Source organism: Thalassotalea eurytherma, from assembly GCF_030161415.1.
Lineage (GTDB): Bacteria > Pseudomonadota > Gammaproteobacteria > Enterobacterales > Alteromonadaceae > Thalassotalea_G > Thalassotalea_G eurytherma.
Map to the genome: position 1 here is coordinate 1 of NZ_BSSU01000012.1, position 57671 is coordinate 57671.

60 protein-coding genes and 5 tRNA genes (1 of these 65 running past the window's edge) are annotated in these 57671 nt (G+C 40.6%); 60 read left to right on the forward strand and 5 right to left on the reverse strand.

Going from position 1 to position 57671, the window contains the following annotated elements:
- The first annotated feature begins 762 nt into the window (after window positions 1–762).
- From QQK02_RS12290 to tuf (QQK02_RS12410), 25 genes are all read left to right on the forward strand, one after another.
- Window positions 763–1962 (forward strand): outer membrane beta-barrel protein, encoded by a 1200-nt coding sequence (locus tag QQK02_RS12290; protein ID WP_284208351.1) that lies wholly within the window; start codon window positions 763–765, stop codon window positions 1960–1962.
- The gene (locus tag QQK02_RS12295; RefSeq protein WP_284208352.1) at window positions 1949–2476 is read left to right on the forward strand and encodes a polysaccharide biosynthesis/export family protein; all 528 of its coding nucleotides are present in this window, start codon (window positions 1949–1951) and stop codon (window positions 2474–2476) included. The genes QQK02_RS12290 and QQK02_RS12295 overlap by 14 nt, the downstream gene beginning before the upstream one ends.
- On the forward strand, window positions 2473–4632 hold the full coding sequence (locus QQK02_RS12300; RefSeq protein ID WP_284208353.1) for a GumC family protein: 2160 nt from the start codon (window positions 2473–2475) through the stop codon (window positions 4630–4632). The genes QQK02_RS12295 and QQK02_RS12300 overlap by 4 nt, the downstream gene beginning before the upstream one ends.
- Before the next feature lie 27 nt (window positions 4633–4659).
- Window positions 4660–5703 (forward strand): UDP-N-acetylmuramate dehydrogenase, encoded by a 1044-nt coding sequence (gene murB, locus QQK02_RS12305; RefSeq protein WP_284208354.1) that lies wholly within the window; start codon window positions 4660–4662, stop codon window positions 5701–5703.
- A complete protein-coding gene (birA, locus tag QQK02_RS12310) occupies window positions 5697–6662 on the forward strand; it encodes a bifunctional biotin--[acetyl-CoA-carboxylase] ligase/biotin operon repressor BirA (protein ID WP_284208355.1) in 966 nt (321 codons plus the stop codon). Before murB ends, birA begins: the two co-directional genes overlap by 7 nt.
- Window positions 6659–7441: a type III pantothenate kinase gene (locus QQK02_RS12315; protein WP_284208356.1), complete on the forward strand. Its 783-nt coding sequence runs from the start codon at window positions 6659–6661 to the stop codon at window positions 7439–7441. Before birA ends, QQK02_RS12315 begins: the two co-directional genes overlap by 4 nt.
- A 109-nt stretch (window positions 7442–7550) precedes the next feature.
- A tRNA-Thr gene (locus tag QQK02_RS12320) sits at window positions 7551–7626 on the forward strand.
- Between the two features lie 26 nt (window positions 7627–7652).
- Window positions 7653–7737 (forward strand) — tRNA-Tyr (locus QQK02_RS12325).
- Between the two features lie 32 nt (window positions 7738–7769).
- Window positions 7770–7844, forward strand: a tRNA-Gly gene (locus QQK02_RS12330).
- 16 nt (window positions 7845–7860) lie between these two features.
- Window positions 7861–7936 (forward strand) — tRNA-Thr (locus QQK02_RS12335).
- A 70-nt stretch (window positions 7937–8006) separates the two neighbouring features.
- Entirely contained in the window at window positions 8007–9191 is a 1185-nt protein-coding gene (gene tuf / locus QQK02_RS12340; RefSeq protein ID WP_284208357.1) for an elongation factor Tu, read from the forward strand.
- 412 nt (window positions 9192–9603) lie between these two features.
- Window positions 9604–9846, forward strand: a complete 243-nt coding sequence (locus tag QQK02_RS12345; protein WP_284208358.1) for a TIGR02922 family protein — start codon at window positions 9604–9606, stop codon at window positions 9844–9846.
- A gap of 137 nt (window positions 9847–9983) precedes the next feature.
- A tRNA-Trp gene (locus tag QQK02_RS12350) sits at window positions 9984–10060 on the forward strand.
- Window positions 10061–10136: 76 nt separating this feature from the next.
- Window positions 10137–10517 carry a preprotein translocase subunit SecE gene (gene secE / locus QQK02_RS12355; RefSeq protein WP_284208359.1) on the forward strand — a complete coding sequence of 127 codons (381 nt, stop codon included), beginning with the start codon at window positions 10137–10139 and terminating at the stop codon, window positions 10515–10517.
- A 2-nt stretch (window positions 10518–10519) separates the two neighbouring features.
- A complete protein-coding gene (gene nusG, locus QQK02_RS12360; protein WP_284208361.1) occupies window positions 10520–11092 on the forward strand; it encodes a transcription termination/antitermination protein NusG in 573 nt (190 codons plus the stop codon).
- Between the two features lie 217 nt (window positions 11093–11309).
- On the forward strand, window positions 11310–11738 hold the full coding sequence (rplK, locus tag QQK02_RS12365; RefSeq protein ID WP_284208362.1) for a 50S ribosomal protein L11: 429 nt from the start codon (window positions 11310–11312) through the stop codon (window positions 11736–11738).
- 4 nt (window positions 11739–11742) lie between these two features.
- Complete coding sequence (gene rplA / locus QQK02_RS12370; RefSeq protein ID WP_284208363.1) at window positions 11743–12438, forward strand: 50S ribosomal protein L1; 696 nt, start codon at window positions 11743–11745, stop codon at window positions 12436–12438.
- Between the two features lie 262 nt (window positions 12439–12700).
- The gene (rplJ, locus tag QQK02_RS12375; protein WP_284208364.1) at window positions 12701–13195 is read left to right on the forward strand and encodes a 50S ribosomal protein L10; all 495 of its coding nucleotides are present in this window, start codon (window positions 12701–12703) and stop codon (window positions 13193–13195) included.
- 108 nt (window positions 13196–13303) lie between these two features.
- On the forward strand, window positions 13304–13672 hold the full coding sequence (gene rplL, locus QQK02_RS12380; RefSeq protein ID WP_284208365.1) for a 50S ribosomal protein L7/L12: 369 nt from the start codon (window positions 13304–13306) through the stop codon (window positions 13670–13672).
- Between the two features lie 241 nt (window positions 13673–13913).
- Window positions 13914–17942 (forward strand): DNA-directed RNA polymerase subunit beta, encoded by a 4029-nt coding sequence (gene rpoB / locus QQK02_RS12385; RefSeq protein WP_284208366.1) that lies wholly within the window; start codon window positions 13914–13916, stop codon window positions 17940–17942.
- 108 nt (window positions 17943–18050) lie between these two features.
- Window positions 18051–22268 (forward strand): DNA-directed RNA polymerase subunit beta', encoded by a 4218-nt coding sequence (gene rpoC, locus QQK02_RS12390; RefSeq protein ID WP_284208367.1) that lies wholly within the window; start codon window positions 18051–18053, stop codon window positions 22266–22268.
- Between the two features lie 294 nt (window positions 22269–22562).
- Window positions 22563–22937 carry a 30S ribosomal protein S12 gene (rpsL, locus tag QQK02_RS12395; protein ID WP_193022467.1) on the forward strand — a complete coding sequence of 125 codons (375 nt, stop codon included), beginning with the start codon at window positions 22563–22565 and terminating at the stop codon, window positions 22935–22937.
- 76 nt (window positions 22938–23013) lie between these two features.
- Window positions 23014–23487 (forward strand): 30S ribosomal protein S7, encoded by a 474-nt coding sequence (rpsG, locus tag QQK02_RS12400; RefSeq protein ID WP_284208368.1) that lies wholly within the window; start codon window positions 23014–23016, stop codon window positions 23485–23487.
- Window positions 23488–23630: 143 nt separating this feature from the next.
- A complete protein-coding gene (fusA, locus tag QQK02_RS12405; protein WP_284208369.1) occupies window positions 23631–25748 on the forward strand; it encodes an elongation factor G in 2118 nt (705 codons plus the stop codon).
- Between the two features lie 299 nt (window positions 25749–26047).
- A complete protein-coding gene (gene tuf, locus QQK02_RS12410) occupies window positions 26048–27232 on the forward strand; it encodes an elongation factor Tu (protein ID WP_284208357.1) in 1185 nt (394 codons plus the stop codon).
- 509 nt (window positions 27233–27741) lie between these two features.
- On the opposite strand, the gene QQK02_RS12415 is transcribed toward tuf (QQK02_RS12410), so the two are convergent.
- Entirely contained in the window at window positions 27742–28215 is a 474-nt protein-coding gene (locus QQK02_RS12415; protein WP_284208370.1) for a CreA family protein, read from the reverse strand.
- 151 nt (window positions 28216–28366) lie between these two features.
- Here QQK02_RS12415 and QQK02_RS12420 point away from each other — a divergent pair, with 151 nt between their 5' ends.
- The gene (locus tag QQK02_RS12420; protein ID WP_284208371.1) at window positions 28367–28801 is read left to right on the forward strand and encodes a hypothetical protein; all 435 of its coding nucleotides are present in this window, start codon (window positions 28367–28369) and stop codon (window positions 28799–28801) included.
- A gap of 224 nt (window positions 28802–29025) precedes the next feature.
- The gene (locus tag QQK02_RS12425) at window positions 29026–31200 is read left to right on the forward strand and encodes a TonB-dependent receptor family protein (RefSeq protein ID WP_284208372.1); all 2175 of its coding nucleotides are present in this window, start codon (window positions 29026–29028) and stop codon (window positions 31198–31200) included.
- Window positions 31201–31264: 64 nt separating this feature from the next.
- Here the strand turns inward: QQK02_RS12425 and rluF are convergent, their stop codons facing one another.
- Window positions 31265–31999, reverse strand: a complete 735-nt coding sequence (rluF, locus tag QQK02_RS12430; protein ID WP_284208373.1) for a 23S rRNA pseudouridine(2604) synthase RluF — start codon at window positions 31997–31999, stop codon at window positions 31265–31267.
- Window positions 32000–32142: 143 nt separating this feature from the next.
- On the opposite strand from rluF, the gene QQK02_RS12435 reads away from it, so the two are divergent.
- Entirely contained in the window at window positions 32143–32991 is an 849-nt protein-coding gene (locus tag QQK02_RS12435) for an SPFH domain-containing protein (RefSeq protein ID WP_284208374.1), read from the forward strand.
- Between the two features lie 46 nt (window positions 32992–33037).
- Here the strand turns inward: QQK02_RS12435 and QQK02_RS12440 are convergent, their stop codons facing one another.
- Window positions 33038–34312, reverse strand: coding sequence for a GGDEF domain-containing protein (locus QQK02_RS12440; RefSeq protein ID WP_284208375.1), 1275 nt, complete (start codon window positions 34310–34312; stop codon window positions 33038–33040).
- 155 nt (window positions 34313–34467) lie between these two features.
- Complete coding sequence (gene fusA / locus QQK02_RS12445) at window positions 34468–36555, reverse strand: elongation factor G (protein WP_284208376.1); 2088 nt, start codon at window positions 36553–36555, stop codon at window positions 34468–34470.
- 305 nt (window positions 36556–36860) lie between these two features.
- Between fusA (QQK02_RS12445) and QQK02_RS12450 the strand changes: the two genes are divergently transcribed.
- Both QQK02_RS12450 and QQK02_RS12455 read left to right on the forward strand, forming a co-directional pair.
- Window positions 36861–37661: a UDP-2,3-diacylglucosamine diphosphatase gene (locus QQK02_RS12450; protein WP_284208377.1), complete on the forward strand. Its 801-nt coding sequence runs from the start codon at window positions 36861–36863 to the stop codon at window positions 37659–37661.
- A gap of 26 nt (window positions 37662–37687) precedes the next feature.
- Window positions 37688–39382: a lysophospholipid acyltransferase family protein gene (locus QQK02_RS12455; RefSeq protein ID WP_284208378.1), complete on the forward strand. Its 1695-nt coding sequence runs from the start codon at window positions 37688–37690 to the stop codon at window positions 39380–39382.
- A gap of 68 nt (window positions 39383–39450) precedes the next feature.
- On the opposite strand, the gene dapE is transcribed toward QQK02_RS12455, so the two are convergent.
- A complete protein-coding gene (gene dapE, locus QQK02_RS12460; protein WP_284208379.1) occupies window positions 39451–40653 on the reverse strand; it encodes a succinyl-diaminopimelate desuccinylase in 1203 nt (400 codons plus the stop codon).
- A 198-nt stretch (window positions 40654–40851) separates the two neighbouring features.
- Between dapE and QQK02_RS12465 the strand changes: the two genes are divergently transcribed.
- The 30 genes from QQK02_RS12465 to QQK02_RS12610 form a co-directional block, all read left to right on the forward strand.
- Entirely contained in the window at window positions 40852–42795 is a 1944-nt protein-coding gene (locus tag QQK02_RS12465) for a RecQ family ATP-dependent DNA helicase (protein ID WP_284208380.1), read from the forward strand.
- A 238-nt stretch (window positions 42796–43033) separates the two neighbouring features.
- Window positions 43034–43345 carry a 30S ribosomal protein S10 gene (gene rpsJ, locus QQK02_RS12470; protein ID WP_093332363.1) on the forward strand — a complete coding sequence of 104 codons (312 nt, stop codon included), beginning with the start codon at window positions 43034–43036 and terminating at the stop codon, window positions 43343–43345.
- Between the two features lie 14 nt (window positions 43346–43359).
- The gene (gene rplC / locus QQK02_RS12475; protein WP_284208382.1) at window positions 43360–43998 is read left to right on the forward strand and encodes a 50S ribosomal protein L3; all 639 of its coding nucleotides are present in this window, start codon (window positions 43360–43362) and stop codon (window positions 43996–43998) included.
- 18 nt (window positions 43999–44016) lie between these two features.
- Window positions 44017–44622: a 50S ribosomal protein L4 gene (gene rplD / locus QQK02_RS12480; RefSeq protein WP_284208383.1), complete on the forward strand. Its 606-nt coding sequence runs from the start codon at window positions 44017–44019 to the stop codon at window positions 44620–44622.
- Window positions 44619–44918: a 50S ribosomal protein L23 gene (rplW, locus tag QQK02_RS12485; protein WP_284208384.1), complete on the forward strand. Its 300-nt coding sequence runs from the start codon at window positions 44619–44621 to the stop codon at window positions 44916–44918. The genes rplD and rplW overlap by 4 nt, the downstream gene beginning before the upstream one ends.
- A gap of 15 nt (window positions 44919–44933) precedes the next feature.
- The gene (gene rplB, locus QQK02_RS12490) at window positions 44934–45758 is read left to right on the forward strand and encodes a 50S ribosomal protein L2 (RefSeq protein ID WP_284208385.1); all 825 of its coding nucleotides are present in this window, start codon (window positions 44934–44936) and stop codon (window positions 45756–45758) included.
- 31 nt (window positions 45759–45789) lie between these two features.
- Window positions 45790–46065: a 30S ribosomal protein S19 gene (rpsS, locus tag QQK02_RS12495; protein WP_284208386.1), complete on the forward strand. Its 276-nt coding sequence runs from the start codon at window positions 45790–45792 to the stop codon at window positions 46063–46065.
- Window positions 46066–46076: 11 nt separating this feature from the next.
- Entirely contained in the window at window positions 46077–46409 is a 333-nt protein-coding gene (gene rplV, locus QQK02_RS12500) for a 50S ribosomal protein L22 (protein WP_284208387.1), read from the forward strand.
- A gap of 12 nt (window positions 46410–46421) precedes the next feature.
- Window positions 46422–47117 (forward strand): 30S ribosomal protein S3, encoded by a 696-nt coding sequence (rpsC, locus tag QQK02_RS12505; protein WP_284208388.1) that lies wholly within the window; start codon window positions 46422–46424, stop codon window positions 47115–47117.
- Between the two features lie 10 nt (window positions 47118–47127).
- The gene (gene rplP / locus QQK02_RS12510) at window positions 47128–47541 is read left to right on the forward strand and encodes a 50S ribosomal protein L16 (protein WP_284208389.1); all 414 of its coding nucleotides are present in this window, start codon (window positions 47128–47130) and stop codon (window positions 47539–47541) included.
- The gene (rpmC, locus tag QQK02_RS12515; protein ID WP_284208390.1) at window positions 47541–47732 is read left to right on the forward strand and encodes a 50S ribosomal protein L29; all 192 of its coding nucleotides are present in this window, start codon (window positions 47541–47543) and stop codon (window positions 47730–47732) included. Before rplP ends, rpmC begins: the two co-directional genes overlap by 1 nt.
- Window positions 47732–47980: a 30S ribosomal protein S17 gene (gene rpsQ / locus QQK02_RS12520; protein ID WP_284208391.1), complete on the forward strand. Its 249-nt coding sequence runs from the start codon at window positions 47732–47734 to the stop codon at window positions 47978–47980. The genes rpmC and rpsQ overlap by 1 nt, the downstream gene beginning before the upstream one ends.
- 594 nt (window positions 47981–48574) lie before the next feature.
- Window positions 48575–48943 (forward strand): 50S ribosomal protein L14, encoded by a 369-nt coding sequence (gene rplN, locus QQK02_RS12525; RefSeq protein WP_284208392.1) that lies wholly within the window; start codon window positions 48575–48577, stop codon window positions 48941–48943.
- Between the two features lie 12 nt (window positions 48944–48955).
- Window positions 48956–49270 (forward strand): 50S ribosomal protein L24, encoded by a 315-nt coding sequence (gene rplX / locus QQK02_RS12530; protein WP_284208393.1) that lies wholly within the window; start codon window positions 48956–48958, stop codon window positions 49268–49270.
- 15 nt (window positions 49271–49285) lie between these two features.
- Window positions 49286–49825, forward strand: a complete 540-nt coding sequence (gene rplE / locus QQK02_RS12535; RefSeq protein WP_284208394.1) for a 50S ribosomal protein L5 — start codon at window positions 49286–49288, stop codon at window positions 49823–49825.
- An 11-nt stretch (window positions 49826–49836) separates the two neighbouring features.
- Complete coding sequence (rpsN, locus tag QQK02_RS12540) at window positions 49837–50142, forward strand: 30S ribosomal protein S14 (RefSeq protein WP_284208395.1); 306 nt, start codon at window positions 49837–49839, stop codon at window positions 50140–50142.
- 15 nt (window positions 50143–50157) lie between these two features.
- Window positions 50158–50550: a 30S ribosomal protein S8 gene (gene rpsH / locus QQK02_RS12545; RefSeq protein ID WP_284208522.1), complete on the forward strand. Its 393-nt coding sequence runs from the start codon at window positions 50158–50160 to the stop codon at window positions 50548–50550.
- An 11-nt stretch (window positions 50551–50561) separates the two neighbouring features.
- The gene (gene rplF / locus QQK02_RS12550) at window positions 50562–51095 is read left to right on the forward strand and encodes a 50S ribosomal protein L6 (RefSeq protein WP_284208396.1); all 534 of its coding nucleotides are present in this window, start codon (window positions 50562–50564) and stop codon (window positions 51093–51095) included.
- A gap of 9 nt (window positions 51096–51104) precedes the next feature.
- Window positions 51105–51458, forward strand: a complete 354-nt coding sequence (rplR, locus tag QQK02_RS12555) for a 50S ribosomal protein L18 (RefSeq protein WP_284208397.1) — start codon at window positions 51105–51107, stop codon at window positions 51456–51458.
- 9 nt (window positions 51459–51467) lie between these two features.
- Window positions 51468–51971, forward strand: a complete 504-nt coding sequence (gene rpsE, locus QQK02_RS12560; RefSeq protein ID WP_284208398.1) for a 30S ribosomal protein S5 — start codon at window positions 51468–51470, stop codon at window positions 51969–51971.
- 6 nt (window positions 51972–51977) lie between these two features.
- On the forward strand, window positions 51978–52157 hold the full coding sequence (gene rpmD, locus QQK02_RS12565) for a 50S ribosomal protein L30 (RefSeq protein WP_284208399.1): 180 nt from the start codon (window positions 51978–51980) through the stop codon (window positions 52155–52157).
- A gap of 2 nt (window positions 52158–52159) precedes the next feature.
- Window positions 52160–52594: a 50S ribosomal protein L15 gene (gene rplO / locus QQK02_RS12570; protein ID WP_284208401.1), complete on the forward strand. Its 435-nt coding sequence runs from the start codon at window positions 52160–52162 to the stop codon at window positions 52592–52594.
- An 8-nt stretch (window positions 52595–52602) separates the two neighbouring features.
- Window positions 52603–53928 carry a preprotein translocase subunit SecY gene (secY, locus tag QQK02_RS12575; protein WP_284208402.1) on the forward strand — a complete coding sequence of 442 codons (1326 nt, stop codon included), beginning with the start codon at window positions 52603–52605 and terminating at the stop codon, window positions 53926–53928.
- Window positions 53929–53946: 18 nt separating this feature from the next.
- Window positions 53947–54063, forward strand: coding sequence for a 50S ribosomal protein L36 (gene rpmJ, locus QQK02_RS12580; protein WP_074496180.1), 117 nt, complete (start codon window positions 53947–53949; stop codon window positions 54061–54063).
- 152 nt (window positions 54064–54215) lie between these two features.
- Window positions 54216–54572, forward strand: a complete 357-nt coding sequence (gene rpsM, locus QQK02_RS12585) for a 30S ribosomal protein S13 (RefSeq protein WP_284208404.1) — start codon at window positions 54216–54218, stop codon at window positions 54570–54572.
- A gap of 11 nt (window positions 54573–54583) precedes the next feature.
- Window positions 54584–54973, forward strand: coding sequence for a 30S ribosomal protein S11 (gene rpsK / locus QQK02_RS12590; RefSeq protein WP_193022430.1), 390 nt, complete (start codon window positions 54584–54586; stop codon window positions 54971–54973).
- A 21-nt stretch (window positions 54974–54994) separates the two neighbouring features.
- A complete protein-coding gene (gene rpsD / locus QQK02_RS12595) occupies window positions 54995–55615 on the forward strand; it encodes a 30S ribosomal protein S4 (RefSeq protein ID WP_284208405.1) in 621 nt (206 codons plus the stop codon).
- A gap of 28 nt (window positions 55616–55643) precedes the next feature.
- On the forward strand, window positions 55644–56633 hold the full coding sequence (locus QQK02_RS12600; RefSeq protein ID WP_284208406.1) for a DNA-directed RNA polymerase subunit alpha: 990 nt from the start codon (window positions 55644–55646) through the stop codon (window positions 56631–56633).
- A gap of 37 nt (window positions 56634–56670) precedes the next feature.
- Entirely contained in the window at window positions 56671–57069 is a 399-nt protein-coding gene (gene rplQ / locus QQK02_RS12605) for a 50S ribosomal protein L17 (RefSeq protein ID WP_284208407.1), read from the forward strand.
- Between the two features lie 140 nt (window positions 57070–57209).
- Window positions 57210–57671, forward strand: the 5' portion of a protein-coding gene (locus QQK02_RS12610) for a phosphoribulokinase (protein ID WP_284208408.1). Its footprint extends 438 nt past the window's final position; the window shows 462 of its 900 coding nt (coding positions 1–462); the start codon lies at window positions 57210–57212; the stop codon falls past the right edge of the window.

A 57671-nucleotide genomic window follows, 5' to 3' on the forward strand; every position in this document is an offset into this window, starting at 1 on the left:
GGTCGCTCCCTGCCATCCTTGGCATCGCGACATTAGTAAGTCCTGTTACGTCAGTAGAGGAAAAACGTAAATAGCAAAAGCCAATAGTTTGGCTTTGCCCGTTTTTTCACAGTGAGCTCTGCGAACTGTAAGCCAATTGCTAGACACCTATTATGGTCGATAAAGACGTTCATCCATGAACATCATCGCCATTAGAAAGCCCGCTCATTGAGCGGGCTTTTTTGCGTCTGGGATTTTAAAAAAGAGATACTGACCTACGTCAGTATGACTCGGTTATAGTTTGTCATTGCGGCGCAGGCCTCAGTCCCAGCCAGTCATTGTGGCGCAGGCCGCAATCTTGTATTCACGGGGTTGATAGACAGAGATACTGACCTTCGTCAGTATGACCAATAGATACCGACCTTCGTCGGTATGACTCAGCCTCAGCCAGTCATTGTGGCGCAGGCCTCAATCTTGTATTCATGGGGTTGATAGACAGAGATACTGACCTTCGTCGCTATGACTCAGTCTCTGCCAGTCATTGTGGCGTAGGCCGCAATCTCTTTTGAGTAACACAAAGTGGCTTTTTGTTAGGCCTTTTCAAACCAACATAGCCCAGTAATTTGGCTATTATTCAACGTCGCTATGTTCAACGATTCAAGGGGTGATAATCTATTTTAATGCTAATAAAGTTCCGATTTAAATTCTGTAGACTATAAATAAGTTTAAGTCTCTAGTTAAAGCAGTTAACATAAATTTAAAATAATAATAATTAATGATGTTATGCGCTTAAAAAAATTATCTCTTTTATTTCCATTTCTTTGTTTTAACGTTTTTGCGGCTGCTCCTAGTCATGAAATCGATTTCTATAATTTGAACTTTGAGTATATAGAAGGCAACGCGCTAGATGTTGATTTCGCGGCGGAGTATGGAACACTTTCAAATTTTACGCTTGACGAAAACGACGACGACAGCCAGACCATTTCTCTACAACCTAATTTATGGGTTCAAGCGTTATGGGATAAAAGCTTGCTTCAAGCAAAAGTGAATATTAACCATTTATCACTATTAGATATTGACGATAATGATCACACCAATATTAATGCGCTTGGTAAATACCAATATAAGATCACGTCTAATCAAAGTCTCTTTTTATCTGCCATGTATAGAAATGCCTATGAATACCCTGGTGAAGGTCTATCGCAAGGGGATATTGATAACATTACAGTAGGTGACGAAAAAAGTAATTACTTTGCTAATGCTGGTTTTCGTTATGGTAGTGATTCTTCAGTAGCTAGGGCTGAAATATTAGTGGGGCAACGTGGTTTTGAATACGAAACACGCCGAGATATTTCATCAATGCTTGATGTGAAGGCTCAATACATTCAAGGCCATTTTGACTATCTAGCATCAGGTAAGACATACTTGTCTGTGAAGAGTGAATATGAGCAACTTAGCTATGATCAGTCAGTAGGTGCTGATCGAGATAGCTTGGCATTGTTACTCGGTGCTAAATGGCGCCACTCTATTTTCTTTAAAATGGAAGCTTATGCGGGTGTTCAACAGCTATCTTTTGATAGCGATTTATTAGATGACGATAAAGTTACCCGTTGGGAATTAGATGCGTTGTGGAGCCCAACAGAATTTACAGAAATTAATGTTAATGCGCGACGAAGAGTTGTAGATGCAACACAAACCGAAGATAGGTTTCGTATAGTAGAAAATGTTTTGGCGACGTTAACTCATGATTTTACTGATCAATTTTCAGCAAATTTTTATGTAGGCTATACAGAAGAAGAGGCTATTTTTCCAACTTATTCACGCCTAGATGACTATCTATTAGCCGGAGCAAAAATAAGTTATAATGTAAATCATTTTTTCTCTATTTACATAAAAGATAACTTTTTGAGGCTGTCTTCAACAGAGGAAAATTTAGACTTTGATAAGAACCATATCGTATTAGGTATTAATGTTGCGATTTAACTTTTTAATCAGTGTATTTCTTCTATACTTTGTACTTATAGCACCAGTATTCGGGCAAAATTACGTATTAAGTGCCGGTGATACTGTTTTAATAGAAGTGTACGGTGAGCCGGATTTACGCACTAGAGCAAAAGTCGATAAATCTGGCATTATCTCTTTCCCGTTTCTTGATGACATTAAAATATCAGGAAAAACAACGGAAGAGATTGAATTGATCATTGATGATGGATTACGTGGCGATTATATAATTGATCCTCAGGTTTCTGTCTCGATTATTTCTTATCGGCCGTTTTTTATACATGGACAGGTAAATGTACCTGGGGGCTATCCATATCAGCCTGATTTAACATTAGATAAGGCACTTGCATTAGCGGGTGGTTTGACTAATCGCGCATCAAAATCTGATTGGAAGATCACCCGTAAGGTAAATGGTATAGCTATAGTTATCGACGCAGATATTGCAACGGAGATACTACCTGATGACATTGTTAAAATAGGGCAAAGCTTCTTTTGAATCATTTAGACCCACAACAGCCAGTGCAAATACAAGACGATGATGTTTCGTTAGCGGAAGTGCTACGACCGCTTTGGAATCGCCGTTGGGTTATCACTTTTTGTACGCTATTAATTACGTTAATGGTGGCTGTCTATGTGTCTTTATTAAAACCTACCTATCGCGCGTCTGCCATTTTATTGATTGGTACTAATAAACCTGCGAATACTTTGTCGATCAATAATGCATTTAATGAATCAAGCGCTTCTGCAGAGCAAATTCAAACTCAATTTGAGTTGTTAAAATCCAGAAAGTTTGCTGAACGTGTCATTGCCCGTTTGAACCTTACTGAAAATGAAGAGTTTTCAGGACAAAAATATAAGAAAGTCTTACCGTGGCAGAATGAGAAAGCACTAAAACAAAAACGCTCTATTGGTTCTGTTGTCAAGGCGTTTCAATCACGTTTAGCCATCTCACCGATGGCTAAAACTGAATTAGTAAAAATAAGCTTTTCAGCATACGATCCTGTATTGGCCATGAGAGTTGCCAACCAAGTAGGTGTTACCTACCTGCAATATCAAGATGAAATTCATACCGCATCTAAGGAATCAACATCTCAGTGGCTAGTTGATCAATTAGAAGAACTGGGTAAAAAATTAGAATCATCAGAGTTTGCGCTCCAGCAGTTTAGAGAAAATGAACAAATTGTTGATATTCATGGTGTCGTAGGTCTAGTGAGTTCAGAGCTAACGCAGTTAACGTCAGAAGCTATTCGGGCAGCAAGAAAAGAAGATGATTTAAAAGTTACTTACGACTACATTCAAAAGAATACTGGTAATCTCCAGCAACTTACTGAGTTACCGGAAGTAAGTAATGATGATTTGTATATTGGTTTGAAAGGCCAAGAAGAAATTGTTAATCGAAAGCATTCTGAGCTGTCTAAGCGTTATGGTCCTAAACATCCAAAAATGATCGCGATTAACGCTGAAATAAGCAGTTTAGAAGCGCGAATTATTGAACATACTGACAATGTTGTTTTAGCATTGACAAAAGATTATTTTTCTGCAAAGCAAAAGGCAACAGCCACGCAGGCTAGATTAGAAGCCGCAAAACAGGATTTCTTACGACTTAGCCGATTAGAGAATAAATTCTCGCAACTGCAACGTGAAGTTGATACCAATAAAGAGCTTTATAGTAATTATCTTATTCGACTAAAAGAAGCCGATGCGATGGGTAACTATAAAACCAATTTCTATGTCCGCTTTATTGATAAAGCTGTTGTGCCTAAGAGCCCGTTCAAGCCAAATAAAGTACTTGCGATTATTGTTGCTGTTGTACTGTCTGTGATCTTTATTTCAATTATTATCATTATGAGAGAATTATTGATTGATACCCTTAATTCCCGCCGTAAGTTAGATAATTTCCATGAAGCACCGGTCTTAGCTATTTTACCTAAATTTAAGCTGGATAAGAGTGCCCAAGAAAAGAATAAGTACTACCAAGATAATCGCTTTGTCGAAGCTGTACGTTCATTGCGCACCGCATTGTTATTTAGAAAAGAGAAAGCACCACCGAAAATTATTGCGATTACCTCATCAGTGCCTAACGAAGGTAAATCTACCGTCGCACTTGAATTAGCGCGTTCGTTTAGTGAAATGGAAAAAGTATTATTGATCGAAGGCGATATGCGTCATCCAACGATAGCAAAAAGTTTATGCTTAGATAGTAATCGACCTGGCTTATCTAATTTATTAGCTAAGACCCACGAAATAAATGAGTGTATTGTTCGTGATGATCATGTGAAGCTTGATATTCTAACTTCAGGTATAACGCCGAGTAACCCACTAGCATTTTTATCAATGAAACGATTTGGCATGTTGATCAAAGTATTCGGCAATTTTTATGATCGTATTATTATAGAAACGCCACCAGTCAATGCGGTGAGTGATGCCGTTATTATTTCACGTAATGTAGACAGTGTTATTTATATTGTTCATGGTGGAAAAACTAAGCGAGATGAAATATCTGCTGGATTACGCACGTTAAAACAAGTTAGTGCGCCAATTGATGGTGTAGTAATTAATAATAGTGAAAATATTGATACAACCAAATACCATAACAAGTATTATAACCACCCAGCAAATATCATTAAACTACCGGTTAGACGTCAAGCCTAACCAAGGCTATTGTTACATCGACAAACCATGAAATCACATTCTAATTATTCTCTCAAAACTGCTAATAGTTTTGCTGTAGAAAGTAAAACGCCACATATCTATTTTCCATCATCAGACGATGATCTCGTTGCTTTGTCTCAATTATTGAAAGACCAAACATACTATTTATTAGGTGATGGCAGTAATACTCTTTTTTGTGAAGAACTTGCTCCGGTTATAGTGGCTCCTCGCTTTTACGGGGTAGAAATACAAGAAACTGAATTAGGCTTTATTGTTGAAGCAGGTGGCAGTGAAAATTGGCACAATTTGGTGATTTCACTCATTGAACAAAACATCAAAGGTCTTGAGAACTTAGCTCTCATACCTGGCACTGTTGGCGCCGCACCGGTTCAAAATATTGGTGCTTATGGCAAAGATATTTCCATGTATTGCACAGGTGTCACTTGGTTTTCAATGTTGAATCAATGCGCAACACAGTTTAGTAATGAGCAATGCCAGTTTAGTTACCGTGACAGTCTTTTTAAACATGATGGTTATAATAAGGGCATTATTACCAAGGTATCATTTTTCTTTCCGAAAAAATGGCAAGCTCAAATAGAATATGGTGAATTACAAACGTTACCAACGAATGTCACCGCAAAACAGGTCATGGAAAAAGTCATTGAAGTGAGAAACCTCAAGCTACCTAATCCTGAAACACTACCCAATGCAGGTAGCTTCTTTAAAAACCCTGTTGTGAGTAATCAAACAGTAAGCAATCTACAACGCACTTTCCCTGATATGCCTGTATATCCAGTTGACGAGAGCAATAGCAAATTGGCTGCTGGCTGGTTAATTGACCAAGCGGGTTTAAAGGGATTTACACAATGTAGTGCTGCAGTTCATGATCGACAAGCACTAGTTATTGTGAATAAAGGTAATGCAACCGGTAGTGATATTATTCACTTGGCAAAATTTGTTCAGTCTGAAGTGCATAAAAAATTTGCTGTGTATATTGAGCCAGAAGTGCGCTTAGTTAGCTCACGTGGCGAACAACCTTTTAGTGCTATTGATGTGGCACCGTTATGTTAAGAGAGCAAATACTAAAAGTGCTGAGCCAAGGCCAGTTTATTTCTGGCGAGGAACTAGGGCAACAATTTGGTGTTACTCGTGCTGCTATAGCGAAACATGTTAAAGCTATTCAAGAAATGGGTGTAGATATCTATTCCGTCAGAGGTAAAGGATATAAATTATCTCAACCTCTAACACTTCTCGATAAGCAGGTTATTGAGCAGCATTTAAAAGCTAATGGCATGATTCACTCTGTTGACTGTCACGCCATTATCGACTCCACCAACAGCTTTTTAATGCGCAAGATCCCAAATAATGTGAAGCATGGTGACGTGTGTCTTTCCGAATATCAAAGTGATGGCCGTGGCCGTCGTGGTCGACAATGGGTGTCACCGTTTGGCAGTCATCTATACCTTTCAATGTATTGTGCACTTGAGCAAGGCCTCAATAGTGCGATGGGTTTGAGCGTAGCTGTTGCTTTGGCAATACATGATGCAGTAAGAGAAATAACAGGAATAGATGTTGAGCTTAAGTGGCCAAACGACATTTACTGGCAGGGCAAGAAGCTCGCCGGCATTTTAATTGAACTTGAAGGTCAACCGTTGGAGCCTAGTCATGCTGTTATTGGTATTGGTTTAAATATTAATATGCCAGAGCAAAGTGCCGAATTAATAGATCAACCTTGGAGTGCGATTAATCAGTTTTATCGTGGTGTTGATCGCAATTTAATGGCTGCTAAGCTGATTCAATGTCTTGATAACAGGATTGAAGAGCATAGCCAGAGAGGACTAACTGATATGCTTTCGCTATGGCAAAAATATGATTGTTTTATTAATCAACCAGTAAAAATAATATCTGCCCATAAAGAAACAACAGGTATTTGTCGTGGGATTGACAGCAATGGTGCACTGCAACTTGAAGTGAATGGTGTTGTACAAAGTATTTATGGTGGCGAAGTAAGCTTGAGAGGTAATGGATGACCTTATTGATTGATATAGGAAATACACGTCTCAAGTATGTTAGGCACACTGAAAATGGCTTTACCAAGAGTCAATCCATTAATAATGACGAGATTAACGTTGAGCAATTAGCGCTCCTTTTCTCAAATGAAATCGAAGTTATTGTGTCAAGCGTTGCCGACAATAAATTACTTGAGCTTATCGAACAGGTTGCCTACAAGCACCAAATAACGATTGTGCGAGCACAAACTCAGAAAGAAACCAATGGTGTTATTTGTGGTTATGACAATTATCAGCAAATGGGTGTTGATCGCTGGCTTGCGATTATAGGTGCACAGTGTTTGGTGCCTAATAAATACTTGATCGTGGTTGATGCCGGTACGGCAACGACAATCGATGTGATTGATAAAAATAAAAAGCATTTAGGTGGTTGGATTCTGCCTGGAGTTAAAACAATCCACGACGCTATTATTGAAAAAACAGCACAGGTTAGCTCAACATTTAAACCCGTTGAGGCAATAGCGTTTGGCCTAAATACTGCTGACAATGTCAATCAAGCAAGTTGGGCTGCAAGCATTGGCTTAATTGAACAAGCAATTCGCACGTTAGGAAGTAATCAAAGTTTAGCTTCAGATAAAATCAAATTGTCGATTGAAATAATATTTACTGGCGGTAACGGAGCCGAGCTCGCTAAGTTATATCGCCAACAATCAGGCTTACAAGTGATTGGTAAATATCAGGTCGTTGACAATTTAGTCTTCCACGGCCTTAACACATATCAAAAGTGTGCTACGAAATAATCCAAAACAGGTTAAAAAAGCAACAAAACATTAAAAAGCTAAACTTTTTTCTATTTACCTATTGCAAGGCCCTTAGCATTACACTAGAATTCGCTCCACTTAATGTAGTGCCGACTTAGCTCAGTTGGTAGAGCAACTGACTTGTAATCAGTAGGTCGCCAGTTCGACTCCGGCAGTCGGCACCATTAATACTACTTTTATATAAAGTATCGGAGGGGTTCCCGAGTGGCCAAAGGGATCAGACTGTAAATCTGACGGCTCCGCCTTCGGTGGTTCGAATCCACCTCCCTCCACCATTTTTTATTTGCAGAGATAGTCTGATAGCTTAGCGGGTGTCGTATACTGGCTATTACCTTAGCCTTCCAAGCTAATGAAGCGGGTTCGATTCCCGCCACCCGCTCCAATTTTGTGAATAATGTGCTGATATAGCTCAGTTGGTAGAGCGCACCCTTGGTAAGGGTGAGGTCGGCAGTTCGAATCTGCCTATTAGCACCATTTCGACAAACCTATCCTTCTATCTTTAACTAAACTTTTTAAACTAAACTTTAACTTAAGGTATTTAAAAGTGGCTAAAGAAAAATTTGAACGTTCGAAACCGCACGTAAACGTTGGTACTATCGGACACGTTGACCACGGTAAAACAACTTTAACAGCTGCTATCTCTGCAGTATTAACAAAGACTTTCGGTGGTGAAACTCGTGATTTCGCACAAATCGATAACGCTCCAGAAGAGCGTGAGCGTGGTATTACAATTAATACTTCTCACATCGAGTACGATACAGAAACACGTCACTACGCACACGTAGATTGTCCAGGTCACGCCGATTATGTTAAAAACATGATTACAGGTGCTGCACAAATGGACGGCGCAATCTTAGTAGTTGCTGCTACAGATGGTCCAATGCCACAAACACGTGAGCACATCTTATTATCACGTCAGGTTGGTGTACCTTACATCATCGTATTCATGAACAAATGTGACATGGTAGATGACGAAGAGTTATTAGAATTAGTAGAGATGGAAGTTCGTGAACTTCTTTCAGAATACGACTTCCCAGGTGATGATTTACCAATCATTGCTGGTTCAGCATTAGGCGCACTTAACGGTGAAGCACAATGGGAAGAGAAGATTTTAGAACTTGCTAACGAATTAGATACATACATTCCAGAGCCAGAGCGTGCAATCGACGGTGACTTCATTTTACCAATCGAAGACGTATTCTCAATCCAAGGTCGTGGTACTGTAGTAACTGGTCGTGTAGAGCGCGGTATCATCACAGTAGGTGACGATGTAGAAATCGTAGGTATCAAAGAGACTACAACGACTACATGTACTGGTGTAGAGATGTTCCGTAAGCTTCTTGACGAAGGTCGTGCAGGTGAGAACTGTGGTGTTTTATTACGTGGTACTAAGCGTGATGAAGTACAACGTGGCCAAGTATTATGTAAGCCAGGTTCAATCAACCCACATACTAAGTTCGAATCAGAAGTATACGTACTAACTAAAGATGAAGGTGGTCGTCATACACCATTCTTCAAAGGTTACCGTCCACAGTTCTACTTCCGTACAACTGACATCACAGGTGCTGTAGAGTTACCTGAAGGTGTAGAAATGGTAATGCCAGGCGACAACCTTAAGTTTGTTGTTGAGCTTATCAACCCAATCGCGATGGACGAAGGTTTACGCTTCGCAATCCGTGAAGGTGGCCGTACAGTAGGTGCTGGTGTTGTATCTAAAGTAATCGACTAACAAATAATTGCTCCTGCATTATTTGAATTTCCACCATCCATGGTGGTCATATCGAGCTTTAGTTCACATGAGAACTTAAAAAAGAGCGCTTCGGCGCTCTTTTTGTTTTTAGGGCTAAATGACTTCATCTCTGGTGTTTTATAAAAAGTGGGGCTGTCGTCACAGTATGTTTGTGTTTTAGATTTAACTCATGCGTTTAGTGAAAAACTCACTAACTTTCATTTTTCTTCCTTGTTGTTGCCTTATCGTTATAATGTCGACCAGTTCGTTAACATATTTGTTGAGCTGTAAAGTGCATGTATATGGATGTGAAACGTTTTACTTCGCTGGTTGTTCTGTCGTTAAGTGCCTTGCAGATTGCTGCAAGGAAAAATTAAATAGCAAGGACGGCATTACATTAGTGAAGTATAAAATGCAAAAAATCATTACCGTCATTTATTATTCAGACACCTCGCTTGAACTCGAAGCGCAGTGCCAAACCTTTGATATCAGCAAGAATGGTAGAGTGGTTATTCCTGATTCGTTTAAGCAAGGGAAATCGATCATCGCTGTTTGCGAAGGTAATATTAATACTCTAAATAAAATGGGTGATCGCGTTACGCCGTTTACTCATGCAAGTGTGAATGATTTTACTGCAATAAGCCTTTTACTATAATCAAAAACATAATTTTATTCTTCGGCTTAAATTCAACTTGAGTTAATGTTTTTAGCCAGTATAATACCGTCCTCACTTCTCGAGTTATTCTTAAATCCCAAACAAACAAGAACCACCCGACAAGTGTAAATAAATTTAGGGGTATAGTTCCAATTGGTAGAACAGCGGTCTCCAAAACCGACGGTTGGGAGTTCGAATCTCTCTACCCCTGCCAAATTTATCGTTTAGTGGCATTAGTGACTAAACTGAATAGCTAAAATTGCTAAATACGATTTACAGGTCAAATATATATGAATGCAAGTACGGAAAACCAAACTGGTAGTTCGCTCGACGTAATAAAGTGGGGAATTACTTTCCTAATTTTAGCGGGTGCTGTTTTTGGTAACTATTATTTTGGTAATGAGTCAGTATTATTACGTGCAGTCGGCGTAGTAGTAGCGGTTGCCGTTGCAGCATTTATTGCAGCACAAACGGAAAAAGGCCGTACCTTTATTGGATTTGCTAAAGAATCAAGAACTGAAGTTCGTAAGGTTGTTTGGCCTACACGCCAAGAAGCTATTCAAACAACAGGTATTGTTCTTGTTGCTACATTAGTAATGGCATTGATCTTATGGGGCCTTGATTCAATACTTATGTGGTTAGTTGGTTTAATTACTGGGGTGTCGGTGTAATCATGACTGAAGAAAAATCTTTCACAGAAGAAACTACTGGTCCAAAGCTACGTTGGTACGTTGTACAAGCGTTTTCTGGTTATGAAGCACGTGTTCAGAAAACATTGCTTGAACATATTCAAATCCACAGCTTAGAAGATAAGTTTGGTCAAGTACTTGTACCTACTGAAGAAGTAGTAGAAATGCGTGCTGGTCAAAAGCGTAAAAGTGCACGTAAATTCTTCCCTGGCTACGTGCTAGTTGAAATGGCGATGGATGAAGAAGCTTGGCATTTAGTGAAAAGCGTGCCACGTGTTCTTGGTTTTATTGGTGGTACTTCAGATCGTCCAGCACCTATTACACAACGTGAAGCTGACCGTATCTTACAGCGTTTAGAAGATTCAACTGACAAGCCTAAACCTAAAACACTGTTCGAAGTGGGTGAAGTTATCCGTGTTATTGACGGACCATTTGCTGACTTTAACGGTGTTGTTGAAGAACTTGATTATGAGAAAAACCGCATCAAAGTATCGGTCCTTATTTTCGGTCGTTCTACGCCAGTTGACCTAGAATTCTCACAAGTTGAAAAAGGATAATTTTACTTTTTTGTTAAAATAGAACAGAAACTAAAATTATTACTTGAAACGGTAGTGTTGATTATTTTATAATCCGCTACCGTTTTTATTTGGGGCACCGAAAAGTCTTCAAATAAACGGAATTTTCAATCTAACGGGGAGCTAACACTTACTTACATAAGTTGGTGTCGTGTTCATAAGAACTAGCGTTATTACCCAAACATAGGAATCTTTAAAGATGGCTAAAAAAGTCCAAGCTTTAATCAAGCTACAAGTAGCTGCTGGTGCAGCTAATCCGTCACCACCAGTTGGTCCTGCATTAGGTCAACACGGTGTGAACATCATGGAATTCTGTAAAGCGTTTAACGCAAAAACAGACGCTTTAGATAAAGGCGCTCCAGTACCAGTAGTAATTACTGTATACAATGATCGTTCTTTCACGTTCGAAACTAAGACTCCACCTGCTTCTTACTTACTTAAGAAAGCTGCTGGCATCAAGTCAGGTTCAGGTCGTCCTAACACTGAGAAAGTTGGTACTGTTACACGTGCTCAACTTGAAGAAATCGTTAAGATGAAAGAACCAGATTTAACAGCAGGCGACATCGACGCTGGTGTTAACACTATCGCGGGCTCTGCTCGTTCAATGGGCTTAGTGGTAGAGGGTTAATCGAATGGCTAAATTATCAAAGCGCGCTCGTCTAGTTCGTGAAAAAGTAGACGTATTAAAAGATTATGAAATCAACGAAGCAATCTCTCTTTTAAAAGAATTGGCAACTGCTAAATTCCGTGAAAGTGTAGATGTTGCAATCAACTTAGGTATCGATGCTCGTAAATCAGACCAAAACGTTCGTGGTGCAACTGTACTACCTAACGGTACTGGTCGTGACGTTCGCGTTGCTGTTTTCACTCAAGGTGCAAACGCAGAAAAAGCGAAAGAAGCTGGTGCTGACGTAGTTGGTATGGATGACTTAGCTGAACAAGTTAAAGCTGGTCAAATGGACTTCGACGTTGTTATTGCTACTCCAGATGCAATGCGTGTTGTAGGTCAGTTAGGTCAAATCTTAGGCCCACGTGGTTTAATGCCTAACCCGAAAGTTGGTACTGTAACTCCTGACGTAGTAACTGCTGTTAACAACGCAAAAGCTGGTCAGATTCGTTACCGTAACGACAAGAACGGTATCATCCATACTACAATCGGTAAGGTTGATTTCGAAGACGCTAAGTTACAAGAGAACTTAGAAGCATTATTGGAAGCGCTTAAGAAAGCAAAACCAGCTAATGCTAAAGGTCAATACATTAAGAAGATTTCTGTATCAACGACTATGGGTGCTGGTGTAACCGTAGATCAAGGTACTTTAAATCTTTAAGACCTTTACAGGGGTGAATTATTAAACTATAATTTCGCCCCTTATTTTTGGTAGGAACTGTTTATAAACTCGTTTTTTAAACAGTCCCGTCAAAGACCGTAGGTGGGTTGTTTCTGTAACACCCCTTAATTTTCCTACGTAGATGGTGATTACCCAGATATTTCCTTAGGATTTCTGGCTCTCGCCGTAATGGCCGTAAGCAGTTTTGTTTACGGAGTTGTAATTACCGGATTTTTTCCGGTTGAACCAGGAGTTAAAGCCAATGGCTATCAATCTTGATGACAAAAAAGCAATTGTTGCTGAAGTTCAAGAAGCTGCCAATGGCGCTCAGTCAGCTGTAATCGCGGATTCTCGCGGTATTACAGTTGAAGCAATTACTGTTTTACGTAAACAGGCACGTGAAAATGGCGTATGGATGAAAGTTGTCCGTAACACATTAGCACGTCGTGCTTTACAAGGTACTGACTTTGAATGTGTTGCTGAAACACTAGTTGGTCCTTCATTAATTGCATTTTCAAACGAGCATCCAGGTGCAGCAGCGCGTTTATTCACAGACTTCGCTAAAACGAACGAAGACTTTGAATTAAAAGCAGCAGCATTTGAAGGTAACGCAGTAGACGTAAACATGTTAGCTAAGCTACCAACTTACGACGAAGCAATTGCACGTTTAATGAGCGCTATGAAAGAAGCATCTGCAGGCAAGCTTGCCCGTACGATTGCAGCAATTCGCGATCAGAAAGAGCAAGAAGCTGCATAATAGTTGTTATCCTCTTGTATATAAGAGACCAACTCGCACTTTTTGTATTTTATAGTTATTTCAAACAACCCACTAATTGGTTGTTTATCAAAAACAGGAAATTGAATAATGTCTATTTCTAAAGACGATATCCTAAATGCTATTGCTGAAATGTCAGTAATGGACGTAGTTGAATTAATCGAAGCAATGGAAGAGAAGTTCGGCGTATCTGCTGCAGCTGCTGTTGCTGTTGCTGGCGGTGACGCTGGTGCTGCTGCTGAAGAGCAAACTGAGTTTGACGTAGTATTAGCTAGCTTCGGTGAGAAGAAAGTTGCTGTAATCAAAGCAGTACGTGGCGCAACTGGTCTTGGCTTAAAAGAAGCTAAAGAATTAGTTGAAGCTGCACCAAAAGCTCTTAAGGAAGGCGTTTCTAAAGAAGAAGCTGAAGCTCTTAAGAAAGATCTTGAAGAAGCTGGTGCTTCTGTTGAGATCAAATAATCTGTATATCAACAGATTAGCTGCCTAACAGGCAATGGCTGGTGATTTTTTATCACCGGCCTTTTTGCGCTAAATAAAGTGGTTTTTTTTTACACGAAAACAGTGCATTATAAAAAGTTTAGACGTACTGCCAAGTTGATTGCATATTCCTAAGTATGTAATCAACTTGGCATTTGATGTCACAGCAATAGGCTGTCTGCACCCAGACAGATTCGGTATAACCAGCTAGCTGAGGAACCCCATGGTTTACTCTTACTCTGAAAAGAAACGAATTAGAAAGGACTTTGGTAAAAGTGCACAAGTAATGGATTATCCATTCTTGTTGTCCATCCAACTCGAATCTTTCCGAAAGTTCATTGATATTGATCCTACAGGCGAAACCGGCCTTGAAGCCGCGTTCCGTTCAATTTTTCCAATTAAAAGTTATTCAGGTAGTTCTGAATTACAATACGTAAGTTACCGTTTAGGTGAGCCGTTATTTGACGTTAAAGAATGTCAAATTCGTGGCGTAACCTACTCTGCTCCTTTACGTGTGAAATTACGTATGGTGCTTTATGATAAAGACGCACCAGCAGGCACAGTTAAAGATATCAAAGAGCAAGAAGTATATATGGGTGAAATCCCATTAATGACAGAGAACGGAACGTTCGTTATTAATGGTACAGAGCGTGTTATTGTTTCACAATTGCACCGTTCACCAGGCGTATTCTTTGATCACGATAAAGGTAAAACACACTCTTCTGGTAAAGTTTTATATAACGCACGCGTTATTCCTTACCGTGGTTCTTGGTTAGATTTTGAGTTTGACCCTAAAGATAACTTATTTGTACGAATTGATCGTCGTCGTAAATTACCTGCTTCAATTATCTTACGTGCGCTAGATTATTCTACGGAAGAAATCTTAGACATGTTCTATGACACAACTGCCTTTACTATTAAAGGTGAGAAGATGATCATGGAACTTATCCCTGAGCGTCTGCGTGGTGAAACAGCAACTTTCGATATTAAGTTACCTAACGGTGATGTGTTGGTAGAGCAAGGTCGTCGTATCACTGCTCGTCATATTCGTACGTTATCGAAAGAAAAGATTACCGAATTAGAAGTACCAGCTGATTACATCGTAGGCAAAGTATTATCAAAAGCTTACGTTGATGAATCTACTGGTGAAGTAATTGCTGAAGCAAATGCTGAAATTACATTAGAATTATTAGCTGAATTAAGCCAAGCTGGCCACAAAGTGTTAGACACACTATACATGAACGAATTCGATGTTGGTTCATACATGTCTGATACGGTCCGCGTAGATACAACAAGTAATCGCTTAGAGGCATTAGTGGAAATCTACCGCATGATGCGCCCTGGCGAGCCACCGACAAAAGATGCTGCTGAAGCATTATTTGCGAACTTGTTCTTCTCATTAGAGCGTTACGACCTATCAACTGTTGGTCGTATGAAGTTCAACCGTCGTGTTGGTATGGCTGATGATATCGGTGAAGGTACGTTATCAAACGATGACATCATCGCCGTAATGAAAACATTAATTGCGATTCGTGATGGTAAAGGTGAAACGGATGATATCGATCATTTAGGTAACCGTCGTATTCGTTCAGTTGGTGAAATGGCTGAAAACCAATTCCGTGTTGGTTTAGTTCGTGTAGAACGTGCTGTTCGTGAACGTTTGTCACTTGGTGACCTAGACGCAGTAATGCCACAAGACTTAATTAACGCTAAACCAATTTCGGCAGCCGTTAAAGAGTTCTTTGGTTCATCGCAACTTTCACAGTTCATGGATCAAAACAACCCGTTATCTGAAGTTACGCATAAACGTCGTATCTCTGCATTAGGCCCAGGTGGTTTAACGCGTGAACGCGCAGGCTTCGAAGTACGTGACGTTCACCCAACTCACTACGGTCGTGTTTGTCCAATCGAAACGCCGGAAGGTCCAAACATCGGTCTAATTAACTCATTATCTTGTTACGCACGTACCAATGATTACGGTTTCTTAGAAACTCCATACCGCAAGATCGTTGATGGTGTAGTAACTGATGAAGTTGATTACCTATCTGCAATTGAAGAAGGTAACTTTGTTGTTGCACAGGCAAACGCTGAAGTTGATGAAAATGGTAAGTTAGTAGATGGCTTGGTTCCTTGTCGTCACAAAAACGAATTTACATTAATGTCGGCTGAACAAGTTCAGTATATGGATGTATCTCCACAGCAAATCGTTTCTGTGGCAGCTTCATTAATTCCATTCCTAGAGCATGATGATGCTAACCGTGCCTTAATGGGTGCGAACATGCAACGTCAAGCTGTGCCAACATTAAAGGCTGATAAGCCGCTTGTTGGTACTGGTATGGAACGCGTTATTGCTGTTGATTCTGGTGTAACAGAAGTAGCAAAACGTGGTGGCGTAGTTGATTACGTTGATGCATCACGTATCGTTGTGCGCGTTAACGAAGATGAAATGGTGCCAGGCGAAGCCGGTATCGACATCTACAACCTAACTAAATACACACGTTCTAACCAAAACACTTGTATTAACCAGCGTCCACAGTGTCGTGTTGGTGATCCAGTTGTTCGTGGTGATGTATTAGCGGATGGTCCATCTACAGATATGGGTGATTTGGCACTTGGTCAAAACATGCGTATCGCATTCATGCCTTGGAATGGTTACAACTTCGAGGATTCGATGTTGATTTCTGAGCGTGTAGCGCAAGAAGACCGTTTCACTACGATTCATATCCAAGAATTATCATGTATCGCACGTGATACTAAATTAGGTGCAGAAGAAATTACTTCTGATATCCCTAATGTTGGTGAGTCTGCATTAAGCAAGCTAGATGAGTCTGGTGTTGTATACATCGGTGCAGAAGTTAAAGGTGGTGACATCTTAGTAGGTAAAGTAACGCCTAAAGGTGAAACACAGTTAACACCTGAAGAAAAACTTTTACGTGCTATCTTCGGTGAAAAAGCAGCTGATGTTAAAGACAGCTCTTTACGTGTACCAAACTCAGTTTCAGGTACGATCATCGATGTTCAAATCTTCACTCGTGATGGCGTTGAGAAAGACCAACGTGCATTAGAAATTGAAGAAATGCAATTAAGTGAAGTTAAGAAAGATTTAGGTGACGAGTTCTCTATCTTAGAAGACGGCATTTATGCTCGTGCTAAGAAGTTGTTGTTATCTGCTGGCTTAAATGAGTCAGATCTTAACTCAATGTCACGTGATAAGTGGTTACAGCAAAACTTATCTGATGAAGCGCAACAAGCTGACTTAGAGCAAATTGCTGAACAATACGATGCTATCAAAGAAGAGTTCGACAAGAAGTTCGAAACTAAGCGTCGCAAGATCACTCAAGGTGATGATTTAGCACCTGGCGTTTTAAAAATTGTTAAAGTTTACTTAGCAGTTAAACGTCGCATCCAGCCTGGTGATAAAATGGCTGGTCGTCACGGTAACAAAGGTGTTATCTCTAACGTTGTACCTGTTGAAGATATGCCTTACGACCAAAACGGTGTGCCGGTAGATATCGTGCTTAACCCGTTAGGTGTACCATCGCGTATGAACATCGGTCAGATTTTAGAAACTCACTTAGGTATGGCGGCACGCGGTATCGGTGAAAAGATTGACCGCATGATCAAAGCACAACAAGAAACAGCTAAGTTACGTAGCTTCTTAAAAGAAGTTTATGACTTAGGTGAGTCTCGTCAAGAAGTTGATATTGATAGCTTCTCTGATGACGAAATTCATCGTTTAGCACAAAACTTGCGTGCAGGTCTTCCAATCGCTACACCAGTATTTGATGGTGCAAGTGAGCGTGAAATTAAAGACTTATTCAAACTTGCTGATATGCCAGAAAGTGGTCAGTTCATCTTAACTGATGGTCGTACTGGTCGTGAATTTGAACGTCCTGTAACTGTGGGTTACATGTACATGCTGAAACTGAATCACTTAGTTGATGACAAGATGCATGCTCGTTCAACTGGTTCGTACTCACTAGTTACTCAGCAACCACTAGGTGGTAAAGCTCAGTTTGGTGGTCAGCGTTTTGGTGAGATGGAAGTATGGGCACTAGAAGCATACGGTGCTGCTTACACCTTACAAGAAATGCTTACGGTTAAGTCTGATGACGTGAACGGTCGTACTAAGATGTATAAGAACTTAGTCGATGGTGATCACCGTATGGAACCTGGTATGCCTGAGTCATTCAACGTATTACTTAAAGAAATTCGTTCTTTAGGTATTAACATTGAATTAGACCAGGAATAACGGTCAACGAGATAAAGCTGACGTTACAAACTAAGTAACAAATGTCAGTACATGGAGAGGGCGGCGAGCTGCCCTCTTATCAAGGTTAACTCCGACAGGAGATAGAGTGTGAAAGATTTACTTAAGTTTCTTAAGCAACAAAATCAAACAGAAGAATTCGATGGTATTCGCATCGGACTAGCTTCACCTGATCAGATTCGTTCATGGTCATTTGGTGAAGTTAAGAAACCAGAGACTATTAACTACCGTACGTTTAAGCCAGAGCGTGACGGTTTATTCTGTGCACGTATTTTCGGCCCAGTAAAAGACTACGAATGTCTATGTGGTAAATACAAGCGCTTAAAGCACCGTGGTGTAATTTGTGAAAAATGTGGTGTTGAAGTAACACTAACTAAAGTACGTCGTGAGCGTATGGGTCACATTGAATTAGCAAGCCCAGTTGCACACATTTGGTTTTTAAAATCATTGCCATCACGTATTGGTCTTTTATTAGACATGACATTACGCGATATTGAGCGTGTTTTATATTTTGAATCTTATGTTGTTACCGAACCAGGTATGACAACGTTAGAAAAAGGTCAAATCCTTACTGAAGAAGAATACTTAGACTCATTAGAAGAACACGGTGACGAGTTCGACGCTAAAATGGGTGCTGAAGCGGTTCTTGCTTTATTAGAGCAAATCGACCTTGAAGGTGACATTGCGCAAATGCGTGAAGAGTTACCTGAAATTGGTAGTGAAACAAAGCGTAAGAAGATCACAAAACGCTTAAAATTAATGGAAGCATTCGCTCAATCTGGCAACAAGCCAGAGTGGATGATCATGTCTGTATTACCAATTCTTCCACCAGATTTACGTCCATTAGTACCTCTTGATGGTGGTCGTTTTGCGACATCTGACTTAAACGATTTATACCGTCGTGTTATTAACCGTAACAACCGTTTGAAGCGTCTTTTAGATTTAGTAGCACCAGATATCATCGTACGTAACGAAAAGCGTATGTTGCAAGAGTCTGTAGATGCGTTATTAGATAATGGTCGTCGTGGTAGAGCTATTACTGGCTCAAACAAACGTCCTCTTAAATCATTAGCAGATATGATTAAAGGTAAGCAAGGTCGTTTCCGTCAAAACTTACTTGGTAAGCGTGTAGATTACTCAGGTCGTTCTGTAATCACAGTAGGTCCTACATTACGTTTACATCAGTGTGGTCTCCCTAAGAAGATGGCACTAGAGTTATTCAAGCCATTTATCTACGGTAAATTAGAAGCGCGTGGTTTAGCGACGACCATTAAAGCAGCTAAGAAACTAGTAGAACGTGAAGGCGCAGAAGTATGGGATGTATTAGACGAAGTAATTCGTGAACATCCAGTAATGCTTAACCGTGCACCTACACTACATAGACTTGGTATCCAAGCATTTGAACCTGTACTTATTGAAGGTAAAGCGATTCACCTTCACCCATTAGTTTGTGCGGCATATAACGCCGACTTCGATGGTGACCAAATGGCGGTACACGTTCCATTAACAATCGAAGCTCAGTTAGAAGCTCGTGCGTTAATGATGTCGACAAACAACGTACTTTCTCCAGCAAACGGTGACCCAATCATCGTTCCATCACAGGATGTTGTATTAGGTCTTTACTACTTAACACGTGAACGTGTTAATGGTTTAGGTGAAGGCATGGTATTCGCTGACACGAAAGAAGCTGAAAAAGCATACCGTACTGGTGTTGCTGAATTACACGCTCGCGTGAAAATTCGCATTACCGAGCACGTAAAAAATCAAGAGGGTGAGTTAATCGCTCAAACTTCATTACGTGATACTACAGTTGGTCGTGCAATTTTATGGCAAGTATGTCCTAAAGGTTTACCGTACGAGTTAATTGATCAGCCTTTAGGTAAAAAGCCTATTTCACGATTAATCAACCATGCATACCGTAACTTAGGTCTTAAAGATACCGTTATCTTTGCTGACCACATCATGTACACAGGTTTCCATTACGCGATGATCGCGGGTGCATCTGTTGGTATCGATGACATGGTAATCCCAGATGCTAAGTACACAATCATTGACGCAGCCGAAGAAGAAGTTACTGAAATTCAGGAACAATTCGACCAAGGTTTAGTGACTGCTGGTGAGAAATACAACAAAGTAATCGATATTTGGTCATCTGCTAACGAAAAAGTTTCGAAAGCGATGATGGACAACTTATCGAAAGAGCAAGTTGAAAACCGTGATGGTGAGATGGAAGAGCAAGACTCATTCAACTCAATCTTCATGATGGCTGACTCGGGCGCTCGTGGTAGTGCTGCACAGATTCGTCAGCTAGCTGGTATGCGTGGTCTAATGGCTAAACCAGATGGTTCAATCATCGAAACACCAATTACCGCTAACTTCCGTGAAGGTTTGAACGTATTACAGTACTTCATCTCTACTCACGGTGCGCGTAAAGGTCTTGCCGATACCGCTCTTAAAACAGCTAACTCTGGTTACTTAACACGTCGTCTAGTTGATGTTGCACAAGATTTAGTGGTTACAGAACATGACTGTGGCACTGAAGATGGTCTATTAATGACACCACTCATTGAAGGTGGTGATGTTGTTGAACCATTACGCGAACGTGTATTAGGTCGTGTAGTTGCTGAAGATGTATTAATTCCAGGTACTGAAGAAGTATTACTACCGCGTAATACGTTAATTGATGAAGCACTTTGTGATGTTATTGAAGACAATTCAGTAGACCAAATTAAAGTACGCTCTATCATTACTTGTGAAACTGACTTTGGTATTTGTGCTCACTGTTACGGTCGTGACCTAGCACGTGGTCATATCATCAACCAAGGTGAAGCAATCGGTGTTGTAGCTGCTCAATCAATCGGTGAGCCAGGTACACAGCTTACGATGCGTACGTTCCATATCGGTGGTGCAGCATCAAGAGCATCAGCTGAAAACTCAGTACAAGTGAAAAACACGGGTACATTGAAGTTACAAAACGCTAAGTTTGTTATTAACTCTGAAGGCCATGCAGTAATTACTTCACGTTCATCTGAACTTACAGTAATTGATGAGTTAGGTCGTGAGAAAGAACGTTATAAAGTACCTTACGGTTCTGTATTAGCGAAGAATGACGGTGAAGCAATTGACGCTGGTGAAATCGTAGCAAACTGGGATCCGCATACGCATCCAATCATCACTGAGGTAGCTGGTAAGATCAAATTTGTTGACCTTATCGACCAAGTTACCATGACTCGTGAAACTGATGATTTAACTGGTTTATCAAGCATTGTAATTACAGATGCAGCACAACGTAGCTCTGCGGGTAAAGAAATGCGCCCAATGGTTAAGCTAGTTGACGCTAAAGGTAATGACGTAATGATTGCTGGTACAGAAATTCCAGCACAGTACTTCTTACCTGGTAACGCGATTGTTAACCTAGAAGATGGTGCTGAAGTAAACATTGGTGATGCGTTAGCACGTATTCCTCAAGAATCGTCGAAAACACGTGATATTACCGGTGGTCTTCCACGCGTTGCTGATTTATTTGAAGCACGTAAGCCTAAAGAGCCTGCAATTCTTGCTGAGAAAACAGGTATTATCGGTTTCGGTAAAGAAACTAAAGGTAAGCGTCGTTTATTAATTACACAGCCAAGCGGTGAAGTATACGAAGAGATGATTCCTAAGTGGCGTCAACTTAACGTGTTCGAAGGTGAGTCAGTGCTTAAAGGTGAAGTTATTGCCGATGGTCCTGAGTCTCCGCATGACATTTTACGTTTACGTGGTGTTGCTGCAGTTGCTAATTACATTGTTAACGAAGTACAAGATGTATACCGTTTACAAGGTGTAAAAATTAACGATAAGCACATCGAAGTAATCGTACGTCAAATGATTCGCAAGTGTGAGATTTTAGACGGTGGTGATTCAGAATTCCTTAAAGGTGAAGTTGCTGAAGTTGCTAACGTAAATATCGCTAACCGTGAATTAGAAGCGGCAGGTAAGAAGCCAGCTGAATATGAAATGTTAATGATGGGTATTACTAAAGCATCACTAGCAACTGAATCATTTATTTCAGCAGCATCATTCCAAGAAACGACACGTGTACTTACAGAAGCAGCAGTAGCTGGTAAGAAAGATAGCTTACGTGGCTTGAAAGAAAACGTAATTGTTGGTCGATTAATCCCAGCAGGTACGGGTTACTCTTACCATCAAGAGCGTGCTCGTAAGCGCAATGAAGCATTAGCTCCAGAAGAAGTAACTGTTTCACAAGATGAAGCAGCGCAAGCACTAACCGATGCATTAAATGCAGACGGTTTAGGCGATGCTGATTAAGTGTTAACTTATTGACAAAAATCCCTGCTAACGAAAGTTGGTGGGGATTTTTTTTATCTAAGGGCTAATGATTCGATCGAATCAAACGGAAAGAGATCGGAAACGATCCTTTTCAACGCTTTATCTGCGTTTTAACTTGACAGTTTAAAGCTTGACCATTAGAATTCCGCGACCTTGTATTCTACGCTTGTTAGCATTGATTATAAGGTTTGATTTTACACACGTTTATTAGCGGGAATAAAAAGCACTTAAGTGCTTTATTAATCCCATGTTTTAATTTAATCAGGAGCTATAATGGCAACTATTAACCAATTGGTACGTAAACCACGTGTCAAGAAAGTTGCGAAGTCTAACGTTCCAGCGTTAGAAGCTTGTCCGCAACGCCGTGGTGTATGTACTCGTGTATATACTACTACACCTAAAAAACCTAACTCAGCACTACGTAAAGTAGCACGTGTTCGTTTAACTAACGGATTCGAAGTTACATCTTACATTGGTGGTGAAGGTCACAACTTACAAGAGCATAGCGTTATCTTAATCCGTGGTGGTCGTGTTAAAGACTTACCGGGTGTTCGCTATCACACCGTTCGTGGTGCACTTGACTGTTCAGGTGTTAACGATCGTAGACAAGGCCGTTCGAAATACGGTGCTAAGCGCCCTAAATCTTAACGGTTTCCGTGAAGTAAGGCCAAATTAATTAATTTTAACAATTTTGGGTAACCCCTGAATTAAACGGAGAAATAAGATGCCTAGAAGACGCGTCGTAGGACAACGTAAAATATTACCAGATCCTAAGTTCCAAAATGAACTATTAGCAAAATTCATCAACATCCTTATGGTTGATGGCAAGAAATCTACTGCAGAAAAAATTGTATACGGTGCACTAGATATTTTAACTGAGAAAAACAACGATAAAACTCACTTAGAGCTTTTCGAAGTTGCGTTAGAGAACATTCGTCCAGCAGTTGAGGTTAAATCTCGTCGTGTTGGTGGTTCTACTTACCAAGTTCCAGTTGAAGTACGTCCAGTACGTCGTAATGCACTAGCCATGCGTTGGTTAGTTGAAGCAGCTCGTAAACGTGGTGAAAAATCAATGGCTCAGCGCCTAGCTAACGAAATGTTAGATGCGTCTGACAACAAAGGCTCAGCGGTTAAGAAACGTGAAGACGTTCACCGTATGGCTGAAGCGAACAAAGCGTTCGCACATTACCGTTGGTAATATAATAGTGAAGCGTAGCTGCCTTTGGCGGCTACGCTTTTCTTTTGTAATGAAACCGTAATAGTTTAACTTGAGAATATCTCTTTTGTTGAGTGTTTTGACGTTAGGTTATTTAACCTCATAGATAGTAAAAGGAAAAATTAGTGGCTCGTACAACACCTATTGAGCGTTACCGTAACATTGGTATTTGTGCTCATGTAGATGCAGGTAAAACGACAACAACAGAGCGTGTTTTATTTTATACCGGTCTTTCTCACAAAATTGGTGAAGTACATGATGGTGCTGCCACGATGGACTGGATGGAGCAAGAGCAAGAGCGCGGTATTACAATTACGTCTGCAGCTACAACTTGTTTTTGGAAGGGTATGAATGCCCAGTTTGACGACCACCGTATTAATATTATCGACACACCTGGCCACGTAGACTTTACCATTGAAGTAGAGCGTTCATTACGTGTGTTAGATGGGGCTGTACTGGTACTTTGTGCCTCAAGTGGTGTACAACCGCAGACAGAGACCGTTTGGCGACAAATGGAGAAGTATGAGGTTCCACGTCTTGTTTTTGTTAATAAGATGGACAGAACAGGTGCAAGCTTTTTAAATGTTGTTGATCAACTTAAAGAGCGATTAGGCGCAAACGCGGTACCTATTCATCTAGCCATAGGCGCTGAAGAAGAATTTACCGGTGTTATCGATCTGATTAAAATGAAAGCGATCAACTGGAATGAAGGCGATCAAGGGATGACCTTTGAATACCAAGATATTCCAGCAGATATGCAAGACGAAGCAGAAGAGTGGCGTGATAATTTATTATCAGAAGCTGCAGAAGCTAACGACGAATTAATGGAAAAGTACCTTGAAGAAGGTGACTTAACTGAAGAAGAAGTCAAAGCTGGTCTTCGTGCTCGCACTTTAGCAAATGAAATAATTTTATGTACTTGTGGTAGTGCTTTTAAAAATAAAGGCGTACAAGCAGTACTTGATAGCGTGGTTGAATATTTACCATCGCCCATAGATGTCCCTGCAATTACAGGCATCAGCAACGACAAAAAAGAAACAGAAGTTACGCGTGAAGCAGATGATAAAGCACCATTTTCGGCTTTAGCATTTAAAATTGCGACTGACCCATTTGTAGGTACGCTAACTTTCTTCCGTGTTTATTCTGGCGTTGTGAAAACCGGAGATATGGTTTTTAACCCGATTAAAGGGAAAAAAGAGCGCTTAGGTCGTATTGTGCAAATGCACGCAAATGATCGTGAAGAAATTAGTGAAGTACATGCGGGCGATATAGCCGCAGCAATTGGTTTAAAGGATGTCACAACTGGTGAAACCTTATGTGACCCACAAAATGTAATTACGTTAGATAAAATGGAATTTCCTGAACCGGTAATCTCAGTAGCAGTAGAGCCTAAGACGCAAGTTGATCAAGAAAAGTTGACCAATGCACTGACGAAATTAGCGGCAGAAGATCCTTCATTTAGAGTGATTACCGATGAAGAAACAGGCCAAACGATTATTTCAGGTATGGGTGAGCTTCACCTAGACATTATTACTGATCGTATGATGCGTGAATTTAAAGTGGATTGTAATGTTGGTAATCCACAGGTAACTTACCGCGAAGCAATAACTCAGCGTGCTGAAGTAGAAGGTAAGTTTGAGCGTCAAATGGGCACTAAGGGGCAATATGGCCATGTTTGTTTGACAATTGAACCTGCTGGCGAAGGTGAAGGGTTCATTTTCGTCAATGATATTATTGGCAGCGGTGATGTTCCTAAAGAATATTTCCCGGCAATAGAAAAAGGCTTTCAAGAGCAGATGGATTCAGGCGTACTCGCTTCATATCCAATGCTTGACGTTAAAGTAACGTTAACGGGTGGTTCATTCCACGAATCTGACTCGAATGAAATTGCTTTTAAAGTTGCTGCTTCAATGGGTTTCAAAAATGGTGTAATGGCGGCAGCTCCGGTATTACTTGAACCAATGATGAAAGTTGAAGTAACAACACCAGAAGAAAACATGGGTGATGTTGTAGGTGACTTAAACCGTCGCCGAGGCATGATCGATGGTATGGACGAAGGTCCAGGGAACACGAAGTTAGTGAATGCTATGGTACCACTTTCTGAAATGTTTGGTTACGCTACGGAGCTACGTAGTGCAACTCAAGGTCGTGCATCATACTCAATGGAGTTTTCACAATACAGTGAAGCACCGAAAAATGTTGCAACCACTATTATTGAATCTCGTGGCGGTTCTTACTTTTAAGCACTGTACGGTAGTAATACCGGAACTTATTTAGCGCTTGCGTTAGAAAGTGCGCTTTTGGGGCATTGTCAGAGCCTATAAAGTGCGCGAGGTTTAAGAATTCGATTATTCATCTAGGTAGCTTCTAGAGGGTAATTTAGCACTGACAAACTCTTTGTAGAGAGTATAGGTTTAGTAAGTGTGTGAATTTTGACAAGGGCTTAGCCCTTATCTAAAATTAACTGCTAGCCTCTGAGCCTTGAACTCAAGCTACAGGGAATCAAAAAATTAATTAATTGTATATCTTAAGGTACAGAAAAATGGCTAAAGAAAAATTTGAACGTTCGAAACCGCACGTAAACGTTGGTACAATCGGCCACGTTGACCACGGTAAAACAACTTTAACAGCTGCTATCTCTGCAGTATTAACAAAGACTTTCGGTGGTGAAACTCGTGATTTCGCACAAATCGATAACGCTCCAGAAGAGCGTGAGCGTGGTATTACAATTAATACTTCTCACATCGAGTACGATACAGAAACACGTCACTACGCACACGTAGATTGTCCAGGTCACGCCGATTATGTTAAAAACATGATTACAGGTGCTGCACAAATGGACGGCGCAATCTTAGTAGTTGCTGCTACAGATGGTCCAATGCCACAAACACGTGAGCACATCTTATTATCACGTCAGGTTGGTGTACCTTACATCATCGTATTCATGAACAAATGTGACATGGTAGATGACGAAGAGTTATTAGAATTAGTAGAGATGGAAGTTCGTGAACTTCTTTCAGAATACGACTTCCCAGGTGATGATTTACCAATCATTGCTGGTTCAGCATTAGGCGCACTTAACGGTGAAGCACAATGGGAAGAGAAGATTTTAGAACTTGCTAACGAATTAGATACATACATTCCAGAGCCAGAGCGTGCAATCGACGGTGACTTCATTTTACCAATCGAAGACGTATTCTCAATCCAAGGTCGTGGTACTGTAGTAACTGGTCGTGTAGAGCGCGGTATCATCACAGTAGGTGACGATGTAGAAATCGTAGGTATCAAAGAGACTACAACGACTACATGTACTGGTGTAGAGATGTTCCGTAAGCTTCTTGACGAAGGTCGTGCAGGTGAGAACTGTGGTGTTTTATTACGTGGTACTAAGCGTGATGAAGTACAACGTGGCCAAGTATTATGTAAGCCAGGTTCAATCAACCCACATACTAAGTTCGAATCAGAAGTATACGTACTAACTAAAGATGAAGGTGGTCGTCATACACCATTCTTCAAAGGTTACCGTCCACAGTTCTACTTCCGTACAACTGACATCACAGGTGCTGTAGAGTTACCTGAAGGTGTAGAAATGGTAATGCCAGGCGACAACCTTAAGTTTGTTGTTGAGCTTATCAACCCAATCGCGATGGACGAAGGTTTACGTTTCGCAATCCGTGAAGGTGGCCGTACAGTAGGTGCTGGTGTTGTATCTAAAGTAATCGACTAACAAATAATTGCTCCTGCATTATTTGAATTTCCACCATCCATGGTGGTCATATCGAGCTTTAGTTCACATGAGAACTTAAAAAAGAGCGCTTAGGCGCTCTTTTTGTTTATAGGGCACCGAGCGGACTTGTCCGTGATGACCGAGTACGTAATAAGTTAGTCCCAATGGACTAACTTTAGTAAGCGAGGACGAATCGCTCTGCGATGAAGTTGAGAGCCGTACAGTAGGTGCTGGTGTTGTATCTAAAGTAATCGACTAACAAATAATTGCTCCTGCATTATTTGAATTTCCACCATCCATGGTGGTCATATCGAGCTTTAGTTCACATCTAAACCTAAAAAAGGATGCTTCGGCATCCTTTTTTAGGTTTAGAGTTTATAAAAACAATTACCTTAAAAATCGTAATTTCCTAACCCAACCCTTTGTCATTCCCGCAGTGTTTTGGGCGGGAATCTCAAAAGCGATAAACTAGGCTAAGACTGAATGAAATCCTAAGCTCGCTTCGCTCCTTAGGAAGACGGTAGTTGGTTTGGCTCTATATAAGCACTAGTACCCCATAAAGGTACGGTAGATAAACTGTGCTTAAAGCTACCTTGTGTTTCTTTAGTTGTGTATGAAACGTAAAGCAAGGTTTGGTTTTTAGGATCGTAAATTCTTCTAACTTTCATCGTCTTGAAAAAGATACTTTTTGACTGTTTAAAAACCACTTCCCCCGCATCACCTTTATCAATCGATGCGATCATTTCTTGGGTTATATTACCTGTTTGCCGACAAGATATTGAACTATCACTAGGATCTGAAAAACTTAAGTCTGCCTCGATCGATGCCACATGACAGGTCACGCCAGGTATTTTGTCGTCGCGTAATGAGGCAACCTTGATATCTTTAGTTGTGAAAAAGCCTAACGATACATCGCCAACTTCGTTATCTGAGCAACCAGCCAAAGAAAGTGCTAAAAACCCAGTCAATATTGCTTTTTTCATTTTTCTGTCTCTTAAACACATATAAATGTCAGGCTATTATATATTGCTTGTACTATCGTCGAAATACCCAAAGGCTTACCAAAAAAAAGGTTGTTATCACAAATGATAATGATTATCATTTGTTTTGTGTTTGATTTCTTAAGGACCCCCTATGAATGCGACGCAATGGCAATCCCTGTTAACGTTAGGCAATGACTGCTTCCACGATAACCAGTGGCAACAAGCAGAATATTTCTATGCAGAGGCTTACGATATATTGGCGTATAGCTATAGGAATAACCCTTTATGTGAACAAACCATGATGGCATGGATTTGTACTTGCCATAACTTATCGTCTCTTTATGAGCAGGTAGATAATAGTAGCTTAGCACTGAGGTTTTTGACGGTACCTCATAACTATCTTAAAGAGGTGGCAAACAATAGTAAGCTACCTAATGACATTAAGCTTATCGCGATTAAAGGTTTATCAATAACATTGCCGCCTATTCTTATATTCGTAAAGCAATACCCATTGTGCGACGATTGTTTGTCATCCTTTTCGCAAATGGAAAGTTTAATAGACCACAGTTGTAAAACAGTGCACTGACCCTTTCTTCTGCTCACACATTGAAGGTTTTCACATCTCTCGCCTTCTTTGTGCTGGGTAGATTCCCATCTTTATCTAACACTATAGTCCTCGGTGTAAATACTAGATTTAAAGCACAATCTTGATTCTAATCAATAAATAAAATGGAAATGATATTGATTCTCATTAAGAGTTCTGTTCTAATATCGCCAATTTCAAAAAAACGTAGTTTTCGAGTATACATAATGACTTTTTCTAACGTATTCAAACCAGCAGTCATAGCGACCGCTATTGCGTCAGTAGTATCAATCAATGCGATTGCAGATGACAAAGCTGACGACATCGAGCATTTATCTATTTTTGGTCACACAAATTCAGTAAATGATATTCCTGGCAGTGCGCATCATTTAAATAAAGAAGCGTTAGAGCGTTTTAATTATACCGACATTATGCGCACATTAACTTCTGTACCAGGTGTTTATGTTTTAGAAGAAGATGGTTATGGCTTACGTCCAAATGTAGGTATGCGTGGTACAGGCCAAAATAGAAGTGAAAAAGTAACGATTATGGAAGATGGTGTATTAGCAGCACCTGCAGCATACTCTGCTCCTTCAGCGTATTACTTTCCAACTTCCGGTCGTATGGAAAGTGTTGAGGTGTTGAAAGGAACTTCAAGCGCAATGTATGGCCCTCGTACAACTGGTGGTGTTATTAATATGCTATCCCGTCAGATTCCAGAAGAGGAGTTGGCAGGAAGACTTGCACTTCAAGCTGGTGAAGACGGTTTTGGCAAAGTTCACGGCTATGTAGGTGGCAGTGGCGAACAAGTAAGCTCAGTAGTTGAGGTATTTCATTACCAAGCCGATGGGTTTAAAGACATAAACCATAGTGATGCGGATACTGGTTTTAAGAAAAACGATGTTTTAGCTAAATTAAAAGTAAACTCAGATAGCACTGCAAAGTATTACCAAGAGCTAGAGCTTAAAGTGAAGTATGCAGATGAAAGTTCTGATGAAACTTACATGGGTTTAACACAAACAGATTTCGAAGTTAACCCTTACACGCGTTATTCTGCTTCTCAAAAAGATAATATGAGCACAGAGCATAAGCAGCTTCAGCTTAACCATAGTATTGATTTATCTGAGCGTTTTTCTCTAGGTACCACTGCTTACTACAATGACTTCAAACGTAACTGGTACAAAACGAGCAAAGTAAATGGTATGAGCTTAAGCTCTGGTGGCATTGATGCAGCCGCAGCATTTGATGCTGACTCGTCAGTAGGGGATTTGTCTGTAGATGTTAAAGCCAATAACCGTGCGTATTTAGCGCAAGGTGTTCAATCTACATTATTTGCAGATTTAAATGAGCACCAATTGAAATTTGGTGTTCGTTATCATGAAGACGAAATGGACCGTTACCAGTGGGTTGATACATACAATATTGATCAAAACTACGATATGACGTTAGCAACTGCAGGCACACCTGGCACTGACTCTAACCGAATTGATAGTGCAAGTGCTATTGCATTATTCATTCATGATCAATATACAGTAAATGACTTCATTATTAATGCAGGCTTGCGCTACGAAGACATGACGATTGAACGTCATGATTGGGGTAAATCAGATCCTTCTCGTGATGCAACACCGTCTCATAAGAAGAACGATACTGATGTTTGGTTACCATCTTTAGCTGTAACTTATAAAGTTAATCAAGATTTAGTGTTACTAGGTGGCGTTCAGAAAGGTTTTGCGCCTCCAGCTCCGGGTAATGACTCAGCAGAAAGCGAAGAAAGTGTTAACTATGAGCTTGGATTACGTTTTAACAAAGAAAGCGTAAATGCTGAAGCGATAGCATTCTATTCTGATTACTCAAATATGCATGGCAACTGTACAGCTAGCCAAGGTTGTGATGATGACAACATTGGTAACCAATATAATGCTGGTGAAGTTGATGTTAAAGGTTTTGAATTAAAAGCTGGCTACAGTGCTGACTTAGGTGATGTAGCTATGCCGATAGATTTGACATATACCTACACAAGTACTGAATTTAAGAATGCGTTTTCTTCAAATCTAGATACGTGGGGTGATGTCGTTGTAGGTGATGAGTTGCCATACGTCCCAGAAAATCAATTTCAATTAACGGTTGGCTTAGAAGGTGATAACTGGCGTGGTGACGTATTAGTTCGCTACTTAGGTGAGATGCGTGTGGCAGCAGGTCAAGGTAGCTATACTGCAGATGATATTGATAGCCGAACTGTTGTCGATTTTTCAGCACATTATGATATTGCTAAAAACCAACAAGTGACATTTAATATTGATAACTTGTTAGATGAAGAATACGTAACAACAAAAACTCATGGCTCAATTATGGTTGGTAAACCACGTACTATGACTGTGGGTTATAGGTACGACTTCTAAGTTTGATAGCTTAGACTCTAAAAAAACCGCCATATGGCGGTTTTTTTATGCAGAAGATTAAGTGTTATTCAGCTGTTTTCTTAGAATGTTTAACCGCTGTATTGATCTCATCCATTTCTTCTTTGGTTAAATCACGCCATTGTCCAGGACGTAAACCCGCGATTGATACATTCATAATACGCGAGCGTTTAAGTTTAGTGACCTCATAACCTAAATATTCACACATGCGTCTAATTTGTCGATTGAGCCCTTGGGTCAATATAATCCTAAACACGAATTTACTTTGCATGGTAACTTTACATGGTTTGGTTATGGTGCCAAGAATAGGTACACCACGAGACATACGAGTAACAAAGCGTTCGCTAATCGGTTTGTCTACCGTGACAACATATTCCTTTTCATGAGCGTTTTCAGCACGGAGAATTTTATTTACAATGTCGCCGTCACTGGTTAAAAAGATAAGTCCTTCAGATGGTTTATCTAAACGCCCGATTGGGAAAATACGTTCTTTATGCTTAATCGCATCGATAATATTCCCTTTTACATGACGCTCAGTCGTACAAGTGATACCGATAGGTTTATTGTACGCAATGTATACTCTATCTGATTTATTCGTTGGCATGGCAGCAATAGATTTACCATCGACTGCAACATTGTCGCCTGGCATCACTTTTGTGCCTAATTCGGGTACTTCACCATTAATCGTCACGCGACTAGCTGAAATTAATTTGTCTGCTTCACGGCGAGAGCAAAAGCCTGATTCACTGATATATTTATTGAGTCGCTTAGCGTCGGTCATAATGAAAGTTTTGAGAAAAATAAATGCAATTATAACGCGCTAGCTAGGGTAAAAAACAGAAGTTTCTAAATAATGCATTCTTGCCAAATGTTGATATAGTGTTAATCGAATTCGAGGAATAATAATAAATTAAGGAAATTAAGATGCGTTTATCATCGGTTTTTTCAGGTATAGCTACTGTGTTTGCTATCGTACTTATTTTTAGTAGTTGGTATGTTATCGATACGGGGCATGTAGCGGTAAAGAAAACCTTAGGTACTGTTGAACTTGAAGAAGTTGAAGCAGGCCTGAATTGGAAGTTACCACTATTAACCAAGGCTTATGAGTTTTCAGCAAAAGAGATTGCTATCGACTTTAATGATTTACGTCCTAAAGCACGAGACAATTTACGCCTACAAGATTTAGATATTAGTATTTATTATCGCGTTGAGCCGTCAATGATTGCTGAGACTATGGTTAAGTATGCAGCGTCATTTGTTGACGGTGAAGATGCGTTACTACCCGCTTATGCCATCGTATTTCGTGAAGGTCGTGACGTTATCTATGAAGAAGTCACTAAGATTGACTCATTGCAGCTACATAGAAACCGAGATGAATTACGTGACGGTATAGCACAAGAGCTTCAACTGAAGCTAGATAGTAAAGATGCTGGCGTATTTACGATTACACGCGTAGCTATCAGAGCGTTAAATACCGATCCAACGATAGAAGCAGCAATACAAAAAGCGGTACAGGCACAAAAAACACTCGAGGCTAAAAAAGTAGAAGTTGAAATTGCAGCCAAAGATGCCGAAATCGAAATCGCTCGCGCTCGCGGTATTGCAGAGGCAAATGCCATTATCAATTCGTCACTTACTCCTGAATATTTGCAACATGAGCTAAATGAGGCGTTGAAAATGTTTGCTAACAATGACGGTGGTGTTGTGGTTATCCCTGCTCAAATGCAAAATATGAGTATGATCATGGATATGAAACAAGTTAAAGGTAAGTAGGTTATTTAAATACGATGGCTCACTTGCTGAGCCATTAAACCCCACACTAACTATTAACAAGTTTATAGACTAATTCTTTATCTGTAACAAACTGATTTCTACCATTGGCTTTTGCCGTATACAGATGCTGATCAGCTCGTTTTAATGCTGTTTTCATTGTTTCATCTGCACTTATTTTCGTATAACCTATGCTGACAGTGACACGCTTATGTTTACCGAGCATTGAGTAGTCATTATTGGCAATCGCTTGCTGTAACCTATCAGCTAAATTGTGCATACCTTGCTTATCAGCACCAGGTGTAATTATTGAAAACTCTTCACCGCCAATTCTTGCTAGTGTGTCTTGCTTACGCAAGCAGCCTTGCATAGATTTAGCTATTATTTGGAGGATTTCATCGCCTATATCATGGCCAAAGTTGTCATTAATCGCTTTAAAGTGATCAACATCTATCATCATTAGTCCAACCTCATAATTTAATCTTCGAGACCTTTCTAGCTCTTCAGAAGCACTGTTAAAGAATGCTGCCCTGTTAGAAATACCTGTTAACGAGTCGGTAAAAGCTAACGCTTCAAGTTTGGTGTTTGCCTGTATTAGAGCTTCGGTACGTTTAGCAACTAAGCTTTCTAAAGAAGTCGTTTGTTCATGAACTTTTTTACCCATGGAATTGATAGCAGCCTTTAACCTAAGCATTTCATTCTTATCATCATGAGCAACTAAGGACTCAAGAGGCGTGAAAGAGTCTTCGGGTTTAAACGTATTTAACCAATTGGCGATATCATAGATGTGCCTAGTCACTAAACGGTGAATGATATACATGATAAACAGTGAGGCAAAAAACGTTTTAATAAACTGAGATAATAAAACAATATATATATTTTCGGCTATTGCGCTATCAGCTTGATGGGTGCTGATACCATATTCAATAGAGCCTACAATTATCTCCTGACCAGAGAAATTGAATATTAGTGTTAGCGTTTCTATCCTGGCGATCTTTCGTGTTTGGTTTTCTTGATAGGTAACAACTCCTCGTTCACTATCTAACACCTTGATCGAGTCATAATAAGGAAGTTTCATAAGCCCGCTGACTATATCGTTTGTTTGCTCTCGGTTTAGTTCATATACAGCTCTCGTGAGGCTGTTACGAGTAGATTCCAGTACAAGTTCAGCGTCAGCTAAGGTTTGGTTTAACCTTTTTTGATAGTCGATATAAAGTTGTACTGACGTTAGAACCAGGGTAAACAGGCCACTAAACATTAAAATACGATAGAGAATTGATAAAGATAACTTGCTTGTCTCAATCCATTTTGAAAAAAACGCCATATTACTTCCTATATATCGCTGCACTTGTTAGCAGCTTTGATAGACAACGTTATATCAAGATATAGTTGTTTTGATATGAATTCCATCATGTTTTTAATGGTAATAAAAAAGGCCGCTAAAGCGACCTTTTTTGAGCAAAAATTAGTAATTAAAAATTACTTCTTCTCGTTACGCTCTTTAACTTCAGCAATTACTTGCTCAGCAACGTTTGCTGGCGCTGATGCATAGTGGCTGAATTCCATAGAGAATTGACCACGGCCTGAAGTGATAGTACGTAAGTGACCGATGTAACCAAACATTTCTGAAAGAGGTACGTCAGCTTTAATACGAACACCAGTAGTACCAGCTTCTTGGTCTTTGATCATACCACGACGACGGTTAAGATCACCGATTACGTCACCAACGTGATCTTCTGGCGTGAACACGTCAACTTTCATTGTTGGTTCAAGAAGTTGTGCACCTGCTTTCGGCATTGATTGACGGAATGCGCCTTTCGCTGCGATTTCGAATGCTACTGCTGATGAGTCAACTGCGTGGAAACCACCGTCGAATAATTCAACTTCAACGTCTAATACAGGGAAGCCAGCAACTGGACCTTCTTCCATCATACCAGCGAAACCTTTTTCGATTGCAGGGAAGAATTCTTTAGGTACGTTACCACCAACAACTGTTGATGTGAATTTGAAGCCTGAGTTAGGTTCACCTGGCTTGATGCGGTAATCGATCTTACCGAATTGACCAGAACCACCAGATTGTTTCTTATGCGTGTAAGAATCTTCAATTTCTTGAGTGATTGTTTCACGGTAAGCAACTTGTGGTTTACCAACAGCTAATTCAACGCCGTAAGTACGCTTAAGGATATCTACTTTGATATCTAAGTGTAATTCACCCATACCTTTAAGGATGGTTTCACCTGAATCTTCGTCAGTTTCAACTTGGAACGTTGGATCTTCAGCAACCATCTTACCGATAGCGATACCCATCTTCTCAGCACCACCTTTCTCTTTAGGAGAAACAGCGATTGAGATTACTGGCTCAGGGAATACCATTGCTTCAAGTGTACAAGGTTCTTTAACTGCACATAATGTGTGACCAGTTTGAACGTTCTTCATACCAACGATAGCTAAAATGTCACCGGCTTGTGCTTCAGTAAGCTCAGTACGGTCTTCAGCTTGCATTTCTACCATGCGGCCAACACGTTCTGTTTTACCTGTGAACGAGTTAAGGATAGTGTCACCCTTCTTGATCTTACCTGAGTAGATACGTACGAAAGTAAGTGCACCGAAACGGTCATCCATAATTTTGAATGCTAATGCACGGAACGGCTCTTCAGCGTCAACTAATGCGAATTCACCAGTAGGTTCACCTTCTTCGTCTGTTAACGGTTGTGGTGGAACTTCAGTTGGAGATGGTAAGTAGTCAACAACAGCATCAAGAAGTAACTGCATACCTTTGTTCTTGAATGCAGAACCACAGTATGTAGGGAAGAACATTAATTCGTTTGTACCCTTACGGATACAAGCTTTGATTTGCTCTTCAGTCGGTGTCATTTCACCTTCTAAGTATTCCATTAGCATGTCTTCGTCTGCTTCTAATGCCGTTTCGATCATCTCTTCACGGTAAGCAGCTGCATCATCAACCATATCAGCTGGGATGTCTTCAACTTTGTAGTTTTCTGGTTGACCTGAATCATCCCAGATGTAAGCTTTTTGAGATAATACGTCTACTACACCTACGAAATCGTCTTCTTCACCAATTGGTAAAGTCATCACTAATGGACGAGCACCAAGTACATTTTGTACTTGATCTTTAACACGGTAGAAGTTAGCACCTAAACGGTCTAATTTGTTAACGAAAATTAAGCGAGCTACTTTAGATTCGTTAGCGTAACGCCAGTTAGTTTCTGATTGAGGCTCTACACCGCCTGAACCACAGAATACACCGATACCGCCATCAAGTACTTTCAATGAACGGTAAACTTCTACTGTAAAGTCAACGTGACCAGGAGTGTCGATTACGTTAAAACGGTGCTTTTTCCATTCACAAGTAACAGCAGCAGACTGGATAGTAATACCACGCTCAGCTTCCTGTTCCATGAAGTCAGTAGTTGACTCACCATCATGTACTTCACCAATTTTATGGATCATACCTGTAAGTTTCAAAATACGCTCTGTTGTCGTGGTCTTACCCGCATCAACGTGAGCGAAAATACCGATATTTCTGTATTTAGATAAATCTGCCATTTTCTTGCTCTATTGGGTTATTGATTAAAAACCGCGCGAGTATACCAGAACTAACATAAAAGCTATATAAGAAAATTGAGATTGTTGTATTTTTTAATCTTAAATTCATTTTTCTAAACAAAATTAATACTTTTAGTTCAAAACGAGTAATAAAATCCCTCACCCGCGCTTCGCTGCATATTTCATCTAGTTGTCAATTTTCTGAAAAGAATCTGTCAACTAGATTCATTATTTTAGCTCATATTGAAGAAGCTGATGTGCCATTTTTAGTTGTAGCAAATAATTAAAATAAAGTGAGAAGCAATATGGCAAAAACCTCATATAAGACGGTATGGTTATCTGATATTCATTTAGGCTCGAAAGATTGCAAAGCAGATTACCTGTTAAGTTTTCTTAAACACTCAAATATCGAAAAACTTTACTTGGTAGGCGACATTGTTGATATGTGGGCAATGAGTAAATCCTTTCGTTGGCCACAAACCCATAATGACGTGCTACATCAGCTTTTAAAATTATCCAAAAGCGGTACGCAAGTCATTTACCTTCCTGGCAACCATGATGCCCCTCTTCAGCAATATCACGGATTACAATTTGGTGAGATAGAAGTAGCTAGAGAAATTTCGCATATCACGGCAAAAGGGCAAAAGTTATTGGTATTACACGGTGATCAGTTCGATAGTCAACTAGCTCTAGGTAAGTTGACGACAAAGCTGGGTGATTTTGGCTATGACTTATTGCTCTTTTTAGATCGTTGTTATCACAAAGTACAGGGTAACCATGCCATGCGGTATTGGTCGCTTGCCCGATATATAAAAAGCCATGTAAAAGGTGCTCAAAAAGCTATTGAACGTTATCGAGAAGTTTGTTGCCGTGCTGCTCGAGAACGTGGCTTTGATGGTGTTGTCTGCGGTCACATTCATCATCCTGAAATTAGTGAGCACGAAGGGACTTTGTACTTTAATGATGGTGATTGGGTTGAAAGTTGCTCAGCGCTAGTGGAAGACAAGCAGGGTGAAATAAAACTGGTTTATTGGCCATTTACTGATATTCACGTAGAGCCGCCAAGCCTTGGTGAGATAATTAACAACAATAGTAAAGTTGCTTAGCAGCTAAATTCAAAGAAACAAATTTTATGTTTACTGTAAATGAAATCGTTGAGAGACACTTGCCACAAGTGAGTGATAAACCATGGCTTAATAAACCTACTTGTGCGTTATTACGCTATTTATTGCACGAACGAGAAGTTAATGACTTCGGTGAGCGCTACCCCTTCTTGCAAGGGTTAGATTTTGTCGAACAAGTGCTTGAATACTTCAATGTTTCCTATTCAGTAAGAGATAATGAAAAAGAAAATATACCAAGCAATGGTCGATTAATGATTATTTCAAATCACCCCATTGGTTCGATTGACGGTTTAGCATTGATTAAACTCGTCAGTGAAATCAGGCAAGATTTAAAAGTTGTTGCTAATGACATGCTAATGACCATAAAGCCATTGCAAGAGATGTTATTGCCTGTAAACAATATGCAAGGCGGCACGCCAAAAGAGAACCTTAGAAACATTGACGCTCATTTAGCTAATGAAGGTGTGCTGCTGATTTTTCCAGCCGGAGAGGTTTCGCGACTGCGACCATCAGGTGTAAAAGATACTTATTGGCATTCTGGCTTTATTCGTATGGCGCGTAAAGCAAAGGCGCCTATACTGCCTATTTTTATAGATGCTAAAAACTCGCCTTTCTTTTATGGCGTTTCGATGATTTACAAGCCCTTGGCAACGTTGTTGTTAGTTAAAGAGATGTTTAACCAACGAAAAAACCATTTCCCTATCCGCATAGGGCAACTAATACCTTATCAATCCTATGCAGGCTCAAAGGTAGATATCAATCAGTTAACCAAGTTGTTTAAAAAGCACTTATATAGGATAAATACCAAAAAGCCCGAAATATTCGCGAGCCAAAAAGCGATTGCCCTACCTGAAGACAGGCAAGCATTGAAAAAAGCAATCAAACAACATTGTAAAATGCTTGGTGAAACAGCGGATGGTAAATTAATGTATTTATATGAGTATCAATCAAGCTCACCCATCATGCGAGAAATAGGGCGGTTAAGAGAAGTATCTTTTCGCGCAGTAGGCGAGGGCAGTTATAACCGTAGAGATGTTGATCAGTACGACAAAGCGTATTTTCATCTCATATTATGGGATCAAGATGATTTAGAAATCGTTGGCGCCTATCGTTTTGGCGATGCAAGTAAACTAGCCGCTAGCAATATGTTGTACTCTGCGACCCTTTTTGAGTACCAAGCACCGATGTCAGAATACTTTGAACAAGGTTTAGAGCTTGGCAGGAGTTTTGTTCAACCAAAGTATTGGGGAAAAAGAAGTCTAGATTACTTGTGGTTTGGTATTGGTGCTTTTTTAAAAGCGCACCCTCAATTTCGCTATCTATTTGGTCCAGTAAGTATGAGTGATGGATTCCCACCAATAGCAAAAGACTTAATGGTTGAGTTTTACCAAGCGCATTTCTCTGCTGAACAAACGTTGGCTGTGGGTAAAATGCCATTCCAGTATAGTGACGAAAAACGAAATAACTTTGCTGGCGAAGATTACAAAGCTGAATTTACTATATTAAAAAATATGCTAGGCAATATGAATATTGGTGTGCCAACACTCTACAAACAATATGCTGAATTATGTGAATCAGGCGGTGTGAAGTTTTTGAACTTTAATGTTGACCCTGACTTCAATGATTGTGTCGATGGCTTAGTGTTAGTTGATATAGAAAAACTTAAAGAGAAAAAGCGCAAGCGATACCTTGGTAATTCATAACCATGACAGTAACTGGCAAGTTACCTTGTCAAAAGAGAAAGTTAATAAATACGCGACTTTCTTTTGTCTTATGGTGTGAGTCGATTTAACAAATCATAATAAATAGCTTCCAATGACACCAAATCTTCAATTTGTATCGATTCATTGACTTGGTGAATCGTTTTGTTGGGTACCCCTAGTTCGATAACTTGGGTGTAATTATCAGAAATAAACCGCCCGTCTGAAGTACCGCCAGAGGTTGATAAAACAGGAAAGGTGCCAGTTTGATGATAAATTGCTTGTTCAGCGAGTTTGATTAAACAATGTCCATGGGTTTTATTGGTAAGGTAAGGTAAGCATGGCCTTGAAAAACTAAGTTTGGCGGAATCGTCAACACTAGTTACCGTGTGGGTGATTAATTTTTCGAGTGATGTTTGGCAATAGGCAGCACTATAGCGAATGTTAAAATTCACGCTACATTGGCCAGGTATTATATTGTCAGTAAACCTCCCCGAATCAATATGCGTTATCTGTAAGCTCGTACCTGGAAAATCATCACTACCATGGTCCCACGTTAAACTTACTAACGATTGAATGACTTTATTCGCTAGATGCAACGCATTGCTCGCATATTGAGGATAAGCGACATGACCCTGTTTACCCTGAATTGATATTTCACACGACAATGAACCACGTCGACCAACCTTTATCGTATCTCCTGTTCGTTTTGTTGCGGTTGGTTCACCTACAATGCAGTAGTCTAAGGCTATACCTTGCTCATCTATATATTGTTTGAGTACCTTAGTACCAAATTCTGCTTCGCCTTCTTCATCACTAGTAATTAGCCATATCAATTGATGATCAATTTCTTTTGTTGAGAGTATTCGCTTGGTCGCACTTAACATGGCTGCAATACCTGTTTTCATATCAGCAGCACCACGACCGGTTAAAGTGTCATTACTAATTGTTGCGACAAATGGGTTACTTTGCCATCTAGTAAGGTCGCCAGGTGGCACTACATCAGTGTGGCCTGCAAAGGCGATTGTTTTTCCTTTAGTTCCATATCGGGCAATAAAATTTTTAACACCCTGACTATTGATCTCAGTACATGTAAAACCAAGCTGTTCGAGTTTAGCGATTAGCCAAGTATGACAACCACCGTCGTCAGGTGTAATCGACTTTCGATTGATTAATTCTATTGCATAGCTCAGAACTTGGTTTTGAAGATCACTTACCGACTTTTGGCTAGATAAAAAGCATGTCTTGTTTTGGTTGCTCACTGGAATATTCACAATCTGTCAAACCTGTTACTAGATATCCCAAACCACACTAAATTGGTTAGATTAAGTATTTACGACAAATCTAAGTAGTTTTGGTTACATCAATGACTATTGAAAAATATCGCCGTGTGATTAGTAAGGCAAAGGCTTATAATAGTGGCAGATATCAGAATTAAAATATAACAAACGGAATTGACACAAAAGGATACGATGGATATTACGCAGTCTTTAAAAAGCTATTTTGGCTTTGATGATTTTAGAGCCGGTCAACAACAAACGATTGAACAGTTGTTGTCGGGGCACTCATCATTAGCGATTTTTCCGACAGGCTCAGGGAAATCGTTATGCTATCAACTAGCAGCATTGCATTTACCAAACCTAACGTTAGTCGTTTCTCCTTTATTAGCATTGATGAAAGATCAATTAGCTTTTCTTGATAGTAAAGGGATACCCGCAGCTAGTATTGATTCAACACTTACCTATGACGAATATCAAAACGTTGTTAGCTCACTGAAATCTGGCACAACTAAAATATTAATGGTTTCAGTTGAACGTTTTAAAAATGAGCGTTTTCGACAACTAATAAAAAGCATACCTATTTCTATGCTAGTCGTAGATGAAGCGCATTGTATTTCTGAATGGGGTCATAATTTCAGGCCAGATTACTTAAAGCTACCTTCGTATGCCCATGACTTAAATATTTCTTTAACTTTATTACTTACTGCCACCGCGACTAAACAAGTTAAGCAAGATATGGCTAATCGATTTAACATTCGAAGTGATCATATCGTGCAAACGGGGTTTTATCGTCAAAATTTGGAGCTTTCAGTTATTCCCTGTAGCGAATCAGAAAAGCACGCGCAATTATTGGCAGCGGTGAAACAGCAAGTCGGTGCTGGCATTGTTTACGTGACCTTGCAGCACACCACCGAACAAATTTCAGCTTTTTTAAAACAAAATGGCATTAATTCATGCGCATACCATGCAGGTATAAAGCACGAGCAACGCTCAAGTATTCAACAAGATTATATGGAAGGTAAGATTGATGTCGTCGTAGCGACCATCGCATTTGGCATGGGCGTTGACAAAAGTGATATTCGTTTTGTTATTCATTATGACTTACCTAAATCGATTGAAAATTACAGTCAAGAAATAGGAAGAGCAGGGCGAGATGGCCATCCGAGTCGATGTATTACATTGGCCAACTTAGATAGTGTTACAGTGCTGGAGAATTTTGTTTATTGCGACACACCTGAGCCTGAGAGTATCGCTTATGTATTGGGCGCGATTAATGAAGAGCAGCTTAATGGCGTTTGGGAAGTGCAACTGCATCGATTATCAACTGCCAGTAATATTAAGCAACTGCCGCTGAAAACATTATTGGTACAATTAGAGTTGGCGGGAATAATACAAGCCAGTTATAGCTACTTTGCAGATATCAAATTCAAATTCATTCAAAGTCAGCAAGCAATTCTTGACATGTTTGATGGCGAGCGAAAAACATTTTTAGAAATAATTTTCCGTTATTCTTCAGGTAAGAGAATTTGGTTTGAACCAGATTTTGACGCGATAAGTGGGCAAAGTGGCAGTGATCGTAAGCGGATCTTAACAGCCTTAGAATATCTCGCTGATAAGCAGCTAATCATAATCGAAAGTAAACAAATCACGGATGTTTATAAAGTAGATGCTGTAGCCCTAAATAATGCAGGGCTAACACAAACGTTAGCCGAATACTTTGAAAGCACCGAGGTCAAAGAAGTTAATCGAATCGCACGTTTAATCGCATTTTTTGGCTCTAATAAGTGTCTGACGTGGCAACTTTCAGATTATTTTGATGATCAACAAGCGCCTCAACATTGTGGTCATTGTAGTGTCTGTAGTGGTCATATCGCTAAGCTGGCGTTGTCTAAGTCTGTAACATGGCCATCAGATAATATAATCAGTTCAGCCGTGCAAGAGTTGCAACAATATCTCAGATCAAAAACAGGACAAGAAATATCACTAATCACTGCCTGCCGCTTTTTAGCAGGAATGACGGTACCTGTCTTTGGTCGTCATAAAGTGAAATCACTTAGTGGTTTTGGCATTTGCCAAATGTTGCCTTATATAGAGATCAAGACAAAGGTATTTCAGCTTCTAAATAAAGGGGCGTGATGTTCAAACGTTGAGCATAAAAAGTAGTTGCCTTTTTGAACGAATTTAGTATAATGCGCCTCCACGTTTGGCTTTGCCTGCGTGTTTATTATGTAAACACAACGATTTATCGTTAAATTGTTTACCATACAGCAACCTCGATTGGAGGTTGAATGTTTTAGTCGGTACTCCCCCCTTTTATTAATAAAAAGGTGATGGGCAGTACTTTGTTCGTTCTTTAAATTGGGGATTTGTCTTCATGTCAAATCAAAGAATTCGCATTCGTTTGAAAGCGTTCGATCATCGTTTGATTGATCAATCTACAGCAGAAATCGTTGACACTGCTAAGCGTACTGGTGCTCAGGTTCGTGGTCCTATCCCACTTCCTACACGTAAGGAACGTTTCACAGTTTTGATTTCTCCACACGTTAACAAAGATGCGCGTGACCAGTACGAAATTCGTACTCACAAGCGTTTAATTGATATCGTTGAACCTACTGATAAGACTGTTGACGCATTAATGCGTTTAGACTTAGCGGCTGGTGTTGACGTTCAAATTAGCTTGGGTTAATAGGGGGTTTTAACATGACTATAGGTCTAGTTGGACGTAAAGTTGGTATGACTCGTGTCTTCACTGAAGATGGTGTTTCTACTCCAGTTACAGTCCTAGAAGTTGAAGCAAACCGCGTTGCTCAGGTTAAAACTGTAGACAACGATGGTTACTCAGCGATTCAAGTTACTACTGGTACTAAGAAAGCTAACCGTGTAAACAAGCCAGCAGCTGGTCACTTTGCGAAAGCAGGTATCGAAGCAGGTCGTGGTTTATGGGAATTTCGTCTTAATCAAGGCGAAGGCGCTGAATTAGAAACTGGCAGTGCAATCACTGTTGAGCTATTCAACGAAACAAAATTAGTAGACGTAACCGGCACTTCAAAGGGTAAAGGTTTCCAAGGTGGTATTAAGCGTTGGAACTTCCGTATGCAAGATGCTACTCACGGTAACTCTATTTCTCACCGTTCAAACGGTTCAATCGGTCAGTGTCAAACACCAGGCCGTGTATTTAAAGGCAAAAAAATGTCTGGTCACATGGGTGCTGAGAAAGTTACTACTCAAAACCTTGAATTAGTTCGCGTAGATGCTGAACGTAACTTGCTTCTTATTAAAGGTGCAGTTCCGGGTCACGTTAACGCTAACGTAATCATTAAACCAGCTGTTAAAGCCTAACGTCTGAGGAGAATTTTGATGGAATTAGCATTAAAAGACGCGTCAGGCGCTCTTGAAGTTTCCGAAGCAACTTTCGGACGTGAGTTCAATGAAGCTTTAGTACACCAAGTAGTAGTTGCATATGCAGCTGGTGCTCGTCAAGGTACTGTAAAGCAGAAGAACCGTTCTGAAGTAAGCGGTGGCGGTAAGAAGCCATGGCGTCAAAAAGGTACTGGCCGTGCACGTGCTGGTACAACTCGTGGTCCAATCTGGCGTTCAGGTGGCGTAACATTCGCTGCTCGTCCACAAGATCACAGCCAAAAAGTTAACCGTAAAATGTATCGTGGTGCTATTGCTAGCATCCTTTCTGAATTAGTTCGTCAAGAACGTTTAGTTGTTGTTAACGATTTCGCAGTTGAAACACCAAAAACTAAAGAATTAGTTGCTAAGTTGAAAGGCTTAGAACTTAAAGACGTTTTAATCGTAACAAACGAAGTTGATGAGAACTTATTCTTATCAGCACGCAACTTATACAAAGTTGACGTTCGTGACGTACAAGCGATTGATCCTGTATCTTTAGTAGGTTTCGAAAAAGTATTGATGACTGCATCTGCAGTTAAGCAAGTTGAGGAGATGTTCGCATGATAAACGAAGAACGTTTGTTAAAGGTGTTATTAGCACCAAACATTTCTGAGAAAGCAACTGTTGCTGCTGAAGCAAACAACACTATCGTGTTCAAAGTTGCTACTGACGCTACTAAAGCGGAAATCAAAGCTGCTGTTGAGAAACTTTTCGAAGTTTCTGTTGAAGGTGTTCGCACACTTAACGTTAAGGGTAAAACTAAACGTACTGGTGCTCGTTTCGGTCGTCGTTCTGACTGGAAAAAAGCATACGTTACCCTTGCTGAAGGTAGTGACATCGACTTCGTTGGCGCAGAGTAATAGGAGAAGTTACACATGGCTATTGTAAAATGTAAACCTACTTCTCCGGGTCGTCGCCACGTTGTTAAAGTGGTTAACTCGGATTTATACAAAGGTAAGCCTTACGCTCCACTTTTAGAGAAAAACTCTAAATCTGGTGGTCGTAACAATAACGGTCGTATCACAGTTCGTCACATTGGCGGTGGTCACAAGCACCACTACCGTGTAATTGACTTTAAGCGCACTAAAGACGGTATCCCTGCAAAAGTTGAGCGTTTAGAATATGATCCAAACCGCTCTGCTAACATCGCGTTAGTATTATATGCAGACGGTGAACGTCGCTACATCTTAGCCCCTAAAGGCTTAAAAGCTGGTGATTCAATCCAGTCTGGTGTAGATGCGCCGATCAAAACAGGTAACACATTACCTTTACGCAACGCACCTTTAGGTAGTGTTGTTCACGCAATCGAATTGAAGCCTGGTAAAGGTGCTCAAATCGCGCGTGCTGCTGGTACTTATGCACAATTAGTTGCTAAAGACGGCGCTTACGTTACTTTACGTCTTCGTTCAGGCGAGATGCGTAAAGTAGAAGCGGAATGTCGTGCAACTTTAGGTGAAATCGGTAACGCAGAACATATGTTACGTTCTCTTGGTAAAGCTGGTGCTTCGCGCTGGCGTGGTGTTCGTCCTACCGTTCGTGGTGTGGCGATGAACCCGGTTGATCACCCACACGGTGGTGGTGAAGGTCGTACTTCAGGTGGTCGTCACCCAGTATCACCTTGGGGTGTACCTACTAAGGGTTACAAGACTCGTAAGAACAAGCGTACTGACAAGTTCATCGTACGTCGTCGTACTAAATAATAGTACTAGTTAATTTTAAAGAGGAAATACCATGCCACGTTCTCTCAAGAAAGGTCCATTTATCGACCTACACTTGTTGACGAAGGTAGAGAAAGCTTTGGAAAGCGGGAACAAGAAACCTATTAAGACTTGGTCTCGTCGCTCAATGATCATTCCTAACATGATCGGATTGACCATCGCTGTCCATAATGGCCGTCAACACGTACCTGTATTTGTAACTGATGAAATGATCGGTCACAAATTAGGTGAATTCGCACCAACTCGCACTTATCGCGGCCACGTCGCTGATAAGAAAGCGAAGAAGTAAGGGGAAGTTAAATGGAAGCTATTGCTAAACATAAATTTGCCCGTGGTTCTGCTCAAAAAGCACGTTTAGTTGTGGATCAAATCCGCGGCTTGCACGTTGAGAAAGCTTTAGAAATCTTAGAATACAGCAACAAATCTGCTGCAGGCTTAGTGAAAAAAGTTTTAAACTCAGCAATTGCTAACGCAGAGCACAACGAAGGTGCAGACATCGATGAATTATTCGTTAAAACTATTATGGTTGACGATGGTCCTACGATGAAACGTATTAAGCCTCGTGCGAAAGGTCGCGCGGATCGTATCCTTAAACGCACAAGCCACATTACTGTGGTTGTAGCTGATAACTAGGAGTATATTAGTATGGGTCAAAAAGTACATCCTACCGGTATTCGCCTAGGTATCACAAAGCCTTATGCGTCTACATGGTTCGCAAGCACAAAAGATTTCGCTGCAAATATTCACGGTGACCACTTGGTTCGTGCATATTTAACAGAGCAATTGAAGCGTGCTTCATTATCTAAAATCGTGATTGAGCGTCCAGCTAAATCTATCCGCGTAACTATTCACACGGCTCGTCCAGGTGTTGTTATCGGTAAGAAAGGCGAAGACGTAGAAAAATTACGTATTAAAGTATCTCAAATCGCTGGTGTACCTGCGCAAATTAACATTGCTGAAGTACGTAAGCCAGAGATGGATGCACAATTAGTTGCTGATAGCATTGGTAGCCAATTAGAACGTCGTGTAATGTTCCGTCGTGCTATGAAGCGTGCTGTACAAAACGCTATGCGTTTAGGTGCTAAAGGTATCAAAGTTGAAGTTAGTGGTCGTTTAGGCGGTGCAGATATTGCTCGTTCTGAATGGTACCGTGAAGGTCGTGTTCCATTACACACTTTACGTGCTGACATTGATTACGCAACTGCGCGTGGTGAAACAACTTACGGTACTATCGGTATCAAAGTGTGGATTTTCAAAGGTGAAGTAATTGGTAACATGCCTCTACAGGCAGAAGCACCAGCTCCTAAGCCTAAGAAAAGAAACAACCGCAAGAGCAAGTAGGAGTTAAGTAATGTTACAACCAAAACGTACTAAATTCCGTAAGCAATTTAAACTGCGTAACCGTGGTCTTGCACAGACTGGTAGCTCAGTTAGCTTCGGTACATACGGTTTGAAATCTGTTGAGCGCGGTCGCATGACAGCTCGTCAAATCGAAGCCGCTCGTCGTGCGATGACTCGTCACGTTAAGCGTCAAGGTAAAATCTGGATTCGCGTATTCCCTGATAAGCCAATTACCAAAAAACCTCTTGAGGTTCGTATGGGTAAAGGTAAAGGTGGCGTGGAATATTGGGTTTGTCAAATCCTACCAGGTCGTGTTCTTTATGAAATGGAAGGTGTTTCTGAAGAGTTAGCGCGTGAAGCATTTGCTTTAGCAGCTGCTAAACTTCCTTTCAAAACAACCTTCGTAACTAGAACGGTGATGTAATGAAAGCTAACGAACTTAAAGACAAAAGCGTTGAAGAGCTTAATGCTGAATTATTAGGCTTATTACGTGAGCAGTTTAACTACCGAATGCAAGCAAGCACTGGTCAGTTAGCACAAACTCACTTATTAAGACAAGTTCGCCGCAACATTGCGCGCGTTAAAACTATCTTAACTGAAAAGGCAGGCAAGTAATGACTGATAAAATTCGTACATTACAAGGTCGTGTAGTTAGCGACAAGATGGATAAATCTATCACTGTCCTAATTGAGCGTCGTGTTAAGCACCCTATCTACGGTAAATTCATGATCCGTTCAACTAAGTTGAAAGCTCATGATGAAACTAACCAGTGTGCTGCTGGTGACGTAGTGACTATCCGCGAATGTGCACCAATTTCTAAGAGCAAATCTTGGACTTTAGTAGACATCGTTGAAAAAGCTTAATTAATCTCTTTAAGAGATACTAAAAAACCCGGCGTATGCCGGGTTTTTTTTCAGCAAAACAAAAGTATCTTCTATACATTTCTCGTTCCACCATGTTTTTGTCCTCGTTTATTTTACTATCAGGCGTTTGAGTTCAAGCTAAATTAACGATATTTCTTCATCGCGAAAGAGGTTGAAATAACTTGTCTCGATAATGTAACGGACACGCGGATCGTGATTGAGATGGGCTTTATTTAAAAAGCGTAGCACACAGTTACACAGATTCCTTTCAACAATATTAAGACACATCAAACTAACTAAGACCAGTTAACCGTTCGATACTAGTCACCTCATTAACTTCCAAAATTCGAAAATTAACCACTTTTTATCAACCATCTTGTCAAAGTTGTACTATCAAAAAATTTTAACGGATTTAGAGGTCTTTACTAAAAGCCATAGCCCTTGATTCAGGATTGTCTATTTTTTGTTTATTTGAGTACCAATTTAAAAATAGTGGTGTTATAATCTCGCGCCCATCAAATCTAGATGGGTGTAAAAGGCAGTGAAGGGTCGGCGTTTTCGACCTTGAATTTATATAACAGCGGAGCACATAAAATGATCCAAATGCAAACACAGCTAGACGTTGCTGATAACAGTGGCGCTCGACGCGTGCAATGTATTAAGGTCCTTGGTGGCTCGCACCGTCGCTACGCAGGCATTGGCGACATCATCAAAGTTGCTGTGAAGGAAGCTATTCCTCGCGGTAAAGTTAAAAAAGGTGATGTAGTTAACGCGGTAGTGGTGCGCACTAAAAAGGGCGTTCGTCGCCAGGATGGCTCAGCCATTCGCTTTGACGGCAACGCGGCTGTAATTTTGAATGCAAGCTTACAGCCAATTGGTACTCGTATATTCGGGCCAGTGACACGTGAATTAAGAACTGAAAAGTTCATGAAGATCGTTTCATTAGCACCAGAAGTACTTTAAGGAGTCACGAAAATGGCCTCTAAAATTCGTCAAAACGACGAAATCATCGTACTTGCGGGTAAAGACAAGGGCAAAACTGGTAAAGTTACCAAAGTTCTTGTTGAACACAGCAAAGTATTTGTAGAAGGTGTTAACTTAGTTAAGAAACATCAGAAGCCTGTACCTCAGTTACAGCAACCTGGTGGCATCGTAGAAAAAGAAGCACCTATCCATGTGTCTAACGTAGCGATCGTAAACCCTAAAACGGGCAAAGCGGACCGCGTTGGATTTAGAGTTGAAGACGGTAAGAAAGTACGTTTCTTTAAGTCTGATAACGAATTAGTTTAATTATTGGAGTAAACGATGGCGAAACTGCATGATTATTACAAAGATACAATTGTAGCTGAACTTCAAGAGAAGTTTGCTTACAAGAGTGTCATGCAAGTCCCTCGAGTTGAAAAGATCACCCTAAACATGGGTGTTGGTGAAGCGATTACTGATAAAAAAGTATTAGAGCACGCCACAAATGATCTTACTGCAATCTCGGGTCAGAAGCCTATGGTAACTAAAGCACGCAAATCTGTTGCAGGCTTTAAAATCCGTGAAGGCTACCCTATTGGCGCAAAAGTAACTTTACGCGGCGAACGTATGTGGGAATTTTTAGAGCGTTTAATCTCTATTTCAGTTCCTCGTATCCGTGACTTCCGTGGCTTAAATCCGAAATCTTTCGATGGCCGTGGTAACTACAGCATGGGTGTACGTGAGCAAATCATATTTCCTGAAATCGACTACGACAAAGTTGATAAGATTCGTGGTTTAGATATCACTATCACAACAACTGCGAAGACTAACGAGGAAGGTCACGCTTTGCTGACTGCCTTTAACTTCCCGTTTAAGAAATAAGGTGTAGAGTTATGGCTAAATCATCTATGAAAGCACGTGAAGCAAAACGCACTAAATTAGTTGCGAAATATGCTGAAAAACGTGCAGCGTTAAAAGAAATTATCTCAAACGTTAATTCTTCTGAAGAAGAGCGTTGGGATGCAGTATTAAAACTTCAATCTTTACCACGTGACTCAAGTTCATCACGCCAACGTAACCGTTGTAACGTGACTGGTCGTCCACACGGTTACTTACGTAAGTTCGGCTTAAGCCGTATCAAGCTTCGTGAAGCAACTATGCGTGGTGAAGTTCCTGGTCTTAAGAAAGCTAGTTGGTAATTAAAGGAGAAAGCAATTATGATGACTGATCCTATCGCGGACATGTTTACACGCATCCGCAACGGTCAAGCAGCAGCTAAAACTGCTGTAACTATGCCTTCTTCTAAGCTTAAAGTAGCTATTGCTAACTTACTTAAAGAAGAAGGTTATATTTCAGGTGTATCTTTAGTTGAAGGCCCTAAGCCTCAATTAGAAGTTGAACTGAAGTATCACGATGGTAAAGAAGTTATTGAATCAATCAAACGTGTTTCACGTCCTGGTCTTCGCGTATACAAAGGTAGCACTGAGTTACCACAAGTATTAGCAGGCATGGGTATTGCGATTGTTTCTACTTCTAAAGGTTTAATGACTGACCGCGCAGCTCGTAAAGCTGGATTAGGCGGTGAGATCTTAGGTTACGTAGCGTAAGGAGTAAGAATATGTCTCGTGTTGCAAAAGCACCTGTCGCTGTTCCTGCTAACGTTACTGTTACGTTATCTGGTCAAGACATCACAGTTAAAGGCCCTGCGGGCGAATTAACTCGTACGATCCATAGTGACGTTGTTGTTTCTCAAGAAGAAAACAACATTATTACTAACATCGTTAGCGACGTTAAAGGCGCTTGGGCTCAAGCAGGTACTGCTCGTGCATTAATCAATAATATGGTTATTGGCGTAAGTGCTGGCTTTGAAAAGAAATTAATCCTAAACGGTGTAGGTTACAGAGCGAAAGCTGCTGGCCAAAACTTAAATTTATCTTTAGGTTTCTCACACCCGGTAGATCATGCAATTCCTGCTGGAATTAAAGTTGAAACACCTAGCCAAACTGAAATCGTACTGAAAGGTGCTGATAAGCAGTTAGTTGGTCAAGTGGCAGCTAATATTCGCGCATACCGTAAGCCTGAGCCTTATAAAGGTAAAGGTATTCGTTATAGCGACGAAAATGTTCGCCGTAAAGAAGCTAAGAAGAAGTAGGGTAATACGATGGATAAGAAAACATCTCGTTTACGCCGTGCAAAGCGTGCACGTGCTAAAATCAGCGAGTTGGGTGCGAATCGTTTAGTTGTATTCCGTACTCCTCGTCATATTTATGCTCAACTAATTGCTGCATCTGGTTCTGAAGTTATTGCAACTGCATCTACTTTAGATAAAGAAGTTAAAGCATCTGTTGAGAAAACAGGTAACATTGAAGCAGCACAAGCAGTTGGTAAAGCAATTGCAGAACGTGCAAAAGCAAAAGGCGTTGAGTCTGTAGCTTTTGATCGTAGTGGCTTCCGTTATCACGGTCGCGTTAAAGCGTTAGCAGAAGCAGCTCGTGAAGCTGGCCTTCAGTTCTAGGAGTTGATCATGGCTAATGTAGAAAACACACAACAAAGTGAATTCGTTGAAAAGCTAGTAGCCGTTAACCGCGTTTCAAAAGTGGTTAAAGGTGGTCGTATTTTCAGTTTCACAGCACTAACAGTAGTTGGTGACGGTAACGGCCGTGTTGGTTTTGGTTACGGTAAGGCACGTGAAGTACCTGCTGCAATCCAAAAAGCAATGGAAAAGGCTCGTCGTAACTTAGTAACTGTTGACTTGAAGGGGACTACCCTTCAGCACCCTATCAAGGGTCGTCACTCAGGTTCTAAAGTTTACATGCAACCTGCTTCAGAAGGTACAGGTATCATCGCCGGTGGCGCGATGCGTGCAGTACTTGAAGTTGCTGGCGTACAGAACGTATTGTCAAAAGCATACGGTTCTACTAACCCAATCAACGTTGTCCGTGCAACAATCGGTGCTCTAGCGAACATGAAATCGCCAGAGACTGTTGCTGCTAAGCGTGGCAAAAACGTTGCTGAAATCTTGGGGTAATTAAGCATGTCTAAAACAGTTAAAGTAACTCAAGTAAAAAGCTCTATCGGTCGTTTACCGAAGCATAGAGCTACATTGAAAGGCCTTGGTTTACGTCGTATCAATCATACAGTTGAGTTAGAAGATACTCCATCTGTACGTGGTATGATTAATAAGGTATCTTACATGATTAAGGTGGAGGATTAATAATGCATTTAAATACTTTATCTCCTGCACCAGGCGCTAAGAAAGCCAAGAAGCGCGTTGGTCGCGGTATTGGTTCTGGTATTGGTAAAACTGGTGGTCGTGGTCACAAAGGTCAGAAGTCTCGTTCTGGCGGTAGTGTACGTCCTGGTTTTGAAGGTGGTCAAATGCCTTTGAAACAACGTTTACCTAAGTTTGGTTTTACTTCACGTAAATCTTTAGTTCACGCTGAAGTTCGTTTACACGAATTAAACCTAATTGAAGGTGATGTTGTTGACATCCATGCGCTTAAAAATGCTGGCCTAATTACACGTAACATTGAAACAGCAAAAATTATGTTGTCTGGTGAGATTACTCGCCAAATCACTGTTCGTGGCTTAGGTGTTACTAAAGGTGCTCGCGCAGCTATTGAAGCTGCTGGCGGTAAAATCGAGGAATAATACAGGTTATGGCTAAACCAGGAATGGATAACAGTGCTCAAGGCGGATTGTCTGAGTTAAAGCAAAGATTATGGTTCGTGTTCGGTGCACTAATCGTGTTTCGTTTAGGATCATTTGTGCCAATCCCTGGTATTGACGCCGCTGTATTAGCTCAGTTGTTCGATCAACAAAAGGGTACCATCGTAGAAATGTTTAACATGTTCTCCGGTGGTGCACTTGAGCGCGCCTCAGTAATGGCTCTAGGTATTATGCCGTACATTTCGGCTTCGATTATTATGCAACTTCTGACGGTAATACATCCGCCTATGATGGAGCTTAAGAAAGAAGGTGAAGCTGGACGTCGTAAGATCAGCCAATACACACGCTACGGCACTTTAGTGCTAGCAACGGTTCAAGCTTTTGCTATTGCAAGAGGCTTACCTGCTATGATGCCGGGTCTTGTTATTCATGAAGGCCCTGCATTCTATTTCGTTGCTGTTGTAAGTTTAGTAACCGGTACCATGTTCTTAATGTGGTTAGGTGAACAAATTACAGAGCGCGGCATTGGTAATGGTATTTCTGTCCTTATCTTTGCAGGTATTGTTGCTGGCTTGCCATCTGCTGTTGGTCAAACCGCAGAAATGGCGCGTCAAGGTGAATTGCACTTATTAGGTTTGTTGCTAATTGCAGTTGTTGCATTTGCAGTAACTTTCTTTGTTGTATTTGTTGAACGTGGTCAACGTCGTATCGTTGTTAACTACGCGAAGCGTCAACAAGGTCGTAAGGTGTTTGCAGCACAAAGCACTCATTTACCACTTAAAGTGAATATGGCTGGTGTTATCCCACCAATCTTTGCTTCAAGTATTTTATTGTTCCCTAGCTCAATCGCGAGTTGGTTTGGACAAGGTGAAGGTGCAGTTGCAGATTTCTTACAAGAGGCGTCTATGGCTTTATCGCCAGGTCAACCTCTATACGTAATGTTGTTAGCAGCAGCAATAATTTTCTTCTGTTTCTTCTACACGGCGTTAGTTTTTAACCCGCGTGAAACAGCAGATAACTTGAAGAAGTCAGGTGCTTTTATTCCAGGTATTCGTCCTGGTGAGCAGACTTCTCGTTACATTGATAAAGTAATGACACGCTTAACCTTAGCAGGTGCGTTATACATTACCTTTATCTGTTTGGTTCCTGAGTTTATGATGATAGCCTGGGATGTTCAGTTCTACTTTGGTGGAACATCGTTATTGATCATCGTAGTTGTTATTATGGACTTTATGGCACAAGTACAAACTCATTTGATGTCTCATCAATACGATAGTGTACTTAAGAAAGCTAACCTAACCGGCCAAGGCCGCTAGGTTCAACGGAGTAGTAAGATGAAAGTTCGTGCATCCGTAAAAAAGATTTGCCGTAACTGTAAAGTTGTGAAACGTGCTGGTGTTGTTCGTGTTATTTGTAAGACGGACCCTAAGCATAAGCAACGTCAAGGTTAATTGCTTAACTCAGCAAGCAAATTCTTTTAGAAGTGGCATTGTGCAGATTTTTCTGTATAATGCGCCTTCGCTTTGCAAAAAAGAGTCAGGTTGAGTATCCTAACGGGCTTTTCAACCTGTTGTTATTAATATTTAATATAGGAGATGTGTTAGTGGCCCGTATCGCTGGCATTAACATCCCTGATCGTAAGCATGCAGTAATTGCCCTTACTGCGATTTACGGTATCGGTTTAACTCGCTCACAAGCTATTTGTGCAGCAGCCGGTATCGCTGAATCAACTAAGATCAGTGAATTAGACGAAGCTCAGATTGATGTGCTTCGTACTGAAGTAGGTAAATACACCGTAGAAGGTGATTTACGTCGTGAAGTTTCAATGAACATCAAGCGTCTTATGGACCTTGGTTGTTATCGTGGTTTGCGTCATCGTCGCAGTCTACCTCTACGTGGTCAACGCACTAAAACAAATGCGCGAACACGTAAAGGGCCTCGTAAGCCTATTAAGAAGTAGGAGATTAGACAATGGCAAAAACTCCAGTTCGTACGCGTAAACGCGTAAAAAAACAAGTTGTCGATGGTATGGCTCATATCCATGCTTCTTTCAACAACACAATTGTGACATTAACAGACCGTCAAGGTAATGCATTATCTTGGGCAACTGCTGGTGGTTCAGGTTTCCGTGGTTCACGTAAATCTACTCCATTTGCTGCTCAGGTAGCTGCAGACCGTGCAGGTAAAGTTGCACAAGAATTCGGTTTGAAGAATATTGAAGTATTCGTTAAAGGCCCAGGTCCAGGACGTGAGTCTGCGATCCGTGCTTTAAATGCTGCTGGTTTTAAAATCACCAACATTACTGACGTTACTCCTATTCCTCATAATGGTTGTCGTCCACCTAAAAAACGTCGCGTTTAATAGGATTGATGGAGAAAGAACATGGCAAGATATTTAGGCCCTAAGTTAAAGCTTAGCCGCCGCGAAGGTACAGATTTGTTCCTAAAAAGCGGTGTTAGAGCTATTGACACTAAATGTAAAATCGAAACTATCCCAGGTCAGCACGGCGCCCGTCGCGGTCGTTTATCTGACTATGGTGTACAGCTTCGTGAAAAACAAAAAGTTCGTCGTATTTACGGTGTACTAGAAAAGCAATTCCGTAACTACTACAAGCAAGCTGCGCGTATTAAAGGCAACACAGGTGAAAACTTGTTACAGCTTTTAGAAACTCGTTTAGACAACGTAGTTTACCGCATGGGTTACGCTAGCACACGTGCTGAAGCACGTCAGTTAGTAAGCCACAAAGCAATCGTAGTTAATGGAAAAGTAGTTAATATTCCATCTTTCACTGTTAAAGCTGAAGATGTGGTTTCTGTTCGCGAAAAGTCTAAAACTCAAGCACGTATTATTGCTGCTTTAGAATTAGCTGAGCAACGTGAAAAGCCAGTCTGGGTTGAAGTAGATAACAAGAAGCTAGAAGGTGTTTTCAAACGCGTTCCAGATCGTTCAGACTTATCTGCTGAAATTAATGAACAGTTGATTGTCGAGCTTTACTCTAAGTAGTAACGCTTAAACTTTAAGAGAGGACATAATGCAGGGTTCTGTAACCGAATTCTTAAAACCACGATTAGTGGACATTGAAACACTAAGCTCAACTCGCGCTAAAGTAACTTTAGAGCCTTTAGAGCGTGGTTTTGGTCACACTTTAGGTAATGCGTTACGTCGCATTTTATTATCTTCAATGCCAGGTTGTGCTGTAACTGAAGTTGAAATCGACGGTGTATTACATGAGTACAGCAGCAAAGAAGGTGTTCAAGAAGACATCATCGAAATCTTGTTAAATCTAAAAGGTTTAGCTGTTGGTTTAGAAGGTAAAAACGAAGCTGTTTTAACCCTTACTAAATCAGGTGAAGGCCCTGTTACGGCAGCTGATATTCAACATGATGGTGATGTAACTATTGCAAATCCAGAACATGTGATCTGTCACTTAACTGGTGACGGCTCTATCAGCATGCGTATCAAGATTGAGCTTGGTCGTGGCTACGTTCCTGCTTCAACGCGTCGTGACGCTGAAGAAGAAGAACGTGCAATCGGTCGCTTACTTGTTGACGCGTCGTTCAGTCCTGTAGAAAGAATTGCTTATGATGTTGATGCTGCTCGTGTTGAGCAACGCACTGACTTAGATAAGCTGGTTATCGACATGGAAACTAACGGTACGTTAGACCCTGAAGAAGCTATTCGTCGTGCTTCAACTATTTTAGCTGAACAGCTAGATGCATTTGTTGAATTACGCGATGTTAGCGAGCCGGAGCAAAAAGAGGAGAAACCTCAATTTGATCCGATTCTTCTTCGTCCAGTTGATGATTTAGAACTTACAGTTCGTTCAGCTAACTGTTTGAAAGCAGAAGCAATTCAGTATATTGGTGACTTAGTACAGCGTGCAGAAGTTGAGCTTCTTAAAACACCTAATTTAGGTAAGAAGTCTTTAACTGAAATCAAAGACGTTTTAGCGTCTCGTGGTTTGTCTTTAGGTATGCGCCTAGAGAACTGGCCACCTGAGAGCATTGCTGATAACGACTAGGTCGATCATCGTTTTTTTAGTAGAGAAGGATTAACTTATGCGCCATCGTAAAAGCGGTCGCCAGTTAAACCGTAATAGCAGTCATCGCCAGGCGATGTTCCGCAATATGGCAAGCTCTTTAGTTAAGCACGGCGTTATCAAAACGACTGTTGCTAAAGCTAAAGAATTACGTCGCGTTGTAGAGCCATTAATTACATTGGCTAAAGAAGATAGCGTTGCTAACCGTCGTTTAGCTTTCGCTCGTACACGTGATAAAGAAGTAGTAGGTTTATTATTCAGCGAACTTGGTCCTCGTTACCAAGAACGTCCAGGTGGTTACACTCGCATTTTAAAATGTGGTTACCGTACTGGTGATAAAGCGCCTATGGCTTATGTTGAATTAGTTGACCGTCCAGTTGTTGAAACAGCTGAGACTGAAGAAGTAGCAGAAGCTTAATCTTCATCAACGATTCATAAAAAACGGAGCATTACGCTCCGTTTTTTTATGTCTGAATTTTGTCAGTTACGTTCTAAACTTGCTATTGATAGCGTTTGTACGTATAAAATTAAAGCGAATTAATTTAGCTTGGTAATTTAATGTCTTCAAGAAACCCTATCATTGCAGTTACTGGTTCATCTGGTGCTGGTACGTCAACAACTACAGATGCGTTCGAACATATTTTTCGCACGCTAGGTATTACTTCCGTTAATGTTGAAGGTGATAGTTTTCATCGGTTTTCACGCCAAGAAATGGATCTTGAAAAGCGTAAAGCGCGTGAAGACGGCACAAACATTAGTTATTTTGGCGACAAGGCAAACGACTTCGATGCCTTGGAACGTTTATTTAAGGGCTATTCAGAGACAGGTAAAGGACGTATGCGTCGTTACCTTCATACATTTGATGAAGCAGTACCTTATAACCAAATGCCTGGTACATTTACGCCTTGGGAAGAATTAGGTGAAGGTACCGACATATTATTCTATGAGGGGCTACACGGCGGCGTAGTGACAGAGAAAAACGATGTCGCACAATATGTTGATTTGCTTATTGGTATGGTA

Bases quoted from the DNA above. Each gene is read 5' to 3' on its own strand.
- QQK02_RS12290 (WP_284208351.1), top strand. From the start codon at position 763: ATGCGCTTAAAAAAATTATCTCTTTTATTTCCATTTCTTTGTTTTAAC.
- QQK02_RS12295 (WP_284208352.1), top strand. From the start codon at position 1,949: ATGTTGCGATTTAACTTTTTAATCAGTGTATTTCTTCTATACTTTGTA.
- murB (WP_284208354.1), top strand. From the start codon at position 4,660: ATGAAATCACATTCTAATTATTCTCTCAAAACTGCTAATAGTTTTGCT.
- birA (WP_284208355.1), top strand. From the start codon at position 5,697: ATGTTAAGAGAGCAAATACTAAAAGTGCTGAGCCAAGGCCAGTTTATT.
- QQK02_RS12315 (WP_284208356.1), top strand. From the start codon at position 6,659: ATGACCTTATTGATTGATATAGGAAATACACGTCTCAAGTATGTTAGG.
- QQK02_RS12345 (WP_284208358.1), top strand. From the start codon at position 9,604: ATGCAAAAAATCATTACCGTCATTTATTATTCAGACACCTCGCTTGAA.
- secE (WP_284208359.1), top strand. From the start codon at position 10,137: ATGAATGCAAGTACGGAAAACCAAACTGGTAGTTCGCTCGACGTAATA.
- nusG (WP_284208361.1), top strand. From the start codon at position 10,520: ATGACTGAAGAAAAATCTTTCACAGAAGAAACTACTGGTCCAAAGCTA.
- rplK (WP_284208362.1), top strand. From the start codon at position 11,310: ATGGCTAAAAAAGTCCAAGCTTTAATCAAGCTACAAGTAGCTGCTGGT.
- rplA (WP_284208363.1), top strand. From the start codon at position 11,743: ATGGCTAAATTATCAAAGCGCGCTCGTCTAGTTCGTGAAAAAGTAGAC.
- rplJ (WP_284208364.1), top strand. From the start codon at position 12,701: ATGGCTATCAATCTTGATGACAAAAAAGCAATTGTTGCTGAAGTTCAA.
- rplL (WP_284208365.1), top strand. From the start codon at position 13,304: ATGTCTATTTCTAAAGACGATATCCTAAATGCTATTGCTGAAATGTCA.
- rpoB (WP_284208366.1), top strand. From the start codon at position 13,914: ATGGTTTACTCTTACTCTGAAAAGAAACGAATTAGAAAGGACTTTGGT.
- rpsL (WP_193022467.1), top strand. From the start codon at position 22,563: ATGGCAACTATTAACCAATTGGTACGTAAACCACGTGTCAAGAAAGTT.
- rpsG (WP_284208368.1), top strand. From the start codon at position 23,014: ATGCCTAGAAGACGCGTCGTAGGACAACGTAAAATATTACCAGATCCT.
- tuf (WP_284208357.1), top strand. From the start codon at position 26,048: ATGGCTAAAGAAAAATTTGAACGTTCGAAACCGCACGTAAACGTTGGT.
- QQK02_RS12415 (WP_284208370.1), bottom strand. From the start codon at position 28,215: ATGAAAAAAGCAATATTGACTGGGTTTTTAGCACTTTCTTTGGCTGGT.
- QQK02_RS12420 (WP_284208371.1), top strand. From the start codon at position 28,367: ATGAATGCGACGCAATGGCAATCCCTGTTAACGTTAGGCAATGACTGC.
- QQK02_RS12425 (WP_284208372.1), top strand. From the start codon at position 29,026: ATGACTTTTTCTAACGTATTCAAACCAGCAGTCATAGCGACCGCTATT.
- rluF (WP_284208373.1), bottom strand. From the start codon at position 31,999: ATGACCGACGCTAAGCGACTCAATAAATATATCAGTGAATCAGGCTTT.
- QQK02_RS12435 (WP_284208374.1), top strand. From the start codon at position 32,143: ATGCGTTTATCATCGGTTTTTTCAGGTATAGCTACTGTGTTTGCTATC.
- QQK02_RS12440 (WP_284208375.1), bottom strand. From the start codon at position 34,312: ATGGCGTTTTTTTCAAAATGGATTGAGACAAGCAAGTTATCTTTATCA.
- fusA (WP_284208376.1), bottom strand. From the start codon at position 36,555: ATGGCAGATTTATCTAAATACAGAAATATCGGTATTTTCGCTCACGTT.
- QQK02_RS12450 (WP_284208377.1), top strand. From the start codon at position 36,861: ATGGCAAAAACCTCATATAAGACGGTATGGTTATCTGATATTCATTTA.
- QQK02_RS12455 (WP_284208378.1), top strand. From the start codon at position 37,688: ATGTTTACTGTAAATGAAATCGTTGAGAGACACTTGCCACAAGTGAGT.
- QQK02_RS12465 (WP_284208380.1), top strand. From the start codon at position 40,852: ATGGATATTACGCAGTCTTTAAAAAGCTATTTTGGCTTTGATGATTTT.
- rpsJ (WP_093332363.1), top strand. From the start codon at position 43,034: ATGTCAAATCAAAGAATTCGCATTCGTTTGAAAGCGTTCGATCATCGT.
- rplC (WP_284208382.1), top strand. From the start codon at position 43,360: ATGACTATAGGTCTAGTTGGACGTAAAGTTGGTATGACTCGTGTCTTC.
- rplD (WP_284208383.1), top strand. From the start codon at position 44,017: ATGGAATTAGCATTAAAAGACGCGTCAGGCGCTCTTGAAGTTTCCGAA.
- rplW (WP_284208384.1), top strand. From the start codon at position 44,619: ATGATAAACGAAGAACGTTTGTTAAAGGTGTTATTAGCACCAAACATT.
- rplB (WP_284208385.1), top strand. From the start codon at position 44,934: ATGGCTATTGTAAAATGTAAACCTACTTCTCCGGGTCGTCGCCACGTT.
- rpsS (WP_284208386.1), top strand. From the start codon at position 45,790: ATGCCACGTTCTCTCAAGAAAGGTCCATTTATCGACCTACACTTGTTG.
- rplV (WP_284208387.1), top strand. From the start codon at position 46,077: ATGGAAGCTATTGCTAAACATAAATTTGCCCGTGGTTCTGCTCAAAAA.
- rpsC (WP_284208388.1), top strand. From the start codon at position 46,422: ATGGGTCAAAAAGTACATCCTACCGGTATTCGCCTAGGTATCACAAAG.
- rplP (WP_284208389.1), top strand. From the start codon at position 47,128: ATGTTACAACCAAAACGTACTAAATTCCGTAAGCAATTTAAACTGCGT.
- rpmC (WP_284208390.1), top strand. From the start codon at position 47,541: ATGAAAGCTAACGAACTTAAAGACAAAAGCGTTGAAGAGCTTAATGCT.
- rpsQ (WP_284208391.1), top strand. From the start codon at position 47,732: ATGACTGATAAAATTCGTACATTACAAGGTCGTGTAGTTAGCGACAAG.
- rplN (WP_284208392.1), top strand. From the start codon at position 48,575: ATGATCCAAATGCAAACACAGCTAGACGTTGCTGATAACAGTGGCGCT.
- rplX (WP_284208393.1), top strand. From the start codon at position 48,956: ATGGCCTCTAAAATTCGTCAAAACGACGAAATCATCGTACTTGCGGGT.
- rplE (WP_284208394.1), top strand. From the start codon at position 49,286: ATGGCGAAACTGCATGATTATTACAAAGATACAATTGTAGCTGAACTT.
- rpsN (WP_284208395.1), top strand. From the start codon at position 49,837: ATGGCTAAATCATCTATGAAAGCACGTGAAGCAAAACGCACTAAATTA.
- rplF (WP_284208396.1), top strand. From the start codon at position 50,562: ATGTCTCGTGTTGCAAAAGCACCTGTCGCTGTTCCTGCTAACGTTACT.
- rplR (WP_284208397.1), top strand. From the start codon at position 51,105: ATGGATAAGAAAACATCTCGTTTACGCCGTGCAAAGCGTGCACGTGCT.
- rpsE (WP_284208398.1), top strand. From the start codon at position 51,468: ATGGCTAATGTAGAAAACACACAACAAAGTGAATTCGTTGAAAAGCTA.
- rpmD (WP_284208399.1), top strand. From the start codon at position 51,978: ATGTCTAAAACAGTTAAAGTAACTCAAGTAAAAAGCTCTATCGGTCGT.
- rplO (WP_284208401.1), top strand. From the start codon at position 52,160: ATGCATTTAAATACTTTATCTCCTGCACCAGGCGCTAAGAAAGCCAAG.
- secY (WP_284208402.1), top strand. From the start codon at position 52,603: ATGGCTAAACCAGGAATGGATAACAGTGCTCAAGGCGGATTGTCTGAG.
- rpmJ (WP_074496180.1), top strand. From the start codon at position 53,947: ATGAAAGTTCGTGCATCCGTAAAAAAGATTTGCCGTAACTGTAAAGTT.
- rpsK (WP_193022430.1), top strand. From the start codon at position 54,584: ATGGCAAAAACTCCAGTTCGTACGCGTAAACGCGTAAAAAAACAAGTT.
- rpsD (WP_284208405.1), top strand. From the start codon at position 54,995: ATGGCAAGATATTTAGGCCCTAAGTTAAAGCTTAGCCGCCGCGAAGGT.
- QQK02_RS12600 (WP_284208406.1), top strand. From the start codon at position 55,644: ATGCAGGGTTCTGTAACCGAATTCTTAAAACCACGATTAGTGGACATT.
- rplQ (WP_284208407.1), top strand. From the start codon at position 56,671: ATGCGCCATCGTAAAAGCGGTCGCCAGTTAAACCGTAATAGCAGTCAT.